Genomic DNA, 55,429 nt, shown 5'->3' with positions numbered 1-55,429 from the left:
TCCAGGTGATCATGGAAGAATGTCGTACCCCGCAGTCGGTCGCGGAGATCGCATCTCGGCTCCGGGTACCACTGGGCGTGGCTCGGGTGCTGATCAGCGATGCAGCTGACGCGGGACTGGTCACCGTGCACAGGACCGTCTCCGGTGACGAAGGCGCCGAGGCGCACCTGACGTTGATGGAAAGGGTGTTGAGTGGACTCCGCCGGCTTTAAGGCACCGCGCGAAGCCGCGCCGAAGACGATGACGTCTGCCAAGATCGTCGTGGCGGGTGGGTTCGGCGCCGGCAAGACGACGTTCGTCGGTTCGGTGTCCGAGATCGTCCCGTTGACCACCGAGGCGATGATGACCGATGCGAGCACCGGCATCGACGATCTGGAGGCGACGCCGAACAAGGCGACCACGACGGTCGCCATGGACTTCGGCAGAGTCTCCCTGGACGAGGACCTCATCCTGTACCTGTTCGGTACGCCGGGGCAGCAGCGGTTCTGGTTCATGTGGGACGACCTCGTTCGGGGCGCCATCGGTGCGGTGGTGCTCGCGGACACCCGGCGGCTCGCCGACTCGTTCGCGCCCGTGGACTTCTTCGAGGACCGCGGTCTGCCCTACATCGTCGGCGTCAACACGTTCGACGGGATCCTGCAGCACGACCTGAACGACGTTCGCGAGGCGCTGTCGATCGACCCGAGCATCCCCATCGTGCGTTGTGACGCCCGCGACCGGGAGTCCACGAAGCAGACGCTCATCACGTTGGTGGAGTACGCGATGCGGCAGTGGATCGCGTTGCGGGCGGCGAACTCCGCCTCCTGAACCGATTCGGGCCGGTGAGGTTCGCATCACCGTGTCGCTTGGTTCCAAAAAAAGTAGGAAGTCCAAGTATTTTGGAGGCATGACCTCCGAACTCCATCGACCCGCGCACCCAGTCCGGTTCGTGACCGCCGCGAGCCTGTTCGACGGTCACGACGCGTCGATCAACATCATGCGGCGCATCCTGCAGTCGCAGGGTGCCGAGGTGGTGCATCTCGGGCACAACCGGTCGGTCGACGAGGTGGTGACAGCCGCCATCTCGGAGGACGTCCAGGGTGTCGCCATCAGCGCCTACCAGGGCGGGCACGTCGAGTACTTCACCTACCTCGTGGACCTGCTGAGGGAACGTGGAGCGGGCCACATCCGCGTCTACGGCGGTGGCGGCGGAGTCATCGTGCGCGACGAGATCGAGCTACTGCACTCCCGTGGGGTCGCCCGGATCTTCTCGCCCGACGACGGCCTCGAACTCGGCCTTCCGGGCATGATCAACCTGATGATCCGGGAGTGCGACGTGGACCCCGCAGCCGGGGAACCCGGTTCACTGGACGGGCTGCTGTCCGGTGACGTTCCGACGCTCGCGCGCACCATCACGAGGTTGCAGCACGAGGTGTTGCCCGAGAACTGGCGGACGGCCATCGCCGAGGTGGCGTCCGCGCGCACGGTGCCGGTCCTCGGCATCACCGGTACGGGCGGTTCGGGCAAGTCGTCGTTGACCGACGAGCTGATCCGGCGGTTCCGGCTCGACCAGGAGGACAAGCTGCGGATCGCGGTACTCGCCGTCGACCCCACCCGCCGCAGGGGCGGTGGTGCGCTGCTCGGCGACCGCATTCGCATGAACAGCCTGACCGGCGACCGCGTGTACTTCCGGTCGCTCGCCACGCGCGGAACGGGCTCGGAGATCCCCACCGGGCTCGACGACGCGGTGCTGGCGTGCAAGGCGGCCGGGTACGACCTGGTGATCATCGAGACGCCGGGTATCGGCCAGGGTGACGCGGGCGTCGTGGACCACGTCGACCACACGCTGTACGTGATGACCCCCGAGTTCGGTGCCGCGTCGCAGCTCGAGAAGATCGACATGCTCGACTTCGCCGACGTCGTGGCCATCAACAAGTTCGAGCGGCGCGGAGCCGAGGACGCCCGCCGCGACGTGGCCCGCCAGATGATCCGCAACCGCGAGCAGTTCGGAGCCTCTCCCGAGGACATGCCGGTGTTCGGCACCAGCGCCGCGAAGTTCAACGACGACGGCGTCACGGCGCTCTACCAGCATCTGCGCGACCTGCTCTCCGAGAACGGCCTCTCCGTCTCGGCCGGGGTGCTCCCGAGGGTGGAGGGCAAGGTCTCCACCGACACCAGCGTCGTCATCCCGGGTAACCGCACCCGCTACCTCGCCGAGATCGCCGACACGGTACGGGGATACCACGAGCGCACCCGCCGGCAGGTGGAGGCCGTGCGTAGGCGGGCGCACCTGGCGGCCGCTCGCGACGCCCTGGTCACGGAGAACGCCTCCACCGACGACCTCGACCGGCTCGTGGAGAAGGCCGAGGCGGCGGTCGACGCGGACACGAAGGAGCTGCTGGAACGCTGGGACGAGCTGGCCGAACAGTACCGGGGATCCGAACTCGTGTTCACCGTGCGCGACAAGGAGATCCGTACCTCGTTGTGGCGCGACACGCTGTCGGGCAGTCGCATTCCCAGGGTCGCGCTGCCGCGCTACTCCGATCCCGGCGAGCTGTTGTCGTTCCTTCGCCGTGAGCACCTGCCCGGCTACTTCCCGTTCACGGCCGGGGTGTTCCCGTTCAAGCGGGAGGGCGAGGACCCGGCGCGGATGTTCGCGGGCGAGGGCGACGCCTTCCGCACCAACCGCCGGTTCAAGTACCTGTCGTCCGACTCCGAGGCCAAGCGGCTGTCCACGGCGTTCGACTCGGTGACGCTCTACGGGTGGGACCCGGACACGCGTCCGGACATCTACGGCAAGGTCGGCACGTCCGGTGTGTCCATCGCGACGTTGGAGGACATGAAGGCCCTCTACGACGGCTTCGACCTCACAGCGCCCACCACGTCGGTGTCGATGACCATCAACGGTCCCGCCCCGACCATCCTGGCGTTCTTCCTGAACACGGCCATCGACCAGCGGATGGACGCCTTCCGTTCCGAACACGGCCGCGAGCCCACCGCCGACGAGGCCGCCGAGATCCGGGCGTGGACGCTGCGCCAGGTGCGCGGCACCGTGCAGGCCGACATCCTCAAGGAGGACCAGGGGCAGAACACCTGCATCTTCTCCACCGAGTTCTCGTTGCGGATGATGTCGGACATCCAGGAGTGGTTCATCGCCAACGGCGTCCGCAACTTCTACTCGGTGTCGATCTCGGGCTACCACATCGCCGAGGCCGGGGCGAACCCCATCACGCAGCTCGCCTTCACGCTGGCCAACGGCTTCACCTACGTCGAGTCGTACCTGGCCAGGGGCATGCACATCGACGACTTCGCGCCGAACCTGTCGTTCTTCTTCTCCAACGGCATGGACGCCGAGTACTCGGTGCTGGGCCGGGTGGCCCGTCGGATCTGGGCCGTCGCCATGCGCGACCGTTACGGAGCGAACGAGCGGTCGCAGAAGCTCAAGTACCACGTGCAGACCTCCGGCCGGTCGTTGCACGCGCAGGAGATGAGCTTCAACGACATCCGCACGACGTTGCAGGCGCTGTGCGCCCTGTACGACAACGCGAACTCGCTGCACACCAACGCCTACGACGAGGCCATCACCACACCGACCGAGAGTTCGGTGCGCCGCGCGCTGGCCATCCAGATGATCATCAACAAGGAATGGGGCCTGTCGAAGAACGAGAACCCGCTCCAGGGGTCGTTCATCATCGACGAGCTCACCGATCTGGTGGAGGAGGCCGTGCTCACCGAGTTCGAGCGCATCACCGAACGGGGTGGCGTGCTCGGCGCGATGGAGACCGGCTACCAGCGGGGCAAGATCCAGGACGAGTCGATGCTCTACGAGCGGCTCAAGCACGACGGCTCACTGCCGATCGTCGGGGTCAACATGTTCCGCAACCCCCGTCCGGAGGACGACGAGGTCGAGGTGGAACTCGCCAGGGCGACGGAGGAGGAGAAGCAGTCGCAGTTGCGGCGGCTCGCCGACTTCCACGACAGGCACCACGACGAGGCCCAGCGAGCGCTGGCACGGTTGCGGGAGGCGGCGGCAGGCGGGGAGAACGTCTTCGCCGTGCTGATGGACGCCGCGCGTGTGTGCTCGCTCGGGCAGATCACCCACGCCTTCTTCGAGGTCGGCGGGCAGTATCGCCGGAACGTGTAGTCCGGGAACAAACCGGAGCCGGGCGTGGTTGGCCGGTGACATGAAGTTCGGAATCGCGACGTTCGTGACGGACGAGGGAATCCGGCCGACCACGCTGGCCACGGCGCTGGAGGAACGCGGGTTCGACTCGCTGTTCCTCGCGGAGCACTCGCACATCCCGGTGAGCCGGGAGACGCCGTATCCGGCCGGGGGCGACCTGCCTCGTAAGTACTACCGCACGCTCGACCCGTTCGTGGCGTTGAGTGCGGCGGCGGCCGTCACCGACAGGCTCCTGCTGGCGACGGGCGTGGCCCTGCTCGTCCAGCGCGACGTCATCCACACGGCCAACGAGGCGGCGAGCCTGGACCTGCTCTCGGACGGGCGGTTCGCGCTCGGTGTGGGCGTGGGCTGGAACCGCGAGGAGATGCGGAACCACGGTACCGACCCGCGTACCCGCGGCTCCCTGCTCAACGAGCAGCTTCAGGCTCTCAAGCTGCTGTGGACGGAAGAGCAAGCCGAGTTCCACGGCCGGCACGTCTCCTTCGACCCGGTCTTCGCCTGGCCCAAGCCCGTGAGCGAACCCCATCCGCCGATCTACGTTGGTGGGGAGAGCCCGGCCGCGCTCGCGCGCCTGGCCGCCTACGGTGACGCCTGGCTGCCGAGGGGCGGCACCGAGCCGGAGGAGATCCGCCGTGTGCTCGCGGCGCTGGCGGAGCAGGGCCGACCCGACGTTCCCGTGACGATCTTCGCCGCCGACCGTGACGAGTCCCGGATCGAGGCGTGGGCGGACGCGGGCGTCGAGCGGGTGACGTTCGACCTGCCCACGTTGCCCGAGTCGGAGACGCTGAAGGTGCTCGACGAGTTGGCCGAGTCGGCGCGGCGGCACGCGGGGTAGGTTCGGCGAAGGTGACACCACCGACACCACAGGACCGCGACGAAGAGGGGAAGACACGTGGGTGACGTGCAGATCGGCATCGCGGCGGCACTGGAGCAGTTCTCGCCGAGGGAGTCCATCGAGTTGGCCGCGCTGGCCGAGCAGCACGGATTCTCGGGCCAGATGGCCGCCGACCACTTCCAGCCGTGGGTACCCGCGCAGGGAGAGGCGTCGTTCGTGTGGAGTGTGCTCGCCTCCCTCGCCGAGAACACCACCGGTGACCTCGGGCCGGGCGTGACCTGCCCGTCGTTCCGGCAGCACCCGGCGCTGGTGGCGCAGGCCGCGGCCACGCTCGAAGCGACGTATCCGGGGCGCACCTGGCTCGGTATCGGCTCCGGCGAGGCGCTGAACGAGCACATCATCGGCGGGTACTGGCCGGAGGCGCCCGAGCGGGTGCGCCGCATGTTCGAGGCACTCGAAATCATCCGGAAGTTGTTCAGTGGCAAGGACGTCAAGCACAGCGGTGAGTTCTTCAAGCTGCACAACACTCGACTGTGGACGCTGCCGGAGGCTCCGCCGCCGATCTACATCGCCTCGGCGGGACCGTACACGACCCGCAAGACCGGGGAGCTCGCCGACGGGTTGATCACGCCGGGCGCGTCGTTGGAGAAGCTCGCCGGCATCCTCGACAACTTCGCCCAGGGCGCGCGCAAGGCGGGCAAGGACCCCGAGAGCATGCCGAAGTTGTTGCAGGTGCACCTGTCGTGGGCCGCGACCGACGAGGAGGCGTGGCGCAACGCTCTGGAGCAGTGGCCCAACGGCGGGATGAAGTTCCCCAAGGCCGACATCCGCTCGCCGTTCGACTTCGAGCAGATGGCCAAGCTCGTGCGCCGGGAGGACTTCGAGGGGCGCATGGTGGTGTCGTCCGATCCCGACGTGCATCGTGCGTCGCTCCAGCGTTTCATCGACATGGGGTTCACCCGCATCTACGTGCACAACGTGGGACGCAACCAGAAGGAGTGGCTGGAGGTCTTCGGCCATGAGGTCCTGCCCAAGCTGAGGGCCTGAACGTCCGAGCGGGACCGTCCACTCGGCAACCGACATCGGACAACGGTGTCCAGTGTCAGCCTGTGGCGGTGTCCCGGTGCGCGTACATCCAGTCGAGGAACCGCTGTACCCCCCGGACCACGTGGGCGCTGCGGATCGACGGGAAGATGTCGAACGCGTGCTGGGCTCCGGGGATCTCCGCGTAGGCCACCGGACGGGGTGACGCCTCGCGCAGCCGACGCACGAATTCCCGAGCCTCCCTGACGGGCACGAGCGTGTCGTGCTCGCCGTGGATCACGAAGAACGGGGGCGCGGAGGGGCCGACGCGGTCCAGCGGTGAGGCCGCGACGTAGTCCTCCAGCGACAGGCGCGGGTCCTTACCGACGACGTAGCGTGCGAGCAGGTACCGCAGCCGGGCCTGGCTCGCGGGCGCACCGGTGGTGGCCGCGAAGTCGTACACCCCGTAGTGCGGAACGCACACCTGCACGCTCGTGTCGACCTCCTCGAAGCCCGGCTGGAACGCCGGATCGTTCGGGGTGAGCGCCAGAAGCGCGGCCAGGTGACCGCCCGCCGACCCGCCCGTGGCGGCCACGAACGACGGGTCGCCGCCGTAGTCGGCGATCCTGGTGCGCACCCAGGCAAGCGCCCGCTTGGCCGCCACGATGTGCTGCGGCCAGCGGGCGGCAGGGGAGAGCGGGTAGTTGATCGCGACGCACACCCAGCCCCGCGCCGCCATGTGCAGCATGAGCGGAAGCCCCTGCTGTTCCTTGTTCCCCGACACCCATGCCCCGCCGTGCACCTGGAGCAGGACCGGCCGTCCCGACCCCGGTTCGCGCGGTCGGTAGACGTCGAGCAGGAACCTCCTGCCGCCCTGGAAGTAGGCGATGTTGCGGTCGGTGCGGACGTCCGCGTGCCGCATGCGGAACGGCAACACCAACTGGCCCCACGGTGTGGCCAGATCGGAGGCCGAGGGCGGAGGCCGCAGGACGTCGGTGTAGCCGGGGCCGAGCGTGTCGACGAGTGCCTGCTCCACGGCAGTCCTGGCCTGCTGCGCCGAGGCGATCAGCGACCCGAGGCCGGCGGTGGACAGCGCGGCGGCCGCCAGGCCCACGCGGTCGGCGTCGCGTACCCCGCGTCGGGCCAGGTGCGCGGCCGTGTCCGTGAGGGTGAGGGCGAGCAGGTGCGGTGCCAGCTCCGAGGTGATCCACCCGGTGACGAACGCCGGGAATCCCCAGTGGGTTCCGCGCAGAGGACGCAGGGCGTTGGCGGTGAGCGCGAGCTGGGCGGCTCGGCGAGCCCGGAACGACAGACGCATGGTGCCGAGGCTAGGAGCCCGGTCGGCCCGTCTGCCGCCCGGTGTGCACTGTGAGTGCGGCCGTGGGGTGATCTTTCACCTGCCTGACCGCTGGTCGGCACGTGGTCCGGATGACACGGTTGGGAGGTCCGGCGGGCCGGTCCGGTGGTCCGTGTCCACTCCGCTCAGGAGGCTTCGATGGGCGTTCCGACGGCCGTGGCCTGGGGCGCGACCGCCGTGTTCGGACTGCTGGTGCGGCCGTGCGTGTCGAGACTGGTGCGACTCGACTACACCCGGCTCGGGCCGGGGGTCAGGCAGGCGGATCTCGCGGGACTGCTCATGGCCGTGGCGATGACGGCGATGGTGTCGCCGGTCGGCTTCCCCGTGCCCGTGGCGGGCTGGCAGGCCCTGTTCGTGGTCACGGCCTGCTGGTTCCTCGTCGCCGCTGCGCGGGAGCGGGCCGAGCGGAGAGTGTGTCGCGGTTGCGATCTCCACCACGCGGTGAGCGCCGCCGCGATGGTGTACATGCTCGCGGCGGCACCGCACGGTGATGCCGGGCACAGCGTGTGGCCGATCATGGTGGGTGAGGACGTCACGGGCGGGGAAGGCGAGTTCGCGGTGCCCGCCGTGGCGCTCGCGTGCGTGCTCTACTTCGCGGTGGACACGGCGATGACCGTCCGCCGCGTCGTCCGAACCCGGCGGGACGGAGCCTCGTTGCCGGAGGGCGTGGCGTCGAGGTTCGGATGCCGGGCCGTCATGAGCGCCGGGATGGCCGCCATGTTCGCCGTCGGGTTGGCGGTGTGAGTTCGGCACCTCAATCGGGCAGGAGTTCGACGCGCACGCCGCGAAGCGGCTGAAGTTCCGGTCGAAGGTGACCACCGTGGCGCGGTGTTCCAGCGAGATGGCCGCGAGGTGCGTGTCGTTGGCGAGTTCACCGGCCGGTGCTCAGTTCTCGCCGGATCACCGCGTTCCCGAGCTCACCCGCCAGCGCCAGCGCGCGATCGAGTGGGACCGTGGGCTCGCCCACCGAGCGAGTCGGTGTGTGGAAGTCGGGGCGGCCGGGGTTCAGTCCCGCGCGGACAGCGCTGTTGAGGGCTTCCTTGAACGACAGGCCCCGCTCCTCCATCATGTGCCGGATCGCGGCTTCGACCTCCGGGGCCTGGGTCACCGTGGTACGCACGGTTGCGTCATCGCATCGTCAGTGACGAAGCTGTGATGCACCACAGTCGGTGTGAGAGCGGAGGGACGAGCGCATGAACGACGGGCGGGTCGCGGTGGTGACCGGAGCGGGTTCCGGCATCGGCAGGGCGGTGGCGCGGGCGTTTCTGAGCGACGGCTACCGCGTCGCGCTCGCGGGCCGGCGCAAGGAAGCGTTACAGGAGACCGCCGCGGGCAGCACGGAGGGCACGGCCCTCGTGGTCCCCACCGACGTCACCGACCCCGACGCCGTGAGCGCGCTGTTCGACGCCGTCGTGGGTGAGTGGGGCCGCGTGGACGTGCTGTTCAACAACGCAGGCACCCTCGGTCCCTCCGGAGCCATCGACACGGTGCCGGTGGAGGAGTGGCGCCGCACCGTCGACGTGAACCTCACCGGCATGTTCCTCTGTGCGCGGGCGGCCGTGCGGGTGATGAAGGCGCAGAACCCGCGCGGCGGGAGGATCGTCAACAACGGGTCGATCGCCGCGTCGGCACCACGGCCGGAGAGCGTCGCCTATTCCGCCACGAAACACGCCGTCACCGGACTGACCAAGTCGATCCTGCTCGACTGCCGCGCGTTCGACATCGGCTGCGGGCAGATCGACATCGGCAACGCCGCCACCGAGATGACGGCGGGGTTCGGGGCGGGTGCCAAGCAGGCCGACGGCAGTGTCCGGCCGGAGCCCAGCTTCGACGTGTCCCACGTCGCCGACGCCGTGCGGTACATGGCCGGTCTCCCGCTGGAGGCCAACGTGTTCTCACTGACCGTCACCGCCACCGGGATGCCGTTCGTGGGGCGTGGCTGAGCCGGGCGACGGCCGGTCAGGTGGGCGGCAACGCCCTCGGGTCGTACCGGCAGGCGGCGTTCCACAGCAGGAACGAGTCGATACCGACGTCCTCGGCGGCCTCGATCTGCGCGCGGATCTCGTAGGGCCCGTACTCGACGCCGAGGCTGAACGCCTGGAGCCACGGGATCACCTCCGTGCGCCCGTTCTCCTGAGCCAGGTCCTGGAAGTCCATGAGTGAGCGCGCCGTGATGTCGTACGGCTGGCTCTCCGGGTCCTCCACGCCGTACTCGCCGGGACCCCAGTGCGACGGGTACACCATCGGGGCCACGTAATCCACGTGCTCCGACATCGCCGGGATGTCCTGCGCGATCTGCTCGGGCCGGGTGGCGGCGATCCCGAACACCGACGCGCCCTGGAACGCACCGTGCTTGCGAACGGCTGCGCGGGACTCGGCGAGGAAGCTCGCGATCGACTCCTCGGGTGTGGTCGTCAGGCCGGGAAACACCATGGCCGAGGAGTCACCGTCCGGCCTGCGGATGTAGTCGTAGAGGATGTCGTCGAACCCGAGTTCGGCGGCTTCCTCGGCCAGCGCGATGTTGTAGGCCCGGACCTCCGGAGCGGCGAAGTTGGTGAACGAGTAGTCGCCGTATCCTCCGGACCACGCGCTTCCGTCGGTGGTCTGGATGACCCGGTCGTAGTACCCCTCCTCCCAGGACGCTCTGCCGAGCACGGGGTCGCGGAACGCCACGAGTCTGCCGACGACGCGGACTCCCTCCTCGTGGAGCAGGTCGAGGGCCTCCCTGGCGTCGTAGAGACCGGCGTTCGCGCCGATCTCCTGGGCCAGCGGAACCTGTGACGCGTAGCCGATCCGCCCGCTCTCGTCCTTGATGTCGAGCTGCACGGTGTCGATGCGGCCTTCCCGCACCATCTCCAGCACGGGTTCGCGCAGTGTGGGGCTCGCCCAGGCGCTCGCCGTGAGGTGGACGGCCTTCATACCGGGGTGACGCAGCGCGATCGGCACCCGCTTGACGGCCTCGTTGCCCGCTTCGTCGCGGGCGACGACCGTGACGACGCTCGTCCCGGCCCGCACGGGAAAGACGAAGGAACCGTCAGGGCCGGGGCGTGTCTGCTCACCGTCGACCGACACCAGCACCGCTCCCGGCGCGCTGCCCCGGATCTCACCCTCGGTGCCCTGCTTCACGGGTTCGGGAGGCTGGACGTCCAGCTCGGGTGGGGTGTTGTCGACCCGGAAGGTGATCCGAGCGGGATCGGCGTCACCGAAGACTCCGGGCGGGGGCGAGACGACGAGCAGGTGCACTCCTTCGTCGAGGATGACGGTCTCGGGGCGCAGCACGTTGCCGTCGGGGTACAGCGGCAACCGTTCGCCGTCCAACATGGCGACGAGGCCGTGGAGTCCGTGTGGGGAGGAGATGCGTACCCCCTCCAGGACGTTCGGCCGCACCGGGTGGTCCGGCAGGCCTGTGACGGTCGCGTCAGCCCGGTCCGGGATGCTCGAAGGAACGAGCACGGCGGCGGCGACCGCCGGCACCGACACGAGCGCGACTGTCCATCGAGGACTCAATCGAAACCTCGGCATCGTCGGCCTCCCTCCCGTTGCCGTGGGTCGGTCAGCGCAGGTCTACCCACGGTGTGTCCGTTGCGGACGTCGGCCGGGGCAGGAGTGCCTGGTCGAGTGAGCGCGGCACGCGGTCGGGTGCGGCTCGGCCTACGTTGCCGGTCATGGCCCTTCGACGAATCCTGTTCCTGGCCGCGGCGGCATCGCTGGTCGCGGGCTGCACGCACACCGTCGCGCCCGAGGCGAGTCCGCACGAGACCACCGGCGCGAACGTCCCCACGGACCCCAGCACGCCACTGCCGGACCCCGAGGAGGTCGGTGCCAACGAGCTCGGTGTGGTGCCCGTGCTCATGTACCACCGGATCGTGCCGGAGCCCGCGTCGGTGTACGACAGGACGCCCGAGGACTTCCGGGCGGAACTGCAGCGCCTCGCCGACTCCGGCTACGTGCCCGTCACGACGGCCGAGCTGGCCACGGGACGACTCGACCTGCCCGCGGGTACCCACCCGGTCGTGCTGACGTTCGACGACGGTGATCCGAGCACGATCCGGATGGACGGCTCCCGCGTCGCACCCGACACGGCGATCGGGACGCTGCTGGACGTCGCGCGGGACAATCCGGGTTTCCGTCCCACGGCGAGCGTGTACGTGAACGAGGAGCCCTTCGGCGGTGGAGAGGCCGGGCGGCGGGCGTTGCGCTGGCTGGTGGACAACGGGTTCGAGGTGGGCAACCACACCTTCGGCCACGCCGACCTCGGCACCTCGTCGCCCCGGGCTGCGCAGCAGGCCATCGCCGACGGCGACGAGTCGATCCGCGAGGCCGTGCCGGGTTACGCGCCCACCACGCTCGCTCTGCCGTTCGGGGCGCGCCCCGAGCCGGGCGAACTCGCCCTGCGCGGTGACGGCTACGACTACCGGGCGGTGCTGTTGGTGGGAGCCAATCCCGCCCCGTCGCCGTTTTCGGTGGAGTTCGACGCGGCGGCCGTGCCCCGTATCCGGTCGCAGGGGCCGGACGGTGAGGGGGCGGAGTTCGGTTCGACGGCCTGGCTGGACGAGCTGGCGGCCGACCCCGGGTCGCTCTACACCTCCGACGGTGATCCCGCCCGGATCTCCTACCCGCGTGACGACGACACCCTGAACCCGGAGTTCGCCGAGGCCGCGGCACCGTACTGACCGCTCACGCACGAGCCCGGCCACTACCTGATGCGGTCACAGCCTCAGCACGGTCGGGTGGTGGCGAGGTGGAGCAGGAGAGATGTGGGTAGCACGTGTCGTGACCGCACGTGGAGGAGAGCTTTGCGCAAAGTGACCGTTGGCAGGATGGTGGCGGTGGCGTGTGTGCTCGTGCCGCTCATGGGGACACCCGTGGCACATGCCGAAACCGCCCCGTCCGCCGCGACAGCAGCCCAGACAGCAGCCCAGACGCCGGATGCCCAGCAGCGCGGGGAAGCCGGCGACGAACCGCCCTGGGGACTGCTGGGCCTCACCGGGCTGCTCGGCCTGGTGGGCCTGGCCCGGAGGCGGCGTCGGCCCGTGGTGGCCGATCCGCTCTCCCCGTACCCGGTGATGCGGGCGACGGACGCGGCGCGACGCCGCGACCCCCACGCCTCGGCGCCCGGCATGCCCGCCGTGGGCGGCCCGCAGCCACCGCAGCCACCGCAGCCGCCGTCGTTGTCACAGGCGTCGCAGCAGCCGGGTGGCGCGTTCGGAAACGCTGGAGTTCCCCGGGCTCTCACCGCGCACACGCCACCGGCCATCCCGGCGCAGAACCCGGGGGTTCACGAGCGCCTGCCCACCACTTCGCGCCCGGTACCCGCTCCGCGGTCCGCCGCCGCCCCCTCGGACTCCTCGCCCACGAGCGTCACGAGTGACGGCAACATTCGGCTCGCCCCCGCGCCGCCGCTGCACGCGAACCGCCTCAGTCCGCCGAACCTCGACATCTCCGGCATTCCCGGTATGGCCGACGCTCCACCTGCGAAACCGCGGTGGCCGCAGCGCGAGTACGACTGAGTCCGCCGGTCACCGCCGCCTGCGGGGCAACGCCGTCCGCACGCCGTACACCAGGGCCCCCAGTGCCAGCACCGCCGTGCCGGTCACGACGGAGGTCCACGGCAGACCGAACGCCAGCACGGTGCACCCGGCGAGCCCGACGGCGGGCAGGAGCCGCCCGGCTCCCAGCGTCCACGCGCTCGCGTTGGCGACGGCGTAGTAGACCAGTACCGCGAACGACGAGAACCCGATGACCCCGCGCAGGTCCGCCGTCGCGGCGAGCGCGGCCACCACCGCGCCCACGGCGAGCTCGGCGTGGTGGGGGATGCCGCGCCGGGGGTGCACGGCGGCGAGGCCGCCCGGCAGGTGACCGTCCCGACTCATCGCGAGCACGGTGCGGGAGACACCCAGCAGCAGCGCGAGCAACGACCCGCACGCCGCGACCACCGCGCCGATCCGCACCACGGGGCCGAGCGCCGCCCACGACGTCGTCTCCACGGCGTGGGCGAGCGGGTCGGGTTGCGCGGCCAGCGTCGCCGCTGAGAGCTGGGCCAGCGTCGCCACCGTGACGAGCAGGTAGACCACGAGCACGACGCCCAGCGCCGTACGGACGGCCCTCGGGATGGTCCGCTGCGGCTCCCGTACCTCCTCGCCCAGCGTGGCGATGCGCGCGTACCCCGCGAACGCGAAGAACAGCAACCCCGCCGCCTCCACGACGCCCAGCGGATCGAACCCGGTCGTCGGCGCGAGGCGCGTGGCGTCGGCGTCACCGCCCACGGCCACCGCGAGCACCACGAGCGCCAGCACCGCGAGACTGAAGGCCACCAGCACGCGGGTGGCGAGAGCCGATCTCCGCACGCCCGCGTAGTTCAACGCCGTCAGAACCACCACGACCCCCGCCGTGACCAGGCTCCGCCACGGCTGGTCGAGCCCGGGGGCGGCGTAGGTGACCACGGTGAGCGCCATCGCCGCGCAGCTCGCGGTCTTGCCGACGACGAATCCCCAGCCCGCGAGGTAACCCCAGAACGGCCCCAGCCGCTCCCTCCCGTACACGTACGTACCACCCGAGTCCGGGTAGCGGGCGGCGAGCCGTGCCGAGGCCGTCGCGTTGCAGTACGCCACGAGCGCCGCGATCGCGAGGGCGAGCAGCACGCCGGAGCCCGCGGCGCGGGCGGCCGGGGCGAGAGCCGTGAACACTCCCGCCCCGATCATCGAACCCAGTCCGACGACCACGGCGTCGCGGGTGCCGAGGGTCCGTTTCAACCGAGGACGGGAGGACATGGGATGCAACCTAACCCCGGCCGCGTTACGTCCAGTCGGACATGAGGTGGATTCGAGGGATCATCGCCGCGGCAGCGTTGCTGACCGTGACGGCGTGTGGAGAACAGACGGCCACGACGGGCAACGGGTCCGGGGAGGCCGGGGGAGGGCCGCCCGCGTCGCAGGAGCTTTCCCGCGCCCCGGAGGAGGTGCCCAACGACGGACCTGTCCCGATGGGACGCATCGACGCGAGTGCGTTGCCGGAGGGATACCCTGTCGACGTCGCCGTGTCCGAGGAAGGGCGCACGTTGACGATCGTCGCCCAGGAGGGCGGGTGCACGAAGGCCAGTGCGACGGTGGCCGAGCAGAGCGCCGAGCGGGTCGAGGTGACGCTGGTCGAGTCCAAACCGGCCGACAAGAACACGATGTGCACCATGGACATGCGATACCCGCCGCTCACCGTGGAACTCGACGAACCCCTCGGCAAGCGCGTGGTCGTGCTCGATCACAAGCGCACCACGCACTGACGCCGCACGGGCCGACGCCAGGAGATCGTCTCCACGGCGTCGGCCCGTGGCGGGTGCGCTAGGAACGGAACGAGATCTGGAGCACCGGCTCCGAGGTGTCGGCGAAGAAGTCGTTGCCCTTGTCGTCGATGACGATGAACGCGGGGAAGTCCTCGACCTCGATGCGCCACACCGCTTCCATGCCCAGTTCCGGGTACTCCAGGACCTCGACCTTCTTGATGCAGTCCTGGGCGAGCCTCGCCGCGGGACCACCGATGGAGCCGAGGTAGAAGCCGCCGTGCGCGCGGCACGACTCGGTGACCTGCTTCGACCGGTTTCCCTTGGCCAGCATGACCAACGAACCCCCGGCGGCCTGGAACTGCGCGACGTAGGAGTCCATCCGGCCTGCCGTGGTCGGGCCGAACGAACCCGAGGCGTAGCCGTCGGGGGTCTTCGCGGGACCAGCGTAGTAGACCGGGTGGTCGCGCAGGTACTGCGGCATCTCCTCACCGGCCTCCAGCCGCTCCGCGATCTTCGCGTGGGCGATGTCGCGCGCCACCACCAGCGGGCCGGTCAGGCTCAGACGCGTCTTCACCGGCAGGCTCGACAACTGCTCCCGGATCTCCGACATCGGCCGGTTCAGGTCCACCTCGACGACCTCGTCCGACAGCTCGTCGTCGGTCACGTCGGGGAGGAAGCGTGCCGGGTCGCGTTCGAGCTGCTCGATGAACACGCCCTCCGAGGTGATCTTCGCCTTGGCCTGCCGGTCGGCCGAGCACGACACGGCGATTCCCACGGGACACGACGCGCCGTGGCGCGGCAACCGGATCACGCGCACGTCGTGGCAGAAGTACTTGCCGCCGAACTGGGCGCCGATGCCGAACTGGCGTGTCATCTCGAGCACCTGCTGCTCCAGCTCCACGTCCCGGAACCCGTGGCCCAGCTCGGAACCCTCGCGAGGCAGCTCGTCGAGATAACGCGCGGACGCCAGCTTCGCGACCTTGAGGTTGTACTCGGCGGACATGCCGCCGACGACGATCGCGAGATGGTAGGGCGGGCAGGCCGCCGTGCCGAGACTGCGCAGCTTCTCGTCGAGGAACCGCGCGAGCCGCTTGGGGTTCAGCACGGCCTTGGTCTCCTGGTACAGGAACGTCTTGTTGGCGCTGCCGCCGCCCTTGGCCATGAACAGGAACTCGTACGACGGGTCGGCGTCCGCTTCGGCGTCCTTGTGGTACAGCTCGACCTGCGCGGGCAGGTTCGTACCCGTGTTGCGTTCCTCCCAGAAGTTCAGCGGCGCCATCTGCGAGTACCGCAGGTTCAGCTCCTGGTACGCCTCGAAGACACCCTTCGACAGCGCCCGCTCGTCGTCGCCGCCGGTGAGCACGCCCTCCGCGCGCTTGCCGATGACGATGGCCGTGCCCGTGTCCTGGCACATCGGCAGCACACCACCCGCCGAGATGGCGGCGTTGCGCAGCAGGTCCATGGCCACGAACCGGTCGTTACCGCTCGCCTCGGGGTCGTCCACGATCGCGCGAAGCTGCGCGAGGTGCTCCGAACGCAGCAGGTGCTGGATGTCGGTGATCGCCGTGCGTGCCAGCAGCGTCAGCGTTTCCGGCTCGATCTCCAAAAACCGCCTGCCCGCCGCCTCCACGACACGCACCCCGTCGGCCGTCACGAGCCGGTACTCGGTGCTGGTGTCCTTGCCCAGCGGCAGAACTTCGGTGTGGTTGAACTCGCGTGTGGTGCGGGCGGGGGACGACCCCGGCCCAGGAGTGGTCACAGTCACAGCTCGGGCTCCGTTGCGCGTGGTCAGGGGGTTAGACCGTATCGCGCGGCCGGAGCCCTGATCAGGAGCCCACGCCGCCGCGCGATGCAGATCACCCGCTACCGCGGGTCGGTGCTCGATCACCCGCTACCGCGGGTCGGTGCTCGATCACCCGCTACCGCGGGTCGGTGCTCGATCACCCGCTACCGCGGGTCGGTGCTCGATCACCCGCTACCGCGGGTCGGTGCTCGATCACCCGCTACCGCGGGTCGGAAGGCCGGGCCCACCCCGACGGACCCGACCTTCCGGGGCAGGCGACCGGCGAGCCGATCGCGAGGTCCATCACCCCGCAGTGACACGGCGAAACATGGCCGCGCCCGTGCCGCGAACGACGACGGTCGAGAACGCGCCCTCGTGAGCGCGTTCTCGACCGTCTCGTGAACCCGGGGCGCGAGTCAACGCGACGTCCGGGTGATGTGTCGTTCGTTGTGGTGACCCGCTGTGGCGGTGTGGTCAGCTCGCGTAAGCGCGCAGCCGGTCGGCCCGCTCGCCGTGGCGCAGCTTGGCCATGACCTCCCGCTCGATCTGCCGCACCCGCTCGCGGGACAGGCTGAAGTGCTTGCCGATCTGGTCGAGAGTGCGGGGCTGGCCGTCGTCGAGGCCGTAGCGCAGGCGGATCACCTGCTGTTCGCGATCGTCGAGGGTCGCCAGCACCCGGCGGAGGTCGTCCTGCAACAGGGTCGAGATGACCGTGCTCTCGGCGTCGGTGGCCTCGGAGTCCTCGATGAAGTCGCCCAGCGGGGCGTCCTCCTCCGTGCCGACCGGCATGTCGAGGCTCACCGGATCGCGCGCGTGGTCGAGCAGGCTCGCGACCTTCGTCTCCGCGATCCCGGACTCGGCGGCCAGCTCCTCGTTGGTGGCCTCCCGGCCGAGCCGCTGGTGAAGGTCGCGCTTGATGCGCGCCAGCTTGTTCACCTGCTCCACGAGGTGCACGGGGAGCCGGATGGTGCGGCCCTGGTCGGCCATGCCGCGCGTGATGGCCTGCCGGATCCACCACGTCGCGTACGTGGAGAACTTGAAACCCTTGGCGTAGTCGAACTTCTCGACCGCGCGGATCAGCCCGAGGTTGCCCTCCTGGATGAGGTCGAGCAGCGGCATCCCCCGCCCGGTGTACCGCTTCGCGAGCGACACCACCAGACGCAGGTTCGCCTGCAGGAGGTGGTTCTTGGCGCGCTCACCGTCGCGCACGATGGCCGCCAGCTCGCCCCTGCGTTCAGCGGAGAGGTCGCCGGAGGTGTCGAGCACGTGCTGGGCGAACACACCCGCCTCGATGCGCTTGGCGAGGTCGACCTCCTCCTCGGCGGTCAGCAGAGCGGTCTTGCCGATGCCGTTGAGGTACACACGCACCAGGTCGGCGGCAGGTCCCTGGGCGTCGAGGTCGGGCTGTTCCTCGACGGGCACAGGCACAACGTCGTCGGCGGCGGGTGCGGGAATGCTGCGCTGGCGGATCCCGCGAGCCTCACGTTCGAGTGTCTGGACGGACATCTTGCCTCCCCGGTCAACGGGCTGACGTGTCGCGTTCGCTCACGTCTGCTTCTCGCGTCGCGTGGCGAGCCTGTGGAACCCGCCCCGCGTGCCAGCTCCCCGGCTGGACACCTCAGTCAACGTCGCGGGGTGCCGAATCGTTCCCGAGCGTGGCCGCCTGTTGAGTGGCTCACCCCGGGGCATCCACGGGCCGCGCGGGAGCGTGCACGAGGGTTCGGGTTTCCGTCATCGAGATGTCCGGTCCAGACCTTTGTGGAACCGGAGGTGCGCTCAGACCTCCACGAGAACCGTGAACGGGCCGTCGTTCACGCTGTGCACCGACATCATCGCGCCGAAGCGCCCGGTGGACACACGCGCGCCTCGGTCGCGCAGTCGCCGCACCACGGCTTCGACGAGCGGCTCGGCGTGCTCGGGCCGAGCCGCCGCGGTCCAGGATGGACGCCTGCCCCTGCGCGTGTCCCCGTAGAGCGTGAACTGACTGACCACGAGCAGTGGCGCTCCCGTGGTCGCGCACGACTGTTCGTCACGAAGGATGCGCAGTTCGTACAGTTTGCGGGCCATCGTCTCCACCTGCTCGGAGTCGTCGGTCGTGTGCACGCCGAGCAACACGAGCAGGCCGGGCTCGTCGATGGCGCCGACGACGTCGCCGTCCACCGTCACCGACGCCTCGGTGACCCGCGCGACCACGGCCCTCATCGGCTCTCCTCCAGCATCCCGTGGCGCACCAGTTCGGCGACCAGCGGCCGGGCGGCCGTGCGCAGGAGCTCCGGGTCCTCACCGTGTGCCGCGGCAAGCAGCTCCAGCAGGTCCGACATCGACAGCATGCCGCGGCAGCCCGCCAGCAGTGCCGTGGTGAGCTCGTCGAGCTCGTGCTGCCAGCCGGGACCGTCCGTGCGGTGCAATCTGCGCACGGTCGTGGACCAACCGTCCTCGCTGGGCGTCTCGATGCGTTCCAGCGCGACGTTCCCGGGCACGCGGTAGACGACGTCCAGGAGGTCGGGCTCGTGGGCGCGGAGCCAGTCGACCCGGTCGAGCCAGGCTGCGGCCTCCTCGCCGAGCGGGTCGTCGAAGGCGTGGCGCAGGTCCTCACACACCACCGTCGGGGTCGGGACGTCCGTACGGCGAAGGGTCACGAACCCGAAGCCGATGCCCTCCACGTCGTTCTCGGCGAACCAGTCCAGCCACGCGGCGGCCTTCACCCGCCCCTCGGCGGAGCGGGGGTCGATGCCCGCGTCGCGCAGCCACGTACCCACGTAGAGAGCGGGGTCGGCGACGTCTCGTTGCACGAACCACGCGTCCGTCCTCGGGGGCAGCCACCGGTGCACCCGGTCGGCCCAGTCCTCGCCACGCACGTGCAGCCAGGAGGCCAGCAGGTGGCCGGAGCCCCCGTCGGTGAGGAACGCGGGGAGCTGCCGCACGAGCAGCGCGCTCGCGTCGTCCCCGGCGAGGCCCGAGTCGCGATACACGTAGTCCACCCGCGGCGGTCCCACGACGAACGGCGGGTTGCACACGATCCGGTCGAAACGGCGCCGTGCCACGGGCGCGAACCACTCGCCCCGGAGCAGTTCGACGTCGAGCTCGTTGAGCGCGAACGTCGCCGCCGCGAGGCGCAACGCCCGGGCGGACGTGTCGGTGGCGGTGACCCGCCGCGCGTACCGGCTCGCGTGCAGTGCCTGGACGCCGTTGCCGGTACCGAGGTCGAGCACGCTCTCCGCGGGACGCCTGCTGGTGGCCCGCACGAGACTCAGTGACGCGTGCCCGACACCGAGCACGTGGTCGGGAGAGGCTGGCGTCCCCGACTGTTCGGGGTCGAGGTCCGACACGATCCACCAACTGCCGTGCTCGTCACCGTGAGGGCGGATGTCGAACCCGGCGCGCAGGCCGTCCGACCCGTCACCACCTCGGCGCACGATGCCCGTGGCGAGCGCGTCGTCCAGCGACAGGGGCGACAGCGCCGATTCGACCGCGTCGGCGGGTTCGGTGTCCCCGAGCAGGAACAACCGCACCAGCACGCCGAGGGCGGCCGCGTCCCGGCTCGCCCGCCGGGCGGGTTCCGGCTCGCCACGGCCGAGCGCGGCGTGGGCCTGCAGGCCCAGGAGGTCGACCACGCCGTCGGCGTCGTAGCGGGCGCTGCGGAACGCGTCCCGCAGCCGGGCGCAGGTCTCGGTGGAGAACTCGGGAAGAGCATCGTTCACGGTGTGTCATCGTCGCACGCGACCTGCCGCGGGGTGGATCGGGAACACGCGACCGACCGGGGTGTCGCCTGCGGAAGGCTGGTGGGAGCATGGACAACGGAGGTGAGGCGGTGAAGGAGCACGACAAGCACGCCGCTCCGGTGCTGATCACCGAGGCAGCGCCCTCCTACGACGACGAGATGGCCCTGCGCAAGCGCAAGTACGTCATCATGATGAGCCTGCGCGTGCCGTGCCTGGTCCTCGCGGGAGTCTTTTACCACACCTGGTGGCTGGCACTGGCGCTCGTCCTGCTGTCGGTACCGCTGCCGTGGGTGGCGGTGTTGATCGCCAACGACCGTCCACCCCGGAAGTCCGAGCAGGTCAGCAGGTTCCAGCGCCGGGCGCGGGCGATCGAGGACCGCCCGCACCGTGTCATCGACTCGTCCGAGGAGCCGCCCAGTTCCTAGGGCTGCGCTCCCACCCGGCTGACGGCTCTGGCGCCGAGCGACGCACCCTCCGCGAGGATCGCGTCCGGCGCCTCGCCCCGCAGCCACGCGGTGATGACGCCTGCGTCGAACGCGTCGCCCGCTCCGGTGCTGTCCACACACGGCACCTTCTCCGCGGGCGCCTTCACGATGCCGTCACCGTCCACCCATGCCGCGCCGTCCAGGCCGAACGTGACCGCGACCGCGCCCACGGTGCCGAGCAGGTGCCGCGCCGCCTCAGCGTCCTGCGACCCGGTGAGAGCGCGCAACTCGTCCGCGTTCGGCAGCAGCAGGTCGACGCCCCGCACGTCGTCGAGGAACGCCTGCGGGTCGGTGAGCAGCGCCGCCGCCTGCGGGTCAACGGACGTCGTGAGCCCCGATCGTCTGGCCAGTGCCAGCGCCTCCAACCCACCGGGCCGTGACGAGGGGTCCAGCAGCACGTAACCGGACAGGTGCAGGTGGTCGGCACCGGCAAGGGCGTCGGCGGTGACGTCGGAGGGGCGGAACCTCTTGTTCGCGCCGCGGTCCGGCAGCATCGTGCGCTGCCCCGCCGCGTCGACGAGCACGACGACGCAGCACGTGGCCGTGTCGTCGTCGACGGCGAACGCGCACCGCACACCTGCGGTTTCCAACTCGCCACGCAACAGCCGCCCGCCCGCGTCGTCGCCGACGCGGGCCACGAGGGTGGTGTCAGCGCCCCGGTCGCGCAACCACAACGCCGTGTTGGCACCCGCACCACCGCCGGTGACGCTCACCGCGGCACGTGCGTCCCCGCCGTAGACGATGGGTGTGTCGTGCCGCGCCACGATGTCGAGGCCGACGTCCCCGACCACCACCACCCTCATCGCGCCAGCTCCGAGGCGACGCGAGCGGCGAGGTCGGCGTTGGAGAGCACGAGCGCCTCGTTGGCGTCCAGGCTCGCCCCGCCGCTCGCCGTGTGGAAGTGCTCCAGCAGCACCGGTGTCACGTCCGAACCGCTGATTCCACGCTTCCGCACCAGTTCCAGGCCCTCGGCAAGGAGCCGGTCGTGCGTGGCACGGTCGAGTTCGTGCTCGGCGGGCACGGGATTGGCGAGCAGCACACCGGAGTCGGAGAAGTCCCGGTGCGCGGCGAACACGGCGGCGGCCCGGGCGGGGTCGTCCACCCGGTGCGGCACGGGGAGCCCCGAGGCGCTCAGGTAGAACGCGGGGAAGTCGTCGGTGCGGTAACCGAGCACGGGAACCGAGTGCGTCTCCAGCACCTCCAGGGTGGCGGGAATGTCGAGGATCGACTTCATGCCGGAACACACCACCACGACTCCGGTGCGCGCGAGCGTGCCGAGGTCGGCGGAGACGTCCCAGGTCACGTCCGCGCCGGGAAGCGGGTGATGCACGCCGCCGAGCCCGCCGGTGGCGAACACCGCGATACCGGCCGCGTGCGCGAGCGCGGCGGTGCTGGCCACGGTGGTGGCGCCCGAGCCGCGCAGCGCCACGGCAGGGCCGAGGTCGCGCAACGACAGTTTGTCGAGCCCGGCGTCGGGTGCGCAGACCCGCTCCAGCTCGGCGCTCGTCAGGCCCACCCGGGGAACACCGTCGAGCACGGCGATCGTGGCGGGCACCGCGCCGGCGTCACGCACCGTTCGTTCGAGGCGGCGCGCCACCTCGAGGTTGCGACCGGGCGGCAGGCCGTGGGACAACAGGGTGCTCTCGAGGGCGACGACCGGAGCGTGGTCGGCCACGGCGTCGGCGACCTCGGGGGACATCGACAGGGGAGAGTGGGACTTTCGGATCACGACTACGCATCCTCGTCCATCCTTCCCACGGCGACGCGTGGGGCATCATGGAACACGTGAGTACGATGACGCTGCCTGAAGTCGACACCCGGCCGGAGAGTACCGACACCACCGACGACGACTCTCCGAAGATGTTCCACTACGTGCGTAAGAACAAGATCGCCGAAAGCGCGGTCATGGGCACGCACGTGGTGGCGTTGTGTGGAGAGGTCTTCCCGGTGACGAAGTCGCCGAAGCCCGGTTCGCCGGTCTGCCCGGAGTGCAAGCGGATCTTCGAGAACCTGCCTCCCGGCGGCGAGGAGTGACGACCGGGTCAGTCCCGCCCGTCCTGCCGCGGACTCTCGGCTGGGCCGGGGTCCGCGGCGGCCGGTGACGCCGGGCCCTGCTCCTCCCCCGTCCGATCGAGCGGGTCGACGGGGACGGTGGGTTCGGTGGGTTCGGTGGGTTCGGCCGGATCGACGACGGCTTCGGTGTCCCCGCGCCGTGGCCTGCGCAGCGGCTGGGTGGTGCGGTGCCACAGGGTGCCGCGGTCCTCGTCCTCGGCACGCATGCGTTCCTTGAGCCGTTCCATCTCCAGCCTGCGCCACTTGCGGCGCTGCCTGCGGGTCATCTTCGCGGGCCAGAGCTCCTGGATGGCGCTGTTGAAGTAGGCCCCCGCCACGATGGCCAGGCCGATGAAGAACGTGAACAGCAGGAACGCGATGGGGGTCGCCAGCGCGCCGTAGGTGTAGCCGGTGGTGGTGATCCAACTGATGTAGACACGCAGCCCGACACTGGACAGCAGGAAGATCACCATCGCGAGCATCGCGCCGGGAAGGCCGCGGTGCCAGGGCAGCTTGCGTGGCAGCGCGAGCTTGTAGAGGGTGGCGAGCGCGAGGACGAGCAGCACCGCCACGGTGGGGTAGTAGAGCACGCTCAGCCATGACGCGATGGTGGGTTGCCAGTCGTCGGGGAAGAACTCCGGGAGCAGGTCGGGGCCGATCGCGATGATCGGCAGCCCGATGACGAGCAGGATGAGGCTGGCCAGGTACAGCAGCAGCGCGAAGATCCGCTGCCACACCTCATTGCGTACGCCGTACTGGTCGTGGGCCACGGTGATGGCGTCCACGAACGACGACATGGCCGAGGACCCCGCCCACAGGGAGATGAGGAAGCCGACGGAGACGATCTCGCCCTTGCCCGTGGTCAGTATGTCGTCGACCGTCGGCTCGATGATCTGCGTCACCACGCTGCCGCTGAAGATGGTCTCCGAGAACGCGATGATCTTGTCGTGCACCTGGCGCACGATGTTGTCGCCGAACCAGTCGCCGATGAACCCGAGGCTGCCCAGCAGCCCGAGCAACAGCGGGGGCAGCGACAGCGTCTGCCAGAACGCGGCCTCGGCCGACTCGGAGAAGATGTTGCCGTCCCACGCCTTGCTCAGCGTGCGACCCAGCAGACGCCAGGGCCCTTTCCGCCTGGTCCTCCGTGTGGACAGGCGTTCGCCCTCGCCGTCGGTGGTGCCGCCGTCTCGCGTCTGCATCGCGGTTTCAAGCATGGTCCATCCGGCTTCCATCGGCTTGCCTACCCCTGCGGCGTGTCCTTTCCGAGTTTCCCGCCGGCGCGCCAGGTAGGCTTTCGCAGGCACCCTCACCGACCCCGGCACGGCCGCCGGCCGTCAAGCTGGTCGTCCTCGTGAGGGTTTTCGCATGTCCGTGTGTCGAGGAGTTGGAGCGTCGGTGTCGGAGACCGCACAGGCCCGGAACGGCGTGCAGGGTTATGCCGCCCCCGAGCCCGCGCACGACGCGACGGCCCGCCCCCTGCGTGCGTGGCAGCGTCGGGCGCTCACCAAGTACCTCACCCGCAAGCCCAAGGACTTCCTGGCCGTGGCGACGCCCGGCGCGGGCAAGACCGTGTTCGGTCTGAGAGTGGCGGCCGAGCTGCTGTCCGACCGCACGGTCGAGGCGATCACCATCGTCACGCCCACCGAGCACCTCAAGCACCAGTGGGCGGCGTCGGCCGAGCGTGCGGGAATCGCCATCGACTCGAACTTCCGCAACACCACGGGTGTGACGTCGTCGGACTACCAGGGTGTCGCCCTCACCTACGCGCAGGTGGCGGCCCATCCCACCCTGCACAGGGTTCGCACCGAGAACCGCAAGACGCTCGTGATCCTCGACGAGATCCACCACGCCGGAGACGCCAAGTCGTGGGGGGACGCGGTCTCGGAGGCGTTCACGCCCGCCGTGCGCAGGCTGGCGTTGACCGGTACGCCGTTCCGCAGCGACGACTCGCCGATCCCGTTCGTCACGTACGAGCCGGACGCCGACGGCGCGCTGCGGAGCAGGGCCGACCACTCGTACAACTACGCCGACGCGCTCGCCGACGGGGTCGTGCGGCCGGTGGTGTTCCTGGCGTACTCGGGTGAGGCGTCGTGGCGGACGAGTGCGGGTGACGAGTTCACCGCCCGCCTCGGCGAGCCGCTCACCGCCGAACAGACGGCGCGCGCGTGGCGCACCGCGCTCGACCCGGCGGGTGAGTGGATGCCCGCCGTGCTGCAGGCCGCCGACACGCGGTTGTCGCAGCTTCGGGCCGGCGGGATGCCCGACGCGGGTGGTCTCGTGATCGCCACCGACCAGGAGTCCGCACGCGCCTACGCGAAGCTGCTCACGGGCATCGCGGGGGAGGCGCCCGTGGTGGTGCTGTCCGACGATCCCAAGGCCACCAAGCGTATCGGGGAGTTCTCCGACTCGAACGACCGTTGGCTCGTGGCGGTGCGCATGGTGTCGGAGGGGGTCGACGTGCCGAGGCTCGCCGTCGGCGTGTACGCCACGAGCGCGTCGACACCGTTGTTCTTCGCGCAGGCCATCGGCCGGTTCGTACGGTCTCGGCAGCCGGGGGAGACGGCGAGCGTCTTCCTGCCCAGCGTGCCGGTGCTGCTGGAGCTGGCCAGCGAGCTGGAGGCCGAGCGCGACCACGTGCTGGGCAAGCCGCACCGCGAGAAGGACGGCTGGGACGACGAGCTCCTCGTGGCGGCCAACCGCACCGACGACGAGCGCGGCGACGAGGAGAAGTCGTTCACCGCGCTCGGAGCGTCGGCCGAGCTCGACCAGGTGATCTACGACGGCAACTCGTTCGGCACGGCCGTGTTCTCCGGCAGCGAGGAGGAACAGGAGTACCTGGGGTTGCCCGGGTTGCTGGATGCCGACCAGGTGCGGGCCCTGCTGCGTAAGCGGCAGGAGGAACAGCTCGCGGACGCCAAGCGTCGCAAGCCGGTGGCCGAGCAACCACAGCCCGCCCCCACACCGCGTCCCGCCTCGGTGAACGAGCGGATCAAGGCGCTGCGCAAGGAACTCAACACGCTCGTGGGCCTGTACCACCACCGGACGCGCAAACCGCACGGCGCCATCCACAACGAGCTGCGCCGGATCTGTGGTGGCCCGCCCACGGCGATGGCCACCGTGGAGCAACTCGAGGAGCGCATCGCCACTCTCCGGTCCTGGTAGGCGCCGGGAGCGCTGGTCCCATGGGTCACGGTTGCGTCTCGGGACTTGCGCACTGAATCGATACAGGTATTCCGTTCCTGTGACGTCGTGCATATGTTGTCGCGCACAACATTTATCTCGGCACCGGGAAGGTGTGACGATGCGACGACGCTTCCGACTCCGCGCCTGCGCTGCCGCGCTGGGCATTTCCCTCACGCTCTCGGCCTGTGGTGCGAACTCCGGCGGTGGTGACGCCTCCGGGGAGGAGACCGGCGGTGGACAGGCGGACGCCCCGCTCGGCAAGGTGGGCGTGATCCTCCCCGAGACCGCCTCGTCGGCCCGGTGGGAGGGCTTCGACAAGCCCATGCTGGAAGAGGCACTGCGCGCGAAAGGCTTCGACCCGGACGTCCAGAACGCCCAGGGTGACGTGCAGAAGTTCTCGACCCTGGCCGACGGCATGATCGCTCAGGGGGTGCGGGTCCTGATCATCGCGTCGATCAACAGCGAGATCGGCGGTGCCGTGGCGGCCAAGGCCAAGGCTGCGGGGATCCCCACCATCGACTACGACCGCCTGAACCTCGGCGGCAGTTCCGAGTACTACGTCTCCTTCGACAACGTCCGGGTCGGGGAGTTGCAGGGCGAGGGCCTCGCCGAGGCGCTGGACGGCGAGTCGGGAGCCCAGGTGATCGAGATCGAGGGCGCCCCGACCGACCACAACGCCACGCTGTTCCACGAGGGCCAGCGCAACGTGCTCCAGCCCCTCTACGACTCCGGCGAGTTGGAACTCGTGCGGAGCCAGCCGATCGACGACTGGAACAACCAGGAGGGCGGGCAGGTCTTCGAGCAGATCCTGACCTCCAACGGTGGTGAGGTCGACGGCGTGGTCGCCGCCAACGACGGGCTCGCCAGTGCCGTCATCACGGTGCTGAAGAAGTACGGCCTGAACGGGAGGGTGCCGGTCACCGGCCAGGACGCCACGGCGGAGGGGCTGCGGGCGATCCTGCGCGGTGACCAGTACATGACGGTGTTCAAGCCGGTCAAGGAGGAGGCCGAGGCCACGGCAGAGCTGGCCGCCGCGCTCGTCAACGGCGACAAGGCCGCCGCCGACGCGGTCGCCACCGACGTCCTCGAAGACCCCAAGGGAAAGCGCGAGATCGCATCGGTGCTGCTGGAGCCGTACCTGATCACCAGGGACGAGGTGAAGCGGGTCGTCGACGAGGGCTACGTCTCGGCCGACGAGATCTGCACGCGGGACCTCGCCGACGCCTGCTCCGAACTCGGGATCGAGTGAGGCGGGACATGACCGACGTCGCGACCCACTCGGAGGCCACAGGCGACACCACGGCGGAGCCGGTGCTGGAACTCCGTGGGGTCAACAAGAGTTTCGGGCCGGTGCACGTGTTGCACGACGTGGACTTCGCCGTGCGAGCGGGCGAGGTGACCGCCCTCGTCGGCGACAACGGCGCCGGTAAGTCCACATTGGTCAAAAGCATCGCGGGTATCCACCCCGTGGACTCGGGCACCGTCCGTTTCCGGGGCCGGGAGGTGTCCGTCCGCGGTCCCAAGGACGCCGCCGATCTGGGCATCGAGGTCGTCTACCAGGATCTCGCCCTGGCCGACAACCTCGACATCGTGCAGAACATGTTCCTCGGCAGGGAACGCGGCAGCGCCTGGCTGCTCGACGAGGCGGGGATGGAGGAGGCGGCGCGCAGGACGCTGGCGTCGCTGTCGGTGCGCACGGTGAAGTCCGTGCGCACCCCGGTCTCCGCACTGTCCGGGGGACAGCGGCAGACCGTGGCCATCGCCAAGTCCGTGCTGTGGGAGAGCGCGGTGGTACTGCTCGACGAGCCCACGGCCGCCCTCGGTGTCGCCCAGACGCGGCAGGTGCTCGACCTCGTGCGCAGGCTCGCCGAGCAGGGGTTGGGTGTGGTGCTCATCAGTCACAACATGGCCGACGTGTTCGAGGTGTCCGACCGGATCGCCGTGCTGTACCTGGGGCGCATGGTCGCCGAGGTGCGAACCAAGGACGTGACACACGGGCAGGTGGTCGAGTTGATCACCGCCGGCCGCTCCGGCGACCTCGGACTCGCCCGGCCCGAGAACGCGGCTCTGTGACCGGATTCCCGTCAGCAAGAGGACCTCAGATGACACAAACGCCTACCGCGCAACAGAGCGCGGTGATCTCCGACTTCGGAATCGACACCACCGCGATGTCGACGTCCGACGCCGTGCGCGACTACTTCGCGCGGCTGCGCGCCGGTCAGCTCGGCTCCTTGCCCGCCCTGCTCGGACTCGTGGCGCTCGTCGCGGTGTTCGCCACCCTGTCGGACGTCTTCCTGTCATTGAACAACCTCGCCAACCTGCTCGCGCAGGGCGCGGGACAGACCATCATCGCGATGGGCATCGTGTTCGTGCTGCTGGTCGGGGAGATCGACCTGTCGGCGGGCACCGCCTCCGGTGTCACCGCGGCGGTGCTCGCGATGCACTTCGTCGAGGACGGCAACCTGCTCGGGGGCCTGGGCTCGACCGTGTTCGTGCTGTTCAACGCCGTGCTCGCGCTCGCGGCGATCCTCGCGGTGCTGCTGCGTATCTGGGCCGGGGCGGCGATGTCGGTGCTCGGCATCGGGCTCACCGTGTCAGGGCTGACCGCCAACCCGTGGGTGGAGATGCTCCTCGCGCTGTGCGTGGGCACCGCCATCGGTTGTGTCACCGGGTTTCTCGTGGCCCGGATCGGGATGCCGTCGTTCGTGGTGACGCTCGCGCTGTTCCTCACGTGGCAGGGAGTGATCCTCCAGTTCATCGGCGAGGGCGGTGTGCTCGGTATCTCCACCTCTCCGGTGCTGAACGCGGTCGCGAACGGCAACCTGTCCGTGGCCGGCAGTTGGGCGCTTTTCGCGGTGAGCGTCGGGGGATTCGCCGCCGTCACACTGGGTCGGCACATCCGGCGGCTGCGGCGCGGCCTGGTGACCCAGCCGACCACCATCGTCGCGCTCAAGGTGGGTGGGGTCGCCGTCCTCGGCGTGGTGGCGACCGCCCTGCTGACGGTCAACCGGTCGCCGAACCCGACCATCGAGATCCGCGGTGTCCCGTACGTGGTGCCGATCGTGCTGGCGTTGCTCGCCGTCGGCACCTACGTGCTGAACCGCACTCGCTACGGCAGGCACATCTACGCCGTCGGCGGGAACCGGGAGGCCGCTCGCCGGGCAGGCATCGACGTGACGCGCGTCAGGGCGAGTGTGTTCGTCGTGTGTTCCTCGGTGGCCGCTCTCGGCGCGATCGTGTACTCGTCGAAGGTCGGCTCGGTCGACCCGCAGGCGGGCGGGCTCAACACGTTGCTGTTCGCCGTGGGCGCCGCCGTGATCGGCGGCACGTCCCTGTTCGGCGGCAAGGGCCGGGTGTCCGACGCCGTGATCGGCGGCACGGTGCTCGCCGTGGTGTCCAACGGACTCGGGCTGCTCAAGCAGCCCGCCGCGGTCGTGTCGATCGTCACGGGGCTCGTCCTGCTGCTCGCCGCCACCGTGGACGCGGTGTCGCGCAGGCGCGCGGCCGACGCGGCCCGCTGAGGTCCGTGATGCGACGATTACGGCCGTGACCAGCACGCCTGTGGCCCGGCCCGATGAGGTGAGGCGGTACAACCGTGCCAGCCTGTTGCGTCTGCTCCACCTCGGCGGGCCGAGCACACGAGCGGAGCTCGCCACCGAGCTGGGGCTCAACCGGAGCACGATCAAGGCGCTCGTCGACGGGCTCGCCGAGTCAGGCGTGGTGGCGGAGCGGGTACCGAGGCCGGGCAGGCAGGCGGGCAGGCCGTCGCTGTTGGTGTTGCCGCAGCCCGAGGCCGCCGTGGTGCTGGCCGTGGACATCCAGGTCGAGCACGTCGCGTTGGCTCTGGTCGGGCTCGGTGGTGAGATCCTCGGCCGCAACAGCTGGAAACTCCACAGCCGTACCCGTGCTCCCGGCGAGGTCCTCACCCGGATCGTCGAATCCACCGCGCCACTGGCGGCCGACCTGGGAGTGCGGCCGGTGGCGTGCGGGGTCTCGGTGCCGGGCGTGGTCCGCCGCCTCGACGGACACGTGCACGAGGCGCCCAACCTGAGGTGGAGCGACGTGGCTCTGGGGGAGCGGCTGTCGGCCGCACTCGGAGTCCGCGCCGTCGTGGGCAACGACGCCGAACTCGGGGCACTGGCCGAGCACCTGCGAGGAGCGGCCCGAGAGGTCGACGACGTGGTGTTCGTGTCGGCCGACATCGGCGTGGGCGGCGGTGTCATCGCCCAGGGCACGGCGTTGCGCGGCACGACCGGGTACGTGGGCGAACTCGGGCACATGGTGGTGCGCCCGCAGGGCCGTGAGTGCTACTGCGGCAGCCGTGGCTGCTGGGAGACCGAGGTCGGTGAGGCGGCGTTCTGCCGCGCTCTGGGCCTGCCCGAGGACAGCCCGAGGGGTGCCGTGGTGGTGGAGCTCCGCACGCTGGCGGCCGACCCGGACGCGGCGCGCCGGCGTCTGGGCGAGCTGGCGGAGTGGCTGACCCTCGGACTCGTCAACGTGGTGAACGTCCTGGGGCCCGAACTCGTCGTGCTCGGCGACCTCTTCACCGGCCTGCCCGACGCGGTGTTGAAGGACGTGGTGAGTCGGGTGCGGCAGCGCAGCATGGTGAGCCGCGCCATGGGAGGCGTCCGCGTGGAGCGGTCGGCACTGGGCCGCGACGCCAAACTGCTGGGAGCCGCCGAAGTCGCGTTCGAGGAGATCATGGACACGGTGTAGCGGCCGGTCCGAACACCCCGAACACGACGACGGGGGCGGGAACCCCGGCTCGGGATTCCCGCCCCCGCTCACACTCCGTGCGGCTGGGCGACGGCGTCAGCGCTGGATGTCGGCGTCCAGCTCCTTCAGCTTGGCCTCGTACTCACGACCGTGGTGGCCACAGAACAACAGCTCTCCGCCGTTCGGGAGAACGGCGCGCATCTGTGCGGCTGCTCCGCAACGGTCACAACGGTCCGCAGCGGTCAGTTCGGGGCGGGTGAGCGTCGTCGTTGTCATTGGAGTCTCCCTCCGTCCCGGCATCGCCAGCCGATGCCATCTTCAGCCGCGACCACCGTGGTCGGACCTACCGCCGAGCGCGGTGGCTCGCTGCCTCCACTCTTGCAGACGTTTCGGCTCCCGCAAGTGTTCCCAGGCCCCGTGGGAGCCGTGTCACGCCTGTTTACCCCGAATGTCGCAGCGCGTCACGAGACACCGCCGACGCGTGGCGGGAACGGCCCACCCGACCACCCGTTTGTGGTGGTCAGGCAGTATGTGCCCGCGTGACGATCTCCACCGGGAGACGGGCGCTGGATGCCGTTCCCGCGCCCCTCGTGTTCGTTGTCAGCGGAATTTCGATGTACGTCGGTGCGGCGCTCGCCGTCTGGCTGTTCGACGTCGCCACACCGGCCGGAGTCGCCTGGCTGCGCTGCCTCGGCGCGGCACTCATCCTGCTGCTGTGGCGCAGACCGGGACGGCAGGCGTGGCGCGGCCGTGCGTTGCTGCTCGCGGGCACCTTCGGCGTGGTCACGGCCGGGATGAACGTGTTGTTCTACGAGGCCATCGCCCGGCTTCCACTGGGGACGGCCGTGGCGATCGAGTTCGCAGGTCCCGTGGTCGTCGCCGCCCTCGGCTCCCGGGGAGTGCGTGACTACGCGGCGCTCGCCGGAGTCACGGTGGGGGTCGTCCTCATCGCCGACGTCCAGTGGGAGGGCAGTCCGGGCGGCGTCGCCTTCGCTCTCGGCGCGGCGGTGGCGTGGGCCGCCTACATCGTGTTGGGCCGCCGCGTCGCACTCGCGGGCAGTGGTGTGGACAGCCTGGCGGTGGGCTTCGCCGTCGCCACGGTGGTGCTCTCACCGCTGGTGCTCGGCACGACCGCCGTGTGGGGTGAGCCCGACCTGCTCGCGTTCGCCATCGGGGTGGGCCTGCTGGCCACCGTCGTGCCGTACGCACTCGACCAAGTGGTGCTGCGGCGTGTCGGGCAGGCCCGGTTCGCGCTGCTGCTGGCCCTGTTGCCCGTGACGGCGGCCGCCATCGGGTTCGTGGTGCTGGGCCAGGTGCCGACGCTCGTCGAGGCGCTCGGCATCCTCGCCGTGGTGATCGGGGTGGTGTTGCGCTCGAACACGTCTCGTGGCGAGCGCGCCCGCTGACCCCACCACCACGGCGACGAGGGCCGAGAACTCAGTCCAGGTAGTCGCGCAGGACCTGGGACCGGGACGGGTGACGCAGCTTCGACATGGTCTTCGACTCGATCTGCCGGATACGCTCGCGCGTCACGCCGTAGACCTGACCGATCTCGTCGAGCGTGCGGGGCTGGCCGTCGGTGAGCCCGAAGCGCAGCCGCACCACGCCGGCCTCACGCTCCGACAGCGTCTGCAGCACCGACTGCAACTGGTCCTGCAGCAGCGTGAACGAGACGGCGTCGACGGCCACCACGGCCTCGCTGTCCTCGATGAAGTCACCGAGCTGCGAGTCTCCCTCGTCACCTATCGTCTGGTCGAGCGAGATCGGCTCGCGCGCGTACTGCTGGATCTCGAGGACCTTCTCGGGGGAGATGTCCATCTCCTTGGCGAGTTCCTCGGGAGTGGGCTCGCGACCGAGGTCCTGAAGCAGCTCGCGCTGTATGCGGCCGAGCTTGTTGATGACCTCCACCATGTGCACCGGGATACGGATGGTGCGGGCCTGGTCGGCCATCGCCCTGGTGATGGCCTGGCGGATCCACCACGTCGCGTACGTGGAGAACTTGAAGCCCTTGGTGTAGTCGAACTTCTCGACCGCGCGGATCAGACCCAGGTTGCCTTCCTGAATGAGGTCGAGGAAGGCCATGCCGCGTCCGGTGTAGCGTTTGGCGAGCGACACCACCAACCGGAGGTTGGCCTCCAGCAGGTGGCTCTTGGCGCGTTCACCGTCACGCACGATCCACTTCAGGTCGCGGCGCATCTGGGTGGAGAGCTTCTCGCCCTCCTCCTCGGCCACGCGCAGCCGCTCGGCGGCGTAGAGGCCTGCCTCGATACGCTTGGCGAGCTCGACCTCCTCCTCGGCGTTGAGCAGCGCGACCTTGCCGATCTGCTTGAGGTAGGCCCGCACCGAGTCGGCGGACGCGGTGAGCTCGGCGTCCTTGCGCGCCTGGCGCAGCGCCTCGGACTCCTCCTCGTCCCAGACGAAGTCGGGGTCGTTGCGAGAGCCGCCGGACTCCTCGGAGTCGTCCGTCTCCTCCGTCACGGTGGCGTCGACGACGTCCACCTCCACGGCGTCGACGTCGAGGTCGGAGAGGTCGACCTCCTCGAGCTCGGCGCCGTCGACGTCCTCACCGAGCTCGGCGGACGTCTTGGCCTTGCCCTTGGTGGTCTTCGACCCGGCCGTCTTCGCCTTGGTGGACTTCGCGGTGGTGGTCTTGCGGGTCCGGGTGGTCTTCGCGGACTTCGCGGGAGCCTTCTTCGCGGCCGTCTTGCGACCCGACGACTTCGCTTCCGGCGTGGCCGTGCCGTCCACGGCCGCCGTGGTCTCGTCGGCAGTCGCCGGTTCGGCGGCGCTCGTTGTCTTCGTCCCGCTTCGGGTTGCGGTCTTTGCGGCTGCCACGTACGCCCTTTCGCAGCGGTCGGTCACGACGAACCGAGACGTGGGGTCCCGGCTGCCTCAGGTTCGGGGAACTTGCCCCGGCCTGCGGTTTTGTCTCCCGCAGCCGAGAGCCGTGTTCCATTGTAACGACGGTAGCGGCAGCAGTCGCACCCGCGATCATCTCTGCGGCCCCCGTCTTCGCGCCGCGCAAGGGGTTTTCCGCCCGTCGCGCGGCGCGCAGCGGGCGCCGGCTCAGTGGGCGAGCCCCTCCTTCGCGGCGGCGGCAGCTCCCACGATCCCCGCGTTGTTCAGCAACGATGCGGTGATGACCGGTGTCCGGATGTCCAGCAGAGGCACCCACTTGTGCGACTTCTTGCTCACACCGCCGCCCACGATGAACAGGTCCGGCCAGATGAGGTCCTCCAACACGGTCAGATAACGATTGACTCGCTTGGCCCAATCGGGGTAAGAAAGCCCCTCGTTGTCCTTCGCCGAGGCCGCCGCCTTCTTCTCCGCGTCGTGGCCGTCGATCTCGATGTGACCGAACTCGGTGTTGGGCATGAGCGAGCCGTTCTGGAACAGCGCGCTTCCGATGCCCGTCCCGAAGGTCAGCAGCGCGACGACGCCCTTCCTCGCGGCCGGGTCGCCGAAACGCATCTCGGCCATGCCCGCGGCGTCGGCGTCGTTCAACATGGCCACGTCGGCCACGTCACGGCCGAGCCGCTCGGCGAACAGCGCGTCGGCGTCGAGGCCGATCCAGCTCGGGTCGATGTTGGCCGCGGTGTGGGCGACGCCCTTCTTGATGACCGCGGGAAGCGTGATGCCGACGGGGCCGTCCCAGCCGAAGTGGTTCACGATCTCGGCGACCACGTCGGCCACCGCCTCGGGCGTCGACGGCCTGGGCGTGTCGATGCGCAGCCGGTCACCGATGAGCTCACCCTTGTCCAGGTCGACGAGGGCACCCTTGATGCCGCTGCCGCCGATGTCGATGCCGAACCCACGGTTCGCCGTCATGGGCGAGGCCCCTTCCTTCTCGATTCAGAAGTCGTTGGGCGAGACTTTAACCGGATGTGATCCCATAGTCGGCGTGGGAGCAGTGGAATCCGACCCCGAAACCCTGACCGCCGTCGCCGAGCGGGTGGCCTCCGACGCCGCCGACCTGGTTCGCGACGCCTACGAGTCCATGCTGACCGGTGCGACCGTGGCCGTCGACACGAAGACCAGTGAGACCGACGTCGTGACAGCGGTGGACACCGCGTCGGAGCGGCTGGTGCGGGAGCGCCTCGCCGAGTTGAGGCCGGGAGACGCGGTCCTGGGTGAGGAGGAGGGCACCCACGGTGCGGTCCGGCCGTCCGGGGGAGTGACCTGGGTGGTGGACCCGATCGACGGGACCGTGAACTTCCTGTACGGGCTGCCGTGGTTCGCCGTGTCCGTGGCCGCGCAGGTCGACGGTGTCTCCGTCGCGGGGGCAGTGGTGGAGCCCGCGTCGCGACGCCGTTGGACCGCCACCCGGGGGCGAGGTGCGTGGCTGGACGGGCGGCCGCTGCGAGTGTCGGAGCCCACCGGTCTCGACGTGGCGTTGCTCGCGACCGGGTTCGCCTACCGCTCCGAACGCCGTGCCAGGCAGGCTGAGTTCACGGCGAAGCTTCTGGGCAGGGTGCGGGACCTGCGCAGGCAGGGGTCCGCGGCGCTGGACCTGTGCGCGGTCGCGGCGGGCTGGCTGGACGCCTACGTGGAGCACGGGCTGAACCGGTGGGACTGGGCCGCGGGCGCGCTCGTCGCCGCCGAGGCCGGGGCGGTGGTCACTCTGCCGGGGGAGGACCCGGCTCTCGGTGCCGACGCCATCCTGGCGGCCGCGCCCTCCATCGCGGACCCGTTGCGGGCCGCGTTGCTGGAGTGCGGCGTCGGCGAGGTCTGAGCCGCCTCACCGACGCCGCGGGCTCTCTCAGCAGTGCTTCGGCAGGGTCTCGGTGAGCAGGGTCTCGGTGATGACCGGTCCGACGCCGCCGGTGGACTGCTCGTCGGTGTCGTCCTGCCCCTTCTCGGCCTCCCAGGACTTCAGCTGGTCGAGGATCTCCACGGCGGCCTCGGACGGATTCACGTCGTTGAAGTTCGTGCCGATCGCGAGGTCCACCGATGCGTCCTTGCGGTTGTCCTTGATGAGTTCCAGGCACGGGTTCACGAGGTGGACCGTGCGGGCGGCGCCCTCACCGGCGGGGCCGAAGCGGATCTGACCGTGGCAGTTCGCCACGGTGTCGCCCGTGTACACCTCGTCGTTGGCCGGTTCGGTGACGCGGGTGAACCCGAGCTGCCTCAGGGCTTCCGTTGTGATCGAGGCGTCGCCACGGGTGTTGTTGGCGTTGAGCACCGTGACCTCGACCCGGGAGGGTGGAACCGGGGGCGTGGTCACGAGAGCGTCGTAGGGCAGCGGTGTGAACGTGGTGTCGGCGGGCGGGGCCGGCCTCGGGTCGCACGTGACGGCCTCGGCGATGTCACCGGACGAGCTGATCACGTTCACCCACACGACCACGGCCGCCACGCCCAACACCCCGATGAAGATGAGGGCGGGCAAAGGTTTTCTCTTGCGGTAAGGACGAACCGTCCGCTGCCTGCCTGCCCCTGTGCGACCCCCTGTCCCCGCCGCCACCTGCACGTCCCTTCACGTGAGAAGTTGGTCCCCTGAAAGATCCGTCCGTGTGTCCGCCGTCGTCGTTGCCCGGGCGTGACAGCACGGCGCTCCCGACCGCCTCTGGATAGCATCACGGCGGTGCCCACCCGGGCAAGCGAGTGGCGCCCGGTGCAGCCACCGGTGCCACGCCACAACCCGAACGACGGAAGTCCTGCTCCACACAGTATTAACCCTGTTGGGTGACGTATCTTAGGGCTTGGGTGACCAGCTTCGAGTCGGGGTAGGCGGTGGGCTACCCTTCCCGGGCTCCAGTCGGTGACAGCGAGGTGACGAAAGAGACCTCACTCACGCCGGAATCCGGGCACAAACACGGGCGCTGGGACGTTGACCAGCGGCACGAAGAACTCGCGGGCGGCGGCTGCCGAGTCCGCGAACACGTATCGAAGCTGATCGCAGGGGTGAAAGAGAAATGGCGACCGACTACGACGCTCCGCGCCGCAGCGAAGCCGACGAGCTGGCCGAGGACTCGTTGGAGGAGCTGAAGGCGAGGCGCAACGAGACCCAGTCCGGCGTCGTGGACGTCGATGAGGACGCGTCGGCGGAGAACTTCGAGCTCCCCGGCGCCGACCTTTCCGGGCTGTCGAGCGAGGACGTGACGGTGAAGGTCGTGCCGAAGCAGGCCGACGAGTTCACCTGCTCCGTCTGCTTCCTGGTGCACCACCGCAGCAGGCTCGCCGAGGAGTCCGGCGGGCGTCTCATCTGCCGCGACTGCGCCTGACGCGGTCTGACGCCGCCCGGCACTGCCGGTCACCGCGCGGTGGCGGGGGCGCCGCGTCCGGTGCAGTGGCACTCGTCCGGAGGGGATGCGATCCGCAAGGCGGGTGGTTTCGGGATATCGGTCTCCGAGGCCACCCGCCTTGGTGTCAGTGCCTGTCGACGTCGCCGCCCACCGCGTCGGGGGACTCGTCGGTCAGCGACGTCGCGAGCTTCTCGGGGTGGCGCGTGCTGAACAACCAGTACGGGGTCGGATCCTGCGGGTCGTCGAGATGGACCCGGACCATCGTGCCGATCCAGGGCTTGTGCACGCAGAACGCCGCCGGGTCGAGTTCCGGCCCGAGCGCCTTGCGCTTGTCCTGTTTGGTCACCACGTCCACGGCCGCCACGTACCGCAACGGCAGGTGCGCCCCGCCCACCCACAGTTGGGGCTCGTCGCCCGTCTCCACCCTGACGCGCATGCGGCCGAGGGCGAGGACCACCGTGACGGCCAGCGGCACGAGCACCGCGTAGGGCGCCCACGCCGGCACAGCGGGATAGGCGAACTGGACCTGCGCCGCGAGGAGCACGGCGGCCGCCACCGGCAACAACCAGCCCCACCAGGCCACGGCGAGCCGCTCGGCATACGCAAGATCAGTTCTTGTCCGCGTGTTCGCGCTCTCGGTCACCCACATCAGGGTAGTCTCGCGAGTCGTGTCCAGCGTGCAGGTCCTCATCTCCCGGCTCGACCCGGATGTCGCGTTGCCGTCGTACGCGCATCCCGGTGACGCGGGCGCCGATCTGGTGACGACGTCCGACGTGCGTATCGCTCCCGGTGAACGGGTCGTGGTGGGCACGGGCGTCGCCGTCGCGTTGCCCGAGGGGTACGCCGGTTTCGTGCATCCCCGTTCGGGCCTCGCGGCCAGGACGGGACTCTCGATCGTCAACGCGCCGGGGACGGTCGACTCCGGATACCGGGGCGAGATCCGGGTGTGCCTCGTGAACCTCGACCCCAGGGAGCCGATCGTGCTGCGGCGGGGCGACCGCATCGCGCAACTGGTGGTGCAGCGGGTGGAGCGCGCCGACTTCGTCGAGGTCGAGCAATTGGACGACACGGTACGGGGAGCGGGCGGCTACGGCTCGACGGGTGGCCATGCCGCGCTCGGAACGGAGAACTGAGTGGGCATTTTCGGACGACGGAAGCGGAAGCAGGCGGTCGACGACCACGACTTCGGGCGTGAGCCGTACGACACCGGGACCGGCGCGGAGGCCGATCCGGAGGACACCGTGGACGGGGACGGCCGCTCCGAGGGCCCGTACGACGTCTCGGAGGCGCCCGAAGACGGTGTCCCGAGGATGGACCTCGGTTCCATCCGGGTGCCTGTGCCGAACGGTTCGCAGGTACAGGTGGAGATGGACCAGGGCAGCGGCACGGTGCGCGCGGTCCACGTGGTGACCCCTCAGGGACAGGTCACGGTAAGCGCGTACGCGGCACCGAGGTCGGGAGGGCTGTGGCGCGAGGTCAGCGGTGAGCTGGCCGAGCAGTTGCGCTCCGACGGCGCGCGCGTGGCCCTCGGGCGTGGCGAGTGGGGGATCGAACTGTCGGCCATCGTGGGCGAGGTCGCGCTGCGGTTCATCGGCGTGGACGGGCCCCGGTGGATGCTGCGGGGCGTGATCGCGGGCCCGCAGTCGGAGGCGTCCCGTGCGCCCGAGGTGCTGCGCGCGATCATGCGTGGCACGGTCGTCGACCGTGGCGAGGCGCCGATGCCGGTGCGTACGCCGTTGCAGATCACGCTGCCCGAGGCCATCGCCTCCCACATCAAGAGCAGGCAGGCTCCGGCCCAGCAGGCTCAGTCACAGCAGTAGGAGGTAGCGGTGCCCACCTCAGCGGAGTGGGTCGTCTTCCTGGGCACGGCGGCGCTGTTCGCGCTGAGTCCCGGACCCGGCGTGCTCTACGTGCTCGCCCGCAGCCTGCGGGGTGGCCGCACCGAGGGCGTGCGCTCGGTGTTCGGCAACGCGCTCGGCGCCTCCGTCCACGTGGTCGCGGCGGCGCTGGGGCTCTCGGCCCTGCTGGCGGCGTCCACCGTCGCGTTCACGGTCGTCAAGATCGCCGGCGCGGCGTACCTGGTGTACCTCGGCGTGCAGGCGATCGTGCGGCGGGGCGACGACGGTGAGGTCGACTCGGACGGCGGCGCGAAGCGCTGGGCGAGGTCCCCGCTCGCCCAGGGCATGATCGCCGAGCTGCTCAACCCGAAGACCGCGCTGTACTTCATGGCGCTGCTGCCGCACTTCGTGCATCCCGAGACGGCGCCCGCTCCGCTCGTGTTCGCACTGCTCGGCTTCATCGCGGTGGCCATGGCCGCTCTCGTCGACCTGGCCGTCGCGGTGTTCGCCGGGGGGCTGTCCGGGCGGCTCGTGAACAACCCGCGGTGGCGGGTGCGCCAGCGGGTGGCCGCCGGGCTCAGCATGATCGGACTGGGCGGCTTCGTCGCGGTCGCCGAGTAGTGGCCCGCAACCACGCCAGTGTCGCGGCCCGGCCGAGGCTCTCCCGGTCGGCGCCGAGCGCGTCGAGTGTGGTCTCGACCAGTGCGGAGCAGGGCAGGGCGCCGGCCCACGCCCTGGCGACCGCGACCGGGTGCACCGGGTCGTCCACACACGTCGCGATTCCCACGGGGACGTCGAGCGTGCGCAGCGCCGGTAGCTCGGGCGCGGGATGCCGGGCGGCGGTCCGCAGACTCGCCGCCAGCCCCTGGCCGTGCCGCCGCCACGCGCGGGTCAGTTCCTCGGCGAGCCACGGGGCGACGTCGCGGGTGGCCAGTGAGAGCGCGGCGTCGAGGCCGTGGCGCTCGATCAGGTCGGCCGACGCGGTGGCCGCGATGGCGGCGGGCGCGGTCTCCCCAGGCCCGTTCCAGGCGGGAAGCGCGGCGAGCACGCCTGCGCAGCGGTCGGCGTTGCGTACCGCCCAAGCGGTGGCCAGATGGGCGCCCAGGGACACACCCCCCACGAGCAGGGGCCCGTCCGTCCTCTCGGCGATCCGGTCGAGCAGTGCGGTGTAACCGGTGACGACGGCCTCGCCCGGCGGTGGCGCGGGTGCCGTCACCGCGACGCCGACGGCGGCGAGCGGGCGGGTGAAGACCGCGCGGACGAAGATCTCGTCCGACCCGGTTCCGGGGAGGAGAACGGCTGTTCGGGCGGGCATAACCGAGGTCACGTTGCGATCCTGGCGGAACTCCGATTCGCTACCCCGGACAGGGTTACGCTGGCGGTGAAGGGCCCGGCATCGGGGCCTTTGAGGATGACACAGGAGCAGGCGCCATGCCCGCCAAGGACGGCGGCTATTTCAGCCGGTTGGTTCGCAAACTGACCAGTGACATCGACGAACTGGACGCCGACGACCTCTCAGAACGGTCCGAGGCAGGGGGAGCCCGCAGAGCGTGCGACTGCCGCTCTGGTGAGGAAGTGACCGTGCTGGGGCGGTTGCGCAGCGTGGACTTGTGTCCGGGCAGCGCTGCGGCCACGCTGGAGGCGGAGTTGTTCGACGGCACCGACGACGTGACGCTCGTGTGGCTCGGCAGACGCCGTATTCCCGGCATCGAGCCCGGCCGGACGATCAAGGTACGGGGCAGGCTCGCCGAGCGCGACGGTCACAAGGTGCTGTACAACCCGTACTACGAACTGTTGCAGCCGACCAGATGAGAGTATCCGCGCGTGACTGAGCATTCCGAGCGATCCCGCACCGACGGCGACACCGACCAGGACACGGCCTCGGAGGAGGACGACCGCCGGACCGGGGAGTCGCCCGGCTCGGACTCGCGCGAACCCCAGCCGACCCTCCTTGAGCAGATGGGCGGCGTCTCGGGGCTGCTGTACTCGTCGTTGCCGGTCGTGGTGTTCGTGCTGGCCAACGCCCTGTTCGGGCTCACCGTCGCCATCTGGAGCGCGGTCGGCAGCGCCGTGGCGATCGCCGTGGTCCGCCTGGTGCGCAAGGAGCCGCTCCAGCCTGCGATCTCAGGGCTGTTCGCGGTCGGTATCGCGGCGTTCCTCGCGTATCGGACGGGGTCGGCCAAGGGCTTCTTCCTGTTCGGCATCTGGACGAGCCTGGTGTACTTCGCCGTCCTCGCCGGGTCCGTGGTGGTCCGGTGGCCGTTGGCGGGCGTGGTGTGGAACCTCCTCAACGGCAGCGGCATGGCCTGGCGGAAGGACAGGACGTCCCGGCTCGGCTACGACATCGCCACGCTGGCCCTGGCCGCGGTGTTCGCAGCGCGGTTCGTGGTCCAGCGGTGGCTCTACGACGAGGACCTCACCGGCTGGCTGGCCTTCGCGAAGATCGCGATGGGTTACCCGCTGTACGGGCTGGCACTTCTCGTCGTGGTGTGGGCCGTGCGGCGTTCCGACCGCAGGCTCGCCGAGCTCGCGGCGGCGGCCGAGCCCGCCGAGACCGACGAGGAGATCGAGGCCCGGTTGCGGGTCAAGTACGGTCAGCCGCCGCCCACCCAGGCGTGAACCAACGCGCCGTCACCGCGTCACGGCGTCGTCCCCGTGCCGTTCTCGCCCACTCCCAGAGCCCGACGGATACCGGGCTCGGTGTCGGTCGGTGAGACGAACAACAGCTCGTCGCCGGGCTCCAACGGGTCGTCGGGCTGCGGCACGATGACCCGCTCGCCCCGGAGGATGGTGACCAGTGCGGCGTCGCGCGGCAGAGCCAGCTCCCGCACGGCCTTGCCCGCCAGCGGGGTGTCGGAGGGCAGTGTCATCTCCACGAGGTTGGCCTGTCCCTGCCGGAACGTCATCAGCCGCACGAGGTCGCCGACGCTGACCGCCTCCTCCACCATCGCGGCCAGCATGCGTGGGGTGGAGACCGCCACGTCCACGCCCCAGCTCTCGGTGAACAACCACTCGTTGGCGGGGTTGTTCACCCGAGCCACCACTCGGCGTACGGCGAACTCCGTCTTGGCGAGCAGGGACACCACCAGGTTGACCTTGTCGTCCCCCGTCGCGGCGATGACGACGTCGCACAACTGCAGCCCCGAGTCCTCCAGGGTGGAGACCTCGCAGGCGTCACCGAGCACCCAGTCGGCATGTTCGACGGTCTCCGGCAGGAACTGCTGCGACTGGCGCTCGATGAGCATGACGGTGTGCCCGGCCTCGATGAGCTCCGAGGCGATGGAGCGTCCCACCGCACCGGCACCCGCGATCGCGACCCGCATCAGCTCTCCTCCTGGGGTGGCCGCGCGGCCACACTCGTGACGTCGGTGATAGTGCCGGACAACGCCGCCACGTAGACGACGTCGTCGGCTTGGAGCACGGTCCTCGAATCGGGAAGGACGCCGGTCCCGAACCGCATGATGAACGCCACCCGGCATCCCGTCTCGGTTTCGAGCTGCCGGACGCTGCGGCCGATCCAGTCCTCGTGCAGCGGCAGTTGCAGCAGCGCGACGGTGCCGGTCGGTTCGCGCCAGGACGTGGCGGTGCCCTCCGGCAGCAGAGTGCGCAGGAACCGGTCGGTGGTCCACGGGACGGTGGCGACGGTCGGGATACCCAGCCGTTCGTACACGGCTGCCCGTTTGGAGTCGTAGATCCGGGCGACGACGTGTTCGACGCCGAAGGTCTCCCGGGCGACCCGAGCGGAGATGATGTTGGAGTTGTCGCCGCTGGACACCGCGGCGAACGCTCCCGCCTTCTCGATGCCGGCCTCGACGAGGACGTCCCGGTCGAATCCCATGCCGAGCACCTGCTGGCCGTGGAAGTGGGGGCCGAGCCTGCGGAACGACTCCCTCTGCTTGTCGATCACCGCGACGTCGTGCCCCAGCCGCTCGAGGGCCGCTGCGAGGGACGCGCCGACCCGGCCGCATCCCATGATCACCACGTGCACGCTGCTCTCCTCCTCGCCGCCTCACCGGGCCGGCGTCTCGACTGGCGTCAGAGCTCAACCTACCCCGCGTGTGCCGGTGGCGGGCCGCTCGATCCGCCACCGGACCGAGCACGCGGGTGAGGGCGGCTCGACGCCCTTCGCGCGGTGGCCTCGCCGGGGTTTACGCTCCTGCCGTGTCCAAGTTCGCCACGGCGACGAAGCGCATTCTGCTGGGCAGACCTTTCCGAAGCGACAGCCTGCCGCGCACGTTGCTGCCCAAGCGGATCGCGCTGCCGGTGTTCTCCTCCGATCCGATGTCCTCGGTCGCGTACGCGCCCGAGGAGATCCTGCTGATGCTGTCGGTCGCCGGGGCCTCCGCCTACGTCTACAGCCCGTGGATCGGCGTGGTCGTGGCGTTGGTCATGGTGGTGGTGATCGCGGCTTATCGCCAGAACGTGCGCGTCTACACGTCCGGTGGCGGTGCCTACGCGGTCGCGACAGCCAACCACGGCACGCGGATCGGCCTCGCCGTCGGCGCGGCGATGCTGGTGGACTACATACTCACGGTGGCGGTGTCGATCGCCTCGGCGGCTGCCACGATCGGGTCGGCCGTGCCGTTCGTGGCCGACCACAGGGTGGAGTTCGCGGTCGCCGCGATCGTGGTCCTGGCCGCGGCGAACCTGCGGGGGGTGCGCGAGTCCGGCACGGTGTTCGCGGTCCCGGTCTACGCGTTCGTCGTGGGAATCCTCGGCATGATCGCGTGGGGTGCGATACGCACGTTCGGGTTCGGCGACGAACTGCGGGCGGAGAGCGCCGGGCTCGAACTCGTGGAGGACCCCGGCCAACTCGCCGGGCTGGGGTTCGCGGCCCTGCTGTTGCGCGCGTTCTCGTCCGGCAGCGCGGCGCTCACGGGCGTGGAGGCCATCGCCAACGGCGTCCCCGCCTTCCGCAGGCCTCGGGGGCGCAACGCCGCCACGACGCTGCTGCTCATGGGGCTGCTCGCGATTCCGATGTTCCTCGGCCTGTTGTTCCTCGCCGACGCCAGCGGTGTCGTGATGGCCGAGGATCCGCAACGACAGTTCGTCAACGCGCCGGAGGGCTACGAGCAGAAGACCCTGGTCGCGCAGGTGGCCGGGGCCGTCTTCGGCGACTTCACGCCCGGTGTCTGGTACGTGATCTTCTTCACCGGGCTGGTACTCGTGTTCGCCGCCAACACGGCGTTCAACGGTTTCCCCGTGCTCGGTTCGATCCTGTCGCAGGACCGGTTCCTGCCCCGGCAGCTGCACACGCGCGGCGACCGGCTGGCCTTCAGCAACGGCATCCTGGTGCTCGCCGGGTTCGCCATCGTGCTGGTGATCGCGTTCGACGCCCAGGTGACGGTGTTGATCCACCTCTACATCGTGGGTGTCTTCATGGCATTCGTGGCGAGCCAGAGCGGCATGATCCGGCACTGGCGCCGGGAACTGCGCGACGAGACCGATCCCGCTGCCCGGGCACGGATGCACCGGGCCCAGGCGGTCAACGCCGTGGGGCTGGTGACGACGGCGTGCGTGCTGCTCATCATCCTGGTCACCAAGTTCCTGGAGGGCGCGTGGATCTCGCTCGCCGCGATGGCCTTCTTCTACGTTCTCATGCGTGCCATCCGCAGGCACTACGACCGCGTGGCCGCCGAGATCGCGGAAACCGACGACGAGGTGACCCTGCCCGCCCGGAACCACGCGATCGTGCTGGTGTCGCAACTGCACAAGCCGGCGCTGCGCGCGCTGACCTACGCCAAGGCGACACGGCCGGACGTGCTGGAGGCCGTCACGGTCAACGTGGACGAGGAGGAGACGCGCGCGTTGTTGCGGGCGTGGGAGAGGCGCCGGATCTCGGTTCCGTTGAAGGTCGTGGAGTCGCCGTATCGGGAGGTCACCAAGCCGGTGCTCGACTACGTCCGCAGAGTGCGGGGCGACCAGCCGCGTAACGTCGTCACCGTGTTCATTCCCGAGTACGTCGTGGGCCGGTGGTGGGAGCAGTTGCTGCACAACCAGAGCGCGCTGCGGCTGAAGACGCGCCTGCTGTTCCAGCCGCGCGTGATGGTGACGAGCGTGCCCTGGCAGCTGGAGTCCTCCCGGCGTGCCTCCACACGTGCCGCTCAGAGGCGCCGTCGTCCGGTGGCGGGTGACGTGCGGCGCGGTTTCCACGTGAGTGAGCCCCCCACCACCGCGTCCGGGGCAGGAGAGAGGGGGACACGCTCGTGAGCCTGGACTGGACGGGCCGCACGCTCGAGTTGACCGTCGGGGCGGTCGCGCACGGTGGCCACTGTGTGGCCCGTATGGACGGTCGGGTGGTGTTCGTCCGGCACGCGTTGCCGGGCGAGAAGGTGCTCGCCGAGGTGACCGAGGACACGGGGAAGTCGTTCTGCCGAGCGGACGCCGTCCGGGTGCTGACGCCGTCGCCCGACCGGGTCGAGCCGCCGTGTCCCGTGGCGGGCCCGGGACTGTGCGGGGGATGTGACTGGCAGCACGCGAGCGCCCACGCGCAACGCGAGCTCAAGGCACGCGTCGTCGAGGAGCAACTGGGCAGGCTCGCGGGGCTGGACCTGCCGGTGACGGTCGAGGAGCTGCCGGGCGGCCTGCTGCGGTGGCGGACGCGCGTGCGCTTCGTGGCCGCCGCCGACGGCCACGCGGGACTGAGGGCCCATCGCAGTCACCGGGTGGTGCCGTTGACCGACTGCCCGATCACCGTTCGCGACGCGGTGGAGGCGGTGCTGCCGCGGACCTGGTCGGACGGTGACGAGATCGAGGTCACCGAGGACGCCGACGGCGAGGTGCACGTCCGCCGCCTGCCCGGACGCGGCAGGCGCCCGGAGCAGCGTCGCGGCGGAGTCGCGGTGCAGCGCGCCGCGGGGCGTGACTGGCGGCTCGCCGCGCACGGCTTCTGGCAGGTGCACCCCGAGGCCGCCGAGACGTTCGCGCGGGTGGTGGGGGAGTGGGCCGATGCCTCGCCCGGAGCCCGGGCGTGGGACCTCTACGCGGGAGTCGGGTTGTTCGCGTCGGTGCTCGCGGAACAGGTGGGACCGAGGGGAAGGGTGCTCGCCGTCGAGTCGGGCCGCCGTGCGGTGGCCGACGGGAAGGCGAACCTCGCGGACTCGCGGCAGGTCTCGTGGCGGTGCGGGCAGGTGGAGAACGTGCTGCGCGACCGCACCGACTCACCGCAGGTGGTCGTGCTGGACCCGCCGCGCAAGGGCGCGGGCCGAGCGGTGGTGGAGCGGATCGCGGCCGCAGGTCCGGAGCGGGTCGTCTACGTCGCCTGCGATCCGGCCGCGCTCGCCCGCGACCTCGCGACGTTCGCCGAGCTCGGCTACCGGCTCGACCGGCTTCGGGCGTTCGACGCGTTCCCGATGACCCACCACGTGGAGTGTGTGGCGCTGCTGGTGCCGGTCGCGAGCGGCTCCTGAAGCCGGGACCACGTGACGTCGCAGGTGCCGCCGAAGGGCTCGGGGCGAGGGCGAGCGGCCACGCGTGTCCCGGACCGGCGCGGCCGGACGTCACAGCGCGAACGGCTCACCGTCCTCGCCGAGTGCCATGATGCGAGTCCGGAAGTCGGTGTAGCTGGGGTACTCGCCCGCCATCCACAGCACGCTCATGGGGCCGTTACCGCGCAGTCCCACGGGCTTGAAGGGACGGACATTGAGTTCGGTGGAGTTGCTGGTGATCGGCTCCACCGACCAGGTGCGGCCACCGTTACGTGTGGTCCAGCGCTCCACCTCGTGCCGTTGTCCCGGACGCTGCCGGGACAGCAGGACCACGGACGGGTCCTCGTGGTCGAGTGACACCCCGCCGGAGTAGTTGGGTTCTCCCGGGTCGCCGCTGATGGTGCCGCCCGCAGCGGTGATCCGGTGGTTCTCCCACCGTTGTCCGGTCCAGCGCGCGTAGTGATACCGGTGGTCGTCGTCGGTGGGGAAGTTCGCGTAGACGATCACCGGCCTGCCGCGCTCGTCCGCCGCGATCTCCCAGACCCAGGCCTTGGGATTACCGCCGGTGTCCGCGTCGTACACCTTGTCGGCCTCGCTCGGGTTCACGGGGAAACCGAGCGGGCCGATCAGGCCGCCGTCGGCGCGGTAGAGGTTCCCGCCCCGGTAGTACATGTAGTAGATGCTGGTGTGCACGTCGCGGGGGTGTGCCTGGGTGAACGCGAAGTGGATGGTGTCCCGGCCGTCGGAGTGCATCTTCACGTAAGGCCGCTCACCCGGAACGAAGACGAGGGGCTGCGCGTCCGTCCACCGGTCGCCCCCGGTCGTGGTGGTGAAGTACGGGTTGAAGTCGCCACCCCTCCAGAAGAGGTACAACTTGCCGGGCTCGGCGCTGAGCTGGGCCAGGTTCGTGTAGGTCCACCCGTACGGACCCTCGGAGTTGGTCGTGATGGCCCGCAGGGGCTCCCACCCTCCACCGATGTCCTCCGGCAGAACGGAGCGACGGTAGAGCAGAGGGATGTTCGTGGCGTGCCCGGTCCAGAACACCACAACCCGACCGTCGGGGCGGATGCACACGGCCGGGTTGTTGTGGTCGTCGACCGGGAAGTGCTCCATCACGACCGATTTGGTGAGCTTCCCGCTGTCGTGGTCGTACTGGGCGACCACCACCTCGCCCGCCGCGGTGAGGTAACCGAGGTAGGTGCGTCGGTGGCGCTCCTCGTGGTACAGCGCCCTGGGACCGCCGAACCAGCACCAGGCTCCGCTGTCGGCCACGGGTACGGGAGCCGCCGCCGAAGCTGTGCCCGCGGCCCCCAGCAGGGGGACGGCTCCGAGAGCGCCGGCGATACCGAGAGCCTTCCGTCTGGTGAGTCCGGACATCGCGAAAGCCTTCCTGTCGATCGCCGATGAACTTTGAAAGCGCTTTCTGATCTCAGGCTAGTGTGCGCTGCGGTGGTGTCAATGCGGCACCTGGAGTAGCACGACGCGTCCTGTGCCACCGAGAACAGGGCAACGGGCCGGTCCGTGGGGTCGTCCGCGAGTGGCGCTCCCGCCCGGGTCGGTAAGTCCCCGGAACGAGTCCTCCGGCGACTCCGGGCGAGGCGCCACCCCCAACATGGAGTGGGGCCCGGCCCGGCCTCCCCCTGGAAAGCCGGGCCGGGCCCCGGGTGCCGCACCGCGGTCGGCCCCGTGCGCCGCGGTGTGGCCGAGGTCCGTGCTTCGCCCCCCGAAGGCGGACCCCGTCCGTCGGCGGGCCGTCAGGAACGGCTGCCGACGGGTTCCTTCGTGTCCTCGTCCACTTCGGCGAGTCGCCGCTGCAGGCGTTCTCCCTCGACGTCCACGTTGGGCAGTACCCGGTCCAGCGGACGGGGGAGCCACCACGCGGCCTTGCCGAGTACGGCCAGTACCGCGGGCACGATGGCCATGCGGACCACGAAAGCGTCGAACAGCACGGCGATCGCCAGACCGAACCCGATCATCTTGATCATGGATTCGGACGAGCCGACGAAGCCCGCGAACACGCTGATCATGATCAGCGCGGCGGCGGTGACCACCCGGGCTCCGTGTCGGAAGCCGGTGACGATCGACTCCTGCGGGCTCTCGCCGTGGACGTAGGCCTCCCGCATCCGCGTGACCAGGAACACCTCGTAGTCCATCGCTAACCCGAACACGAGGCCGACCAGAAAGATCGGCATGAGGCTCATGATCGGACCGGTCTGTTCCACGCCGAAGAGGTCGGCGAGCCAACCCCACTGGAAGACCGCCACCACGGCCCCCAGCGCGGCGATGACCGACAGCAGGAACCCGAGTGCGGCCTTGAGCGGCACGAGAACGGACCGGAAGACGATCACCAGCAGGACGAAGGCGAGCCCGACCACGAGGATCAGGTAGGGCAGCAGGGCGTCGTCGAGCTTCTGCGAGACGTCGATGCCCATCGCGGTCTGGCCGGTGACGAGCACCCGTGCGCCGGTGGAGTCGGTGATGTCGCCCGCCTCGGCGCGAATCGCGTGAACCAGGTCCTCGGTCTCGACGCTGCTCGGGGCGGACAGGGGAATGACCGTGATCATCGCCGTGTCGCCGGCCTGGTTGAACGTGGCCGGGGTCGCGGCCGCGACGTTGTCGAGTTTCTGCAGCGCCGCACCGGTGGCCTCGGCCGCGGCCTGCGGGTCCTCGCTGTCGCGGGCGTCGACGGTGACCACGAGCGGTCCGTTGGTTCCCGGGCCGAAGCCCTCCGCGATGAGGTCGTACGCCCTGCGTTGACTGGTGTCGACGGGCTTGGAGCTGTCGTCGGGCAGCCCCAGTTGGAGGTCCGTCGCCGGAACCGCGATCACCCCGAGGCCCGCGACACCGATGAGCAGCACGGCAACCCGGTGGCGGAGGACGAAGTGGGCCCAGCGGGTGCCCGCGCCGGGCCTGCCCGCTCCCTCGGCGGTAGCGCCGTCCTTACGTTGCTTGCGCGGCAGGATGCGCGTGCCTGCCAGACCGATCAGAGCCGGGATGAGGGTCAGGGCGACGAGCACGGCGAGCACGACCGCGCCGGCGGCGGCGAGACCCATCTTCGTGAGGATGGGGATGTTGACCACGGCGAGCCCGGCCAGCGCGATGACCACGGTGAGACCGGCGAAGACGACGGCCGACCCGGCTGTGCCGGTCGCACGCCCGACGGCGTCCAGCGGCGCGTGACCTTCCGCGAGTTCGGCGCGGTACCGGGACACGATGAACAACGAGTAGTCGATGCCCACGGCGAGGCCGATCATCGTGGCCAGGATCGGCGTCGTGCTGTCGAGTTCCAGCGTCTGGGTGAGCACCGTGATGACGGACACGCTGATCCCGACACCGACGAGCGCGGTGGCCAGCGGCAGCCCGGCTGCGACGAGCGAGCCGAAGGTCACCAGCAGGACGACGGCGGCGATGATCACACCGATGACCTCGGTGGCACCGGTCTCCGGGAGAGTCATCAGCGCGTCGCCGCCGATCTCCACGGTCAGTCCGGCGTCACGCCCGGCGTCGGCGGCCGCTTCCAACGCACCGCGCGTGCCGTCGGTGAGGTCGAGTGCCGAGCCGTCGTAGGTGACCTGCGTGTAGGCGATGGTGGCGTCGCGGTTGACGGTCCCCGCCTGGAACGGGTCCACGGCCTGCTGGACCTGTGATCCCTGGGCCAGGTCGGCGACGATGTCACCGACGACGGCCCGGTTCCCCGGGTCGGTGAGCTTCTCGCCGTCGGGGGCCTGGAAGACCACCCGCGCGGTGGCCCCGTCCGGGGCGCTGCCGGGGAAGCGTTCCTCCAGCAGCTCGAACGCCTGCTGGGCCTCCGTGCCGGGGATCGAGATCGTGGTGGAGGCCGTCGAGGACGAGGTCGCGGCGGCGCCGCCCGCTGCGGCGAGCACCAGTATCCAGAGCACGGCGACCAGGCCACGTCGCCGGAAGGCGAAGCGGCCGAGCCGATACAGCATCGTGGCCATGCGGGGAGAACTCCTGGTCGGTCGGTGGGGACGGGAAGTGGGGCGGCGAAGGCCCCGGTACCCCGTTCGGGGTACCGGGTGGGAACAGCGGGTCAGGAGATACCGAGGGCGGGGAAGACCACCGCTGCGAGGTAGCCCTCCATGTACTCGGCGTCGACGTCCTTGTTCTCGATGAGCCGACGGGTGCCGAAGGCCCCGAGGATCAGGTGCACGATGTAGTCCTTCGCCGGGTTGTCGGGAGCCAGCTCGCCCCGTTCGATGGCCCGGTTCACCACGGCGTCCAGCGACTCCAGCCCGGGCCGGATGTGGAGTTCGTGGAGGGCCTCCCACAGTTGGGTGTCCTTGGTCACGGCGTGTGCCAAACCGTTGAGCAGAGCCGTGTCCTCGGTGGCGTGGGCGATCAGCTCGTGCAGCATCTGGCGCAGGTCGCCTGCCAGGGAACCGGTGTCCACGTCCGTGGGTGACGTGCCCGCGAGGTGCCGCAGGGCGGTCGCGACGAGCTTCGGTTTGCTCTCCCACTGCCGGTAGAGGGTCGCCTTGCTCGCCTTGGTCCGGGCCGCGACGGCGTCCATGGTCAGGGCTTCGTAGCCGTGTTCCCGGACGAGATCCACCACGGCGGTGAAGAGCTCCCGCTCGCGTTCCGGGGTGAGCCGGGTGCGGCGGGGTGGTGCCGACGGCTGTGCGGACATGCTGGACTCCATACGGAAACGAAACTGTTTCGTACAGATGCCAGTGTAGCCAGGGACCCCGCGGTCCAAACCGAGCGACCCCGCCGGTGACGGCGGGGTCGCTCGTGATCAAGCCAGAAGGTACAGCAGGGACGCCAGACCGAATCCGACGAGACCGATGGTGGTCTGCATGACGGTCCACGTCTTGAACGTCGTCTTGACGTCCATCTGGAAGAACCGGCCGACGAGCCAGAAGCCGGAGTCGTTGACGTGACCCGCCGTCACCGATCCGGCGGCGAGTGCCAGCACGATCGCCACGACCTCGACGGAGTTGAAGCCGCCGCCGAGCACGAGCGGCTGTACCAGACCGGCGGCCGTGGTGAGGGCGACGGTGGCCGAGCCCTGCGCGATCCGCAGCACCGTGGCGATGACGTAGGCGGCCACGATCACCGGAAGCCCGAGGTCCGACAGGGCGCTGGACAGCGCGTCACCGATACCGCTGGCTCGCAGCACGCCGCCGAACATGCCTCCGGCGCCGGTGATGAGGATGATCGAGCACACGGGGCCGAGCGCGGAGTCCAGCAACCGCTCCACCACGTCCTTGCCCCGCCCGCGCCGGGTGCCCAGCACGTACATCGCGACGAAGACGGTGATCAGCAGCGCCACCGGGGTGGAACCGAGGGCGACGAGGACGTCGAACCAGCCTGCCTCGGCGTCGAGCCATCCCGCGTCGGCCGCGGTGGTCAGGCCGGTGTTGGCGAAGATCAGCACCAGCGGCAGCAGGAGCAGTGCGATGACCGTCCCGGAACTCGGCGGCTCGGTGTTCGCGTCGCTGTCGGGGTCGCTGCCGCGCAGGATGTCGGGAACGGGCAGCACGATGCGCTTGCCCACCCACACGCCGTAGAGGTAGCTGGTGAGGTACCAGGTGGGGATCGCGAGCAGCACAGCGAAGGCGATGACCAGGCCCACGTCGGCTCCCAGCAGGGTGCTCGCCGCGACGGGGCCGGGGTGCGGCGGCACGTAGATGTGCATGACCGAGAACGCGCCGGCCGCGGGAAGGCCGTAGACCAGCACGCCGCCGCCGAGCCTGCGGGCCACCGAGAAGATGATCGGCAACATGACCACGAGGCCGGCGTCGAAGAAGATCGGGAAGCCGAAGAGCAGCGATGCGATGCCGAGCGCCAGCGGAGCGCGTTTCTCGCCGAACCGCCGGATCAGTGCGTCGGTGAGTGACTGTGCCCCGCCGCTCACCTCCAGCAACCTGCCCAGCATGGCGCCGAGGCCGACCAGCAACGCCACGCTGGCCAGTGTCGAGCCGAACCCGTCCGTGAGCGTGTCCACGACCTGGTCGGCGGGGATGCCGGTGGCGAACGCGGTCGCCAGGCTGACCGCCACGAGTGCCAGGAAGGCGTGCACCCGCAGGGTGATGATGAGCAGCAGCAGGACGACGACCGCGCCCGCGGCGATGCCCAGTAGTGGGCCCGCGCCGAGGGTCTGCGTCCACTCGTCGGTGTTCATCCGAAAGCTCCGTTGCTGTCGCGGTGGGTGGGGGAAGGGACCTGCCGGGACCTACCGTTGCGGCCCGGCGTGGAGGCCGAGCCGCTCGAGAGCGGTCGCGGCGATGCGTTGCGGGGGCTGTCCGAGGTCGACGGTGACGCCGTCCTCGTCGGCGCCCAGCGGTTCGAGGTCGCCGAACTGGGAGTCCAGCAGGGAGGACGGCATGAAGTGGTCCGACCGGACGGACAACCTCTCCATGATCAGAGTTGCGCTGCCCGCGAGGTGCACGAACCGTACCCGGGCGCGGGCCTGCCGGAGGATGTCGCGGTAGGCCCGCTTCAGTGCCGAGCACGTGACGACGGTGCTCTCGTTCGACTCGGCGCGCTCGGTGATCCAGTCCCGCAGCGAGGCGAGCCAGGGTGCCCGGTCGGTGTCGGTGAGTGGGATGCCCGAGGACATCTTCTCGATGTTGGCGGGCGGGTGGAACTCGTCGGCTTCGGCCATCGGCCAGCCGAGTTCGTCCGCGAGGCGCCGGGCGATGGTGCTCTTGCCCGCGCCGGACACTCCCATCACCACCAGGCAGGTGGCACTCATGACGCTCCTCGATCAAAGGTATTACTTTTAGCGGCGAAAGATAGCACCATTTGCGGGGCAGTGTGAAGGCGCGGCATCGGGATAGGCTCGGCACGTGAGTGTTGAGCCGGAGGTGGGGGCGGAGGTCCTGCACAACACAGTGCTGGACACGATCGGTTCGGACATCACCAGCGGCGAACTCGCCTGCGGTGACGTGCTCACCCTCGACCGGATCCAGGAGCGGTTCGGCGTCTCCCGTACGGTCGCCCGCGAGAGCATGCGCGTCCTGGAGTCGATGGGCCTGGTGCGCTCCCGCAGACGCGTCGGCATCACCGTGCAACCCCGGTCGAGCTGGAACGTGTTCGACCCGAGGGTCATCTGGTGGCGGCTCTCCGGCCCCGGCCGCGACGAGCAGTTGCGGTCGCTCACCGAACTGCGGATCGCGGTGGAGCCGCTCGCGGCCGCCGCGGCGGCGCGCAGCGCGTCGGCCGCCGAGCGCGCCGAGGTCGTCGGCCTGGCCGCGGAGATGCGCGAGCTCGGCGAGGCGGGCAGGCTCGACGAGTTCATGGAGCGGGACGTCGCCTTCCACACGCTGTTGCTGCGGGCGTGCGGCAACGAGATGTTCGGGGCGCTCTCCGACGTCGTCGCCGCGGTCCTGCGCGGCCGCACCCACCTCGGCCTCATGCCGCACCAGCCCGTGCCCGAGGCGCTCGACCTCCACGAACGCGTCGCGGCCTCGGTGGCGCGGGGCGAGCCTGCTGCCGCCGAGGCGGCCATGACCGAGCTACTGGCGGAGGTCCGGGACGCGATGCTGCCGCTGTGGCGGCGTTGACACCGCGGTCCCCGGCCTGGCCTCATCGCCCCTTGGCGTCCTCGACGATCATGTCCGCGGCCTTCTCCCCGATGGCCATGGTGGTGATGCACGGGTTGACCGCCACGAGGAACGGCATCGCCGACCCGTCCGCCACCCGCAGCCGCTCCACGCCGCGCACGCGCAGGCGCTCGTCCAGCGGAGCGAGCGGATCGTCGGCCGGGCCCATCTTCACCGTGCACGACGGGTGGTACACCGTGTTGTGGGTCTTGACGATGTAGTCGGCGAGCTCCTCGTCGGTCTCCGCCTCCGGGCCCGGGGCGATTTCCGCGCCCGCCCACTCCCGCATCGCGGGCTGCCCCACGATGCGGCGGGCCATCCGGATGCCGTACGTCATCACCCGCATGTCGTGCGGGTCGGTGAAGTAACGCGGGTCGACCTTCGGCCGGTCGCGGAAGTCGGGGGTGCGCAACTTCACCGTGCCGGTGGACCGTGCCCGCGTCACGTTGGGGGTGAGGCAGAAACCGTTCTCCGTGGTCGGGTAGCCGTGTCGAAGCGTGTTGAGGTCGAAGGGCACCGAGCCGTAGTGACACATCAGGTCCGGGCGGTCCAGGCCGGGCTGGGTGGTGGTGAAGATGCCGATCTCCCACCACTGCGTCGACTCGCTCACCATCGGTTTGCGGGCCTCCCACTGGACCAGACCCTCGGGGTGGTCCTGGAGGTTACGGCCGACCCCGGGGGAGTCCACGAGCACGTCGATGTCGAAGCCCGCGAGTTCCTCGGCGGGGCCGATGCCGGAGAGCTGGAGCAGCTTCGGGGTGTCGATGGCGCCGCAGCTCACCACCACCTCGCCGCGCGCGACCACGTGTTCACTGTGGACGAGATCCTCGGTGAGGATCTCCACACCGGTGCAGCGCAGCCCGTCGAAGGTCAGCCGCTTGGCCCGCACCCCGGTGCGCACTTCCAGGTTGGACCGCTTGCCCAGCACGGGATGCAGGTAGGACACCGACGACGACGCCCTGGTGCCGTCCTCGAACGCGTTGATCTGGAACCAGTTGGCTCCGTTGGTCACCGTGGTGCCGGAGTTGAACTCCGCCCTGGGGATGCCGGCCTGCTCACAGGCCTCCAGCAGCGCCACACCCGCCGGATCGTGAGGCGGGACCGAGCGGATGCGCACCGGCCCGCTCCGGCCGTGGTGGTCACCGGGTCCGTCGTTGTTCTCCAGCTCGCGGAACAGGGGGAAGACGTCGGCGGCGGACCATCCTGGCAGACCCAGTGACGCCCACTCGTCGAGGTCCTCCGCGGGAGCCCAGAACGCGATGCACGAGTTGTGCGAGGAGCAGCCCCCGAGCACCTTCGCTCGCGCGTGCCGCAGGAAGGAGTTGCCGTTCTCCTGCGGCTCCACGGGGTAGTCCCAGTCGTATCCGGACTCCAGCAGCGCCATCCACCGGTCGAGCCGCAGGATCGCGTCCTCGTCCACATCGGAGGGGCCCGCCTCCAGTAGACAGACCGAGGTGTCCGGGTCCTCCGACAGCCGGGCCGCGACGACCGCCCCAGCCGTGCCACCCCCGACGACGACGTAATCGAATTCCCGTGGCATGGGGTTCCCTCTCGTCCGCTCGCCTCGTGGGACTTCCGGAGCCGCGGCACGGGAGCGCAACGCCGTCCCTGCCGCTACGAGACCAGTATCCGGCGGACCGGGCTCCGCGGCAGCGCTTCGCCCGAAAGTGGGCTGCGTTCGAAGACCTCCCTAGACTAAGCAGAACGAGGCAGCGAGAACGACGGCGAGCGAGGTGGAGTGTGACGTTGCTGGAGTCCGT

Annotated in this window: 54 protein-coding genes (2 of these 54 cut by a window edge); 29 read left to right on the top strand and 25 right to left on the bottom strand. The window is 70.1% G+C overall.

Annotated features, from left to right (window positions below; translation table 11 throughout):
- The 5 genes from SACCYDRAFT_RS16080 to SACCYDRAFT_RS16060 all read left to right on the top strand — a co-directional run.
- Nucleotides 1-212, top strand: the 3' portion of a protein-coding gene (locus SACCYDRAFT_RS16080; protein ID WP_043537340.1) for a DUF742 domain-containing protein. Its footprint begins 166 nt before the window's first position; 212 of the gene's 378 nt are visible here — the last part of the coding sequence; its start codon lies beyond the left edge, outside the window; it ends in the stop codon at nucleotides 210-212.
- Nucleotides 193-807, top strand: coding sequence for a GTP-binding protein (locus tag SACCYDRAFT_RS16075; protein WP_043536557.1), 615 nt, complete (start codon nucleotides 193-195; stop codon nucleotides 805-807). Before SACCYDRAFT_RS16080 ends, SACCYDRAFT_RS16075 begins: the two co-directional genes overlap by 20 nt.
- Nucleotides 808-886: 79 nt before the next feature.
- Nucleotides 887-4,123: a fused isobutyryl-CoA mutase/GTPase IcmF gene (gene icmF, locus SACCYDRAFT_RS16070; RefSeq protein ID WP_005457650.1), complete on the top strand. Its 3,237-nt coding sequence runs from the start codon at nucleotides 887-889 to the stop codon at nucleotides 4,121-4,123.
- A 40-nt stretch (nucleotides 4,124-4,163) separates the two neighbouring features.
- On the top strand, nucleotides 4,164-4,997 hold the full coding sequence (locus SACCYDRAFT_RS16065; RefSeq protein WP_005457649.1) for an LLM class F420-dependent oxidoreductase: 834 nt from the start codon (nucleotides 4,164-4,166) through the stop codon (nucleotides 4,995-4,997).
- 57 nt (nucleotides 4,998-5,054) lie between these two features.
- Nucleotides 5,055-6,044 (top strand): TIGR03557 family F420-dependent LLM class oxidoreductase, encoded by a 990-nt coding sequence (locus SACCYDRAFT_RS16060; protein ID WP_005457648.1) that lies wholly within the window; start codon nucleotides 5,055-5,057, stop codon nucleotides 6,042-6,044.
- Between the two features lie 55 nt (nucleotides 6,045-6,099).
- Here SACCYDRAFT_RS16060 and SACCYDRAFT_RS16055 read toward each other — a convergent pair whose 3' ends face one another.
- Entirely contained in the window at nucleotides 6,100-7,338 is a 1,239-nt protein-coding gene (locus SACCYDRAFT_RS16055; protein ID WP_005457647.1) for an alpha/beta hydrolase, read from the bottom strand.
- Between the two features lie 177 nt (nucleotides 7,339-7,515).
- On the opposite strand from SACCYDRAFT_RS16055, the gene SACCYDRAFT_RS16050 reads away from it, so the two are divergent.
- Entirely contained in the window at nucleotides 7,516-8,121 is a 606-nt protein-coding gene (locus SACCYDRAFT_RS16050) for a DUF5134 domain-containing protein (RefSeq protein WP_005457646.1), read from the top strand.
- A gap of 127 nt (nucleotides 8,122-8,248) precedes the next feature.
- Here SACCYDRAFT_RS16050 and SACCYDRAFT_RS16045 read toward each other — a convergent pair whose 3' ends face one another.
- A complete protein-coding gene (locus tag SACCYDRAFT_RS16045; protein ID WP_005457644.1) occupies nucleotides 8,249-8,497 on the bottom strand; it encodes a hypothetical protein in 249 nt (82 codons plus the stop codon).
- Nucleotides 8,498-8,570: 73 nt separating this feature from the next.
- On the opposite strand from SACCYDRAFT_RS16045, the gene SACCYDRAFT_RS16040 reads away from it, so the two are divergent.
- The gene (locus SACCYDRAFT_RS16040; RefSeq protein WP_005457643.1) at nucleotides 8,571-9,320 is read left to right on the top strand and encodes an SDR family oxidoreductase; all 750 of its coding nucleotides are present in this window, start codon (nucleotides 8,571-8,573) and stop codon (nucleotides 9,318-9,320) included.
- A 16-nt stretch (nucleotides 9,321-9,336) separates the two neighbouring features.
- On the opposite strand, the gene SACCYDRAFT_RS16035 is transcribed toward SACCYDRAFT_RS16040, so the two are convergent.
- Nucleotides 9,337-10,899, bottom strand: a complete 1,563-nt coding sequence (locus tag SACCYDRAFT_RS16035) for a putative glycoside hydrolase (RefSeq protein ID WP_005457642.1) — start codon at nucleotides 10,897-10,899, stop codon at nucleotides 9,337-9,339.
- Between the two features lie 143 nt (nucleotides 10,900-11,042).
- Between SACCYDRAFT_RS16035 and SACCYDRAFT_RS16030 the strand changes: the two genes are divergently transcribed.
- Both SACCYDRAFT_RS16030 and SACCYDRAFT_RS25500 read left to right on the top strand, forming a co-directional pair.
- Entirely contained in the window at nucleotides 11,043-12,050 is a 1,008-nt protein-coding gene (locus SACCYDRAFT_RS16030; RefSeq protein WP_005457641.1) for a polysaccharide deacetylase family protein, read from the top strand.
- A gap of 132 nt (nucleotides 12,051-12,182) precedes the next feature.
- A complete protein-coding gene (locus tag SACCYDRAFT_RS25500; RefSeq protein ID WP_157606520.1) occupies nucleotides 12,183-12,887 on the top strand; it encodes a WGxxGxxG family protein in 705 nt (234 codons plus the stop codon).
- A gap of 9 nt (nucleotides 12,888-12,896) precedes the next feature.
- On the opposite strand, the gene SACCYDRAFT_RS16020 is transcribed toward SACCYDRAFT_RS25500, so the two are convergent.
- Nucleotides 12,897-14,147 carry an APC family permease gene (locus SACCYDRAFT_RS16020; protein WP_005457638.1) on the bottom strand — a complete coding sequence of 417 codons (1,251 nt, stop codon included), beginning with the start codon at nucleotides 14,145-14,147 and terminating at the stop codon, nucleotides 12,897-12,899.
- Nucleotides 14,148-14,188: 41 nt separating this feature from the next.
- Between SACCYDRAFT_RS16020 and SACCYDRAFT_RS16015 the strand changes: the two genes are divergently transcribed.
- On the top strand, nucleotides 14,189-14,653 hold the full coding sequence (locus SACCYDRAFT_RS16015; protein ID WP_005457637.1) for a hypothetical protein: 465 nt from the start codon (nucleotides 14,189-14,191) through the stop codon (nucleotides 14,651-14,653).
- A gap of 58 nt (nucleotides 14,654-14,711) precedes the next feature.
- Here SACCYDRAFT_RS16015 and SACCYDRAFT_RS16010 read toward each other — a convergent pair whose 3' ends face one another.
- The 4 genes from SACCYDRAFT_RS16010 to SACCYDRAFT_RS15995 form a co-directional block, all read right to left on the bottom strand.
- Nucleotides 14,712-16,418, bottom strand: coding sequence for a fumarate hydratase (locus SACCYDRAFT_RS16010; RefSeq protein ID WP_005457636.1), 1,707 nt, complete (start codon nucleotides 16,416-16,418; stop codon nucleotides 14,712-14,714).
- 492 nt (nucleotides 16,419-16,910) lie between these two features.
- On the bottom strand, nucleotides 16,911-17,942 hold the full coding sequence (locus SACCYDRAFT_RS16005; protein WP_005457635.1) for a sigma-70 family RNA polymerase sigma factor: 1,032 nt from the start codon (nucleotides 17,940-17,942) through the stop codon (nucleotides 16,911-16,913).
- 270 nt (nucleotides 17,943-18,212) lie between these two features.
- Nucleotides 18,213-18,638 (bottom strand): D-aminoacyl-tRNA deacylase, encoded by a 426-nt coding sequence (gene dtd / locus SACCYDRAFT_RS16000; protein WP_005457634.1) that lies wholly within the window; start codon nucleotides 18,636-18,638, stop codon nucleotides 18,213-18,215.
- Nucleotides 18,635-20,137, bottom strand: a complete 1,503-nt coding sequence (locus SACCYDRAFT_RS15995; RefSeq protein ID WP_005457633.1) for a DUF7782 domain-containing protein — start codon at nucleotides 20,135-20,137, stop codon at nucleotides 18,635-18,637. Before SACCYDRAFT_RS15995 ends, dtd begins: the two co-directional genes overlap by 4 nt.
- 89 nt (nucleotides 20,138-20,226) lie before the next feature.
- Here SACCYDRAFT_RS15995 and SACCYDRAFT_RS15990 point away from each other — a divergent pair, with 89 nt between their 5' ends.
- A complete protein-coding gene (locus SACCYDRAFT_RS15990; RefSeq protein ID WP_005457632.1) occupies nucleotides 20,227-20,583 on the top strand; it encodes a DUF3099 domain-containing protein in 357 nt (118 codons plus the stop codon).
- On the opposite strand, the gene SACCYDRAFT_RS15985 is transcribed toward SACCYDRAFT_RS15990, so the two are convergent.
- A complete protein-coding gene (locus SACCYDRAFT_RS15985; RefSeq protein ID WP_005457631.1) occupies nucleotides 20,580-21,446 on the bottom strand; it encodes a carbohydrate kinase family protein in 867 nt (288 codons plus the stop codon). The genes SACCYDRAFT_RS15990 and SACCYDRAFT_RS15985 overlap by 4 nt on opposite strands.
- On the bottom strand, nucleotides 21,443-22,342 hold the full coding sequence (locus tag SACCYDRAFT_RS15980) for a pseudouridine-5'-phosphate glycosidase (protein WP_043536554.1): 900 nt from the start codon (nucleotides 22,340-22,342) through the stop codon (nucleotides 21,443-21,445). The genes SACCYDRAFT_RS15985 and SACCYDRAFT_RS15980 overlap by 4 nt, the downstream gene beginning before the upstream one ends.
- A gap of 77 nt (nucleotides 22,343-22,419) precedes the next feature.
- Between SACCYDRAFT_RS15980 and SACCYDRAFT_RS15975 the strand changes: the two genes are divergently transcribed.
- A complete protein-coding gene (locus SACCYDRAFT_RS15975) occupies nucleotides 22,420-22,677 on the top strand; it encodes a DUF3039 domain-containing protein (protein ID WP_005457629.1) in 258 nt (85 codons plus the stop codon).
- A gap of 8 nt (nucleotides 22,678-22,685) precedes the next feature.
- On the opposite strand, the gene SACCYDRAFT_RS15970 is transcribed toward SACCYDRAFT_RS15975, so the two are convergent.
- Nucleotides 22,686-23,909, bottom strand: a complete 1,224-nt coding sequence (locus SACCYDRAFT_RS15970; protein WP_408640292.1) for a YihY/virulence factor BrkB family protein — start codon at nucleotides 23,907-23,909, stop codon at nucleotides 22,686-22,688.
- A 181-nt stretch (nucleotides 23,910-24,090) separates the two neighbouring features.
- On the opposite strand from SACCYDRAFT_RS15970, the gene SACCYDRAFT_RS15965 reads away from it, so the two are divergent.
- The 5 genes from SACCYDRAFT_RS15965 (at nucleotide 24,091) to SACCYDRAFT_RS15945 (ending at nucleotide 30,594) form a co-directional block, all read left to right on the top strand.
- On the top strand, nucleotides 24,091-25,857 hold the full coding sequence (locus SACCYDRAFT_RS15965) for a DEAD/DEAH box helicase (protein WP_043536553.1): 1,767 nt from the start codon (nucleotides 24,091-24,093) through the stop codon (nucleotides 25,855-25,857).
- Nucleotides 25,858-25,996: 139 nt separating this feature from the next.
- Complete coding sequence (locus tag SACCYDRAFT_RS15960) at nucleotides 25,997-27,127, top strand: sugar ABC transporter substrate-binding protein (RefSeq protein ID WP_005457626.1); 1,131 nt, start codon at nucleotides 25,997-25,999, stop codon at nucleotides 27,125-27,127.
- Nucleotides 27,128-27,135: 8 nt separating this feature from the next.
- Complete coding sequence (locus SACCYDRAFT_RS15955; RefSeq protein ID WP_005457624.1) at nucleotides 27,136-27,951, top strand: ATP-binding cassette domain-containing protein; 816 nt, start codon at nucleotides 27,136-27,138, stop codon at nucleotides 27,949-27,951.
- 29 nt (nucleotides 27,952-27,980) lie between these two features.
- On the top strand, nucleotides 27,981-29,399 hold the full coding sequence (locus tag SACCYDRAFT_RS15950) for a sugar ABC transporter permease (protein WP_005457623.1): 1,419 nt from the start codon (nucleotides 27,981-27,983) through the stop codon (nucleotides 29,397-29,399).
- A gap of 25 nt (nucleotides 29,400-29,424) precedes the next feature.
- Nucleotides 29,425-30,594, top strand: a complete 1,170-nt coding sequence (locus SACCYDRAFT_RS15945; RefSeq protein WP_043536550.1) for an ROK family transcriptional regulator — start codon at nucleotides 29,425-29,427, stop codon at nucleotides 30,592-30,594.
- A 96-nt stretch (nucleotides 30,595-30,690) separates the two neighbouring features.
- Here SACCYDRAFT_RS15945 and SACCYDRAFT_RS15940 read toward each other — a convergent pair whose 3' ends face one another.
- Nucleotides 30,691-30,870, bottom strand: a complete 180-nt coding sequence (locus SACCYDRAFT_RS15940) for a DUF7455 domain-containing protein (protein ID WP_005457621.1) — start codon at nucleotides 30,868-30,870, stop codon at nucleotides 30,691-30,693.
- A gap of 263 nt (nucleotides 30,871-31,133) precedes the next feature.
- Between SACCYDRAFT_RS15940 and SACCYDRAFT_RS15935 the strand changes: the two genes are divergently transcribed.
- Nucleotides 31,134-32,000, top strand: coding sequence for an EamA family transporter (locus tag SACCYDRAFT_RS15935; RefSeq protein WP_005457619.1), 867 nt, complete (start codon nucleotides 31,134-31,136; stop codon nucleotides 31,998-32,000).
- Nucleotides 32,001-32,031: 31 nt separating this feature from the next.
- Here SACCYDRAFT_RS15935 and SACCYDRAFT_RS15930 read toward each other — a convergent pair whose 3' ends face one another.
- Nucleotides 32,032-33,456 (bottom strand): RNA polymerase sigma factor, encoded by a 1,425-nt coding sequence (locus SACCYDRAFT_RS15930; RefSeq protein ID WP_005457618.1) that lies wholly within the window; start codon nucleotides 33,454-33,456, stop codon nucleotides 32,032-32,034.
- Nucleotides 33,457-33,660: 204 nt separating this feature from the next.
- Nucleotides 33,661-34,422, bottom strand: a complete 762-nt coding sequence (gene ppgK / locus SACCYDRAFT_RS15925) for a polyphosphate--glucose phosphotransferase (protein WP_005457615.1) — start codon at nucleotides 34,420-34,422, stop codon at nucleotides 33,661-33,663.
- A gap of 82 nt (nucleotides 34,423-34,504) precedes the next feature.
- On the opposite strand from ppgK, the gene SACCYDRAFT_RS15920 reads away from it, so the two are divergent.
- Nucleotides 34,505-35,326, top strand: a complete 822-nt coding sequence (locus SACCYDRAFT_RS15920) for an inositol monophosphatase family protein (RefSeq protein WP_005457614.1) — start codon at nucleotides 34,505-34,507, stop codon at nucleotides 35,324-35,326.
- Between the two features lie 27 nt (nucleotides 35,327-35,353).
- Here SACCYDRAFT_RS15920 and cei read toward each other — a convergent pair whose 3' ends face one another.
- Entirely contained in the window at nucleotides 35,354-36,055 is a 702-nt protein-coding gene (gene cei / locus SACCYDRAFT_RS15915; RefSeq protein ID WP_052309202.1) for an envelope integrity protein Cei, read from the bottom strand.
- Between the two features lie 451 nt (nucleotides 36,056-36,506).
- Between cei and SACCYDRAFT_RS15910 the strand changes: the two genes are divergently transcribed.
- A complete protein-coding gene (locus tag SACCYDRAFT_RS15910; protein WP_005457612.1) occupies nucleotides 36,507-36,815 on the top strand; it encodes a DUF4193 domain-containing protein in 309 nt (102 codons plus the stop codon).
- Between the two features lie 145 nt (nucleotides 36,816-36,960).
- On the opposite strand, the gene SACCYDRAFT_RS15905 is transcribed toward SACCYDRAFT_RS15910, so the two are convergent.
- Nucleotides 36,961-37,485: a DUF3093 domain-containing protein gene (locus SACCYDRAFT_RS15905; protein WP_085979179.1), complete on the bottom strand. Its 525-nt coding sequence runs from the start codon at nucleotides 37,483-37,485 to the stop codon at nucleotides 36,961-36,963.
- 28 nt (nucleotides 37,486-37,513) lie between these two features.
- On the opposite strand from SACCYDRAFT_RS15905, the gene dut reads away from it, so the two are divergent.
- Genes dut through SACCYDRAFT_RS15890 form a run of 3 tightly spaced genes read left to right on the top strand, consistent with a single transcriptional unit; the run spans nucleotide 37,514 to nucleotide 39,295 of the window.
- Nucleotides 37,514-37,969 (top strand): dUTP diphosphatase, encoded by a 456-nt coding sequence (dut, locus tag SACCYDRAFT_RS15900; protein WP_043537333.1) that lies wholly within the window; start codon nucleotides 37,514-37,516, stop codon nucleotides 37,967-37,969.
- Nucleotides 37,970-38,656, top strand: a complete 687-nt coding sequence (locus tag SACCYDRAFT_RS15895; protein ID WP_005457609.1) for a DUF3710 domain-containing protein — start codon at nucleotides 37,970-37,972, stop codon at nucleotides 38,654-38,656.
- Nucleotides 38,657-38,665: 9 nt separating this feature from the next.
- On the top strand, nucleotides 38,666-39,295 hold the full coding sequence (locus tag SACCYDRAFT_RS15890; RefSeq protein WP_005457608.1) for a LysE family translocator: 630 nt from the start codon (nucleotides 38,666-38,668) through the stop codon (nucleotides 39,293-39,295).
- Here SACCYDRAFT_RS15890 and SACCYDRAFT_RS15885 read toward each other — a convergent pair.
- Nucleotides 39,252-40,001, bottom strand: a complete 750-nt coding sequence (locus tag SACCYDRAFT_RS15885; protein ID WP_005457606.1) for an alpha/beta fold hydrolase — start codon at nucleotides 39,999-40,001, stop codon at nucleotides 39,252-39,254. The genes SACCYDRAFT_RS15890 and SACCYDRAFT_RS15885 overlap by 44 nt on opposite strands.
- A gap of 104 nt (nucleotides 40,002-40,105) precedes the next feature.
- On the opposite strand from SACCYDRAFT_RS15885, the gene SACCYDRAFT_RS15880 reads away from it, so the two are divergent.
- Nucleotides 40,106-40,486, top strand: a complete 381-nt coding sequence (locus SACCYDRAFT_RS15880) for an OB-fold nucleic acid binding domain-containing protein (RefSeq protein ID WP_005457605.1) — start codon at nucleotides 40,106-40,108, stop codon at nucleotides 40,484-40,486.
- Nucleotides 40,487-40,498: 12 nt separating this feature from the next.
- A complete protein-coding gene (locus SACCYDRAFT_RS15875; RefSeq protein ID WP_005457604.1) occupies nucleotides 40,499-41,293 on the top strand; it encodes a DUF3159 domain-containing protein in 795 nt (264 codons plus the stop codon).
- Nucleotides 41,294-41,313: 20 nt separating this feature from the next.
- Here the strand turns inward: SACCYDRAFT_RS15875 and SACCYDRAFT_RS15870 are convergent, their stop codons facing one another.
- Together SACCYDRAFT_RS15870 and SACCYDRAFT_RS15865 are read right to left on the bottom strand one after the other, a co-directional pair.
- Nucleotides 41,314-41,997, bottom strand: coding sequence for a potassium channel family protein (locus tag SACCYDRAFT_RS15870; protein ID WP_005457603.1), 684 nt, complete (start codon nucleotides 41,995-41,997; stop codon nucleotides 41,314-41,316).
- Nucleotides 41,997-42,662: a potassium channel family protein gene (locus SACCYDRAFT_RS15865; RefSeq protein WP_005457601.1), complete on the bottom strand. Its 666-nt coding sequence runs from the start codon at nucleotides 42,660-42,662 to the stop codon at nucleotides 41,997-41,999. The genes SACCYDRAFT_RS15870 and SACCYDRAFT_RS15865 overlap by 1 nt, the downstream gene beginning before the upstream one ends.
- Before the next feature lie 173 nt (nucleotides 42,663-42,835).
- Here SACCYDRAFT_RS15865 and SACCYDRAFT_RS15860 point away from each other — a divergent pair, with 173 nt between their 5' ends.
- The gene (locus tag SACCYDRAFT_RS15860) at nucleotides 42,836-44,884 is read left to right on the top strand and encodes an APC family permease (RefSeq protein WP_005457600.1); all 2,049 of its coding nucleotides are present in this window, start codon (nucleotides 42,836-42,838) and stop codon (nucleotides 44,882-44,884) included.
- Nucleotides 44,881-46,083, top strand: coding sequence for a class I SAM-dependent RNA methyltransferase (locus tag SACCYDRAFT_RS15855; RefSeq protein ID WP_005457599.1), 1,203 nt, complete (start codon nucleotides 44,881-44,883; stop codon nucleotides 46,081-46,083). Before SACCYDRAFT_RS15860 ends, SACCYDRAFT_RS15855 begins: the two co-directional genes overlap by 4 nt.
- 90 nt (nucleotides 46,084-46,173) lie before the next feature.
- On the opposite strand, the gene SACCYDRAFT_RS15850 is transcribed toward SACCYDRAFT_RS15855, so the two are convergent.
- From SACCYDRAFT_RS15850 to SACCYDRAFT_RS15830, 5 genes are all read right to left on the bottom strand, one after another.
- On the bottom strand, nucleotides 46,174-47,478 hold the full coding sequence (locus SACCYDRAFT_RS15850; protein WP_005457598.1) for a BNR-4 repeat-containing protein: 1,305 nt from the start codon (nucleotides 47,476-47,478) through the stop codon (nucleotides 46,174-46,176).
- Between the two features lie 377 nt (nucleotides 47,479-47,855).
- A complete protein-coding gene (locus SACCYDRAFT_RS15845) occupies nucleotides 47,856-50,060 on the bottom strand; it encodes an MMPL family transporter (protein WP_005457597.1) in 2,205 nt (734 codons plus the stop codon).
- 92 nt (nucleotides 50,061-50,152) lie between these two features.
- Entirely contained in the window at nucleotides 50,153-50,749 is a 597-nt protein-coding gene (locus SACCYDRAFT_RS15840; protein WP_005457596.1) for a TetR/AcrR family transcriptional regulator, read from the bottom strand.
- Between the two features lie 108 nt (nucleotides 50,750-50,857).
- Complete coding sequence (locus SACCYDRAFT_RS15835) at nucleotides 50,858-52,246, bottom strand: GntP family permease (protein WP_005457595.1); 1,389 nt, start codon at nucleotides 52,244-52,246, stop codon at nucleotides 50,858-50,860.
- 51 nt (nucleotides 52,247-52,297) lie between these two features.
- Complete coding sequence (locus tag SACCYDRAFT_RS15830) at nucleotides 52,298-52,819, bottom strand: gluconokinase (RefSeq protein ID WP_005457594.1); 522 nt, start codon at nucleotides 52,817-52,819, stop codon at nucleotides 52,298-52,300.
- A 94-nt stretch (nucleotides 52,820-52,913) separates the two neighbouring features.
- On the opposite strand from SACCYDRAFT_RS15830, the gene SACCYDRAFT_RS15825 reads away from it, so the two are divergent.
- A complete protein-coding gene (locus SACCYDRAFT_RS15825) occupies nucleotides 52,914-53,630 on the top strand; it encodes a FadR/GntR family transcriptional regulator (protein WP_005457593.1) in 717 nt (238 codons plus the stop codon).
- 22 nt (nucleotides 53,631-53,652) lie between these two features.
- Here the strand turns inward: SACCYDRAFT_RS15825 and SACCYDRAFT_RS15820 are convergent, their stop codons facing one another.
- Nucleotides 53,653-55,209 (bottom strand): GMC family oxidoreductase, encoded by a 1,557-nt coding sequence (locus SACCYDRAFT_RS15820; protein WP_005457592.1) that lies wholly within the window; start codon nucleotides 55,207-55,209, stop codon nucleotides 53,653-53,655.
- A gap of 200 nt (nucleotides 55,210-55,409) precedes the next feature.
- On the opposite strand from SACCYDRAFT_RS15820, the gene dxs reads away from it, so the two are divergent.
- On the top strand, nucleotides 55,410-55,429 hold the start of the coding sequence (gene dxs, locus SACCYDRAFT_RS15815; RefSeq protein WP_005457591.1) for a 1-deoxy-D-xylulose-5-phosphate synthase. 1,918 nt of this gene lie beyond the right edge of the window; 20 of the gene's 1,938 nt are visible here — the first part of the coding sequence; its start codon is at nucleotides 55,410-55,412; the stop codon falls past the right edge of the window.

This window comes from Saccharomonospora cyanea NA-134 (assembly GCF_000244975.1).
GTDB classification, from domain to species: Bacteria; Actinomycetota; Actinomycetes; order Mycobacteriales; family Pseudonocardiaceae; genus Saccharomonospora; species Saccharomonospora cyanea.
This window is presented reverse-complemented; position numbering and strand designations above follow the sequence as displayed.

Excerpts from the sequence above, each read along its gene's own strand:
- icmF (WP_005457650.1), top strand. The coding sequence starts at position 887 with ATGACCTCCGAACTCCATCGACCCGCGCACCCAGTCCGGTTCGTGACC.
- SACCYDRAFT_RS15820 (WP_005457592.1), bottom strand. The coding sequence starts at position 55,209 with ATGCCACGGGAATTCGATTACGTCGTCGTCGGGGGTGGCACGGCTGGG.
- SACCYDRAFT_RS15835 (WP_005457595.1), bottom strand. The coding sequence starts at position 52,246 with ATGAACACCGACGAGTGGACGCAGACCCTCGGCGCGGGCCCACTACTG.
- SACCYDRAFT_RS16005 (WP_005457635.1), bottom strand. The coding sequence starts at position 17,942 with ATGTCCGTCCAGACACTCGAACGTGAGGCTCGCGGGATCCGCCAGCGC.
- dtd (WP_005457634.1), bottom strand. The coding sequence starts at position 18,638 with ATGAGGGCCGTGGTCGCGCGGGTCACCGAGGCGTCGGTGACGGTGGAC.
- SACCYDRAFT_RS15905 (WP_085979179.1), bottom strand. The coding sequence starts at position 37,485 with ATGTGGGTGACCGAGAGCGCGAACACGCGGACAAGAACTGATCTTGCG.
- SACCYDRAFT_RS15990 (WP_005457632.1), top strand. The coding sequence starts at position 20,227 with ATGGACAACGGAGGTGAGGCGGTGAAGGAGCACGACAAGCACGCCGCT.
- SACCYDRAFT_RS15830 (WP_005457594.1), bottom strand. The coding sequence starts at position 52,819 with ATGAGTGCCACCTGCCTGGTGGTGATGGGAGTGTCCGGCGCGGGCAAG.
- SACCYDRAFT_RS15940 (WP_005457621.1), bottom strand. The coding sequence starts at position 30,870 with ATGACAACGACGACGCTCACCCGCCCCGAACTGACCGCTGCGGACCGT.
- SACCYDRAFT_RS16015 (WP_005457637.1), top strand. The coding sequence starts at position 14,189 with ATGAGGTGGATTCGAGGGATCATCGCCGCGGCAGCGTTGCTGACCGTG.
- ppgK (WP_005457615.1), bottom strand. The coding sequence starts at position 34,422 with ATGACGGCGAACCGTGGGTTCGGCATCGACATCGGCGGCAGCGGCATC.
- SACCYDRAFT_RS16050 (WP_005457646.1), top strand. The coding sequence starts at position 7,516 with ATGGGCGTTCCGACGGCCGTGGCCTGGGGCGCGACCGCCGTGTTCGGA.
- SACCYDRAFT_RS15840 (WP_005457596.1), bottom strand. The coding sequence starts at position 50,749 with ATGTCCGCACAGCCGTCGGCACCACCCCGCCGCACCCGGCTCACCCCG.
- SACCYDRAFT_RS15955 (WP_005457624.1), top strand. The coding sequence starts at position 27,136 with ATGACCGACGTCGCGACCCACTCGGAGGCCACAGGCGACACCACGGCG.
- SACCYDRAFT_RS15845 (WP_005457597.1), bottom strand. The coding sequence starts at position 50,060 with ATGGCCACGATGCTGTATCGGCTCGGCCGCTTCGCCTTCCGGCGACGT.
- SACCYDRAFT_RS15880 (WP_005457605.1), top strand. The coding sequence starts at position 40,106 with ATGCCCGCCAAGGACGGCGGCTATTTCAGCCGGTTGGTTCGCAAACTG.
- SACCYDRAFT_RS16055 (WP_005457647.1), bottom strand. The coding sequence starts at position 7,338 with ATGCGTCTGTCGTTCCGGGCTCGCCGAGCCGCCCAGCTCGCGCTCACC.
- SACCYDRAFT_RS15950 (WP_005457623.1), top strand. The coding sequence starts at position 27,981 with ATGACACAAACGCCTACCGCGCAACAGAGCGCGGTGATCTCCGACTTC.
- SACCYDRAFT_RS15970 (WP_408640292.1), bottom strand. The coding sequence starts at position 23,909 with ATGCTTGAAACCGCGATGCAGACGCGAGACGGCGGCACCACCGACGGC.
- SACCYDRAFT_RS15985 (WP_005457631.1), bottom strand. The coding sequence starts at position 21,446 with ATGAGGGTGGTGGTGGTCGGGGACGTCGGCCTCGACATCGTGGCGCGG.
- SACCYDRAFT_RS15960 (WP_005457626.1), top strand. The coding sequence starts at position 25,997 with ATGCGACGACGCTTCCGACTCCGCGCCTGCGCTGCCGCGCTGGGCATT.
- SACCYDRAFT_RS15850 (WP_005457598.1), bottom strand. The coding sequence starts at position 47,478 with ATGTCCGGACTCACCAGACGGAAGGCTCTCGGTATCGCCGGCGCTCTC.
- SACCYDRAFT_RS15980 (WP_043536554.1), bottom strand. The coding sequence starts at position 22,342 with ATGTCCCCCGAGGTCGCCGACGCCGTGGCCGACCACGCTCCGGTCGTC.
- SACCYDRAFT_RS15870 (WP_005457603.1), bottom strand. The coding sequence starts at position 41,997 with ATGCGGGTCGCGATCGCGGGTGCCGGTGCGGTGGGACGCTCCATCGCC.
- SACCYDRAFT_RS15975 (WP_005457629.1), top strand. The coding sequence starts at position 22,420 with ATGGAACACGTGAGTACGATGACGCTGCCTGAAGTCGACACCCGGCCG.
- SACCYDRAFT_RS16035 (WP_005457642.1), bottom strand. The coding sequence starts at position 10,899 with ATGCCGAGGTTTCGATTGAGTCCTCGATGGACAGTCGCGCTCGTGTCG.
- SACCYDRAFT_RS16040 (WP_005457643.1), top strand. The coding sequence starts at position 8,571 with ATGAACGACGGGCGGGTCGCGGTGGTGACCGGAGCGGGTTCCGGCATC.
- SACCYDRAFT_RS16065 (WP_005457649.1), top strand. The coding sequence starts at position 4,164 with ATGAAGTTCGGAATCGCGACGTTCGTGACGGACGAGGGAATCCGGCCG.
- SACCYDRAFT_RS16030 (WP_005457641.1), top strand. The coding sequence starts at position 11,043 with ATGGCCCTTCGACGAATCCTGTTCCTGGCCGCGGCGGCATCGCTGGTC.
- SACCYDRAFT_RS15910 (WP_005457612.1), top strand. The coding sequence starts at position 36,507 with ATGGCGACCGACTACGACGCTCCGCGCCGCAGCGAAGCCGACGAGCTG.
- SACCYDRAFT_RS16020 (WP_005457638.1), bottom strand. The coding sequence starts at position 14,147 with ATGTCCTCCCGTCCTCGGTTGAAACGGACCCTCGGCACCCGCGACGCC.